At 70.7% G+C, this 48291-nt stretch carries 48 protein-coding genes, 1 pseudogene and 1 riboswitch; of the genes and pseudogenes, 30 read left to right on the forward strand and 19 right to left on the reverse strand.

Annotated elements, in window-relative coordinates; translation table 11 throughout:
* Window positions 1-580: 580 nt before the first annotated feature.
* From AB6N24_RS08790 to AB6N24_RS08805, 4 genes are all read right to left on the reverse strand, one after another.
* Window positions 581-1213: an FHA domain-containing protein gene (locus AB6N24_RS08790; RefSeq protein WP_412869022.1), complete on the reverse strand. Its 633-nt coding sequence runs from the start codon at window positions 1211-1213 to the stop codon at window positions 581-583.
* On the reverse strand, window positions 1210-2262 hold the full coding sequence (locus AB6N24_RS08795; protein ID WP_412869023.1) for a M23 family metallopeptidase: 1053 nt from the start codon (window positions 2260-2262) through the stop codon (window positions 1210-1212). The genes AB6N24_RS08790 and AB6N24_RS08795 overlap by 4 nt, the downstream gene beginning before the upstream one ends.
* Window positions 2263-2264: 2 nt before the next feature.
* A complete protein-coding gene (locus AB6N24_RS08800) occupies window positions 2265-2669 on the reverse strand; it encodes a hypothetical protein (RefSeq protein WP_412869024.1) in 405 nt (134 codons plus the stop codon).
* A 176-nt stretch (window positions 2670-2845) separates the two neighbouring features.
* Entirely contained in the window at window positions 2846-3118 is a 273-nt protein-coding gene (locus AB6N24_RS08805; RefSeq protein WP_412869025.1) for a helix-turn-helix domain-containing protein, read from the reverse strand.
* 136 nt (window positions 3119-3254) lie between these two features.
* On the opposite strand from AB6N24_RS08805, the gene AB6N24_RS08810 reads away from it, so the two are divergent.
* From AB6N24_RS08810 to AB6N24_RS08845, 8 genes are all read left to right on the forward strand, one after another.
* Window positions 3255-3887, forward strand: coding sequence for a DUF6668 family protein (locus tag AB6N24_RS08810; protein WP_412869026.1), 633 nt, complete (start codon window positions 3255-3257; stop codon window positions 3885-3887).
* Window positions 3888-3901: 14 nt separating this feature from the next.
* Entirely contained in the window at window positions 3902-4192 is a 291-nt protein-coding gene (locus AB6N24_RS08815; RefSeq protein ID WP_412869027.1) for a hypothetical protein, read from the forward strand.
* A gap of 13 nt (window positions 4193-4205) precedes the next feature.
* Window positions 4206-4958, forward strand: coding sequence for a DUF8175 domain-containg protein (locus AB6N24_RS08820; protein ID WP_412869028.1), 753 nt, complete (start codon window positions 4206-4208; stop codon window positions 4956-4958).
* A 51-nt stretch (window positions 4959-5009) separates the two neighbouring features.
* The gene (locus AB6N24_RS08825; protein ID WP_412869029.1) at window positions 5010-6608 is read left to right on the forward strand and encodes a TrbL/VirB6 family protein; all 1599 of its coding nucleotides are present in this window, start codon (window positions 5010-5012) and stop codon (window positions 6606-6608) included.
* A complete protein-coding gene (locus tag AB6N24_RS08830) occupies window positions 6595-8103 on the forward strand; it encodes an SCO6880 family protein (RefSeq protein ID WP_412869030.1) in 1509 nt (502 codons plus the stop codon). Before AB6N24_RS08825 ends, AB6N24_RS08830 begins: the two co-directional genes overlap by 14 nt.
* 65 nt (window positions 8104-8168) lie before the next feature.
* Window positions 8169-9659 (forward strand): ATP/GTP-binding protein, encoded by a 1491-nt coding sequence (locus AB6N24_RS08835; RefSeq protein ID WP_412869068.1) that lies wholly within the window; start codon window positions 8169-8171, stop codon window positions 9657-9659.
* Window positions 9656-11437 carry a type IV secretory system conjugative DNA transfer family protein gene (locus AB6N24_RS08840; RefSeq protein WP_412869031.1) on the forward strand — a complete coding sequence of 594 codons (1782 nt, stop codon included), beginning with the start codon at window positions 9656-9658 and terminating at the stop codon, window positions 11435-11437. Before AB6N24_RS08835 ends, AB6N24_RS08840 begins: the two co-directional genes overlap by 4 nt.
* Window positions 11434-11832: a DUF4913 domain-containing protein gene (locus AB6N24_RS08845; protein WP_412869032.1), complete on the forward strand. Its 399-nt coding sequence runs from the start codon at window positions 11434-11436 to the stop codon at window positions 11830-11832. Before AB6N24_RS08840 ends, AB6N24_RS08845 begins: the two co-directional genes overlap by 4 nt.
* A gap of 143 nt (window positions 11833-11975) precedes the next feature.
* Here AB6N24_RS08845 and AB6N24_RS08850 read toward each other — a convergent pair whose 3' ends face one another.
* Entirely contained in the window at window positions 11976-12704 is a 729-nt protein-coding gene (locus AB6N24_RS08850) for a GIY-YIG nuclease family protein (protein WP_412869033.1), read from the reverse strand.
* 163 nt (window positions 12705-12867) lie between these two features.
* On the opposite strand from AB6N24_RS08850, the gene AB6N24_RS08855 reads away from it, so the two are divergent.
* From AB6N24_RS08855 to AB6N24_RS08905, 11 genes and pseudogenes are all read left to right on the forward strand, one after another.
* Window positions 12868-13245, forward strand: a complete 378-nt coding sequence (locus AB6N24_RS08855; RefSeq protein ID WP_412869034.1) for a nucleotide pyrophosphohydrolase — start codon at window positions 12868-12870, stop codon at window positions 13243-13245.
* A 9-nt stretch (window positions 13246-13254) separates the two neighbouring features.
* The gene (locus AB6N24_RS08860; RefSeq protein ID WP_412869035.1) at window positions 13255-14415 is read left to right on the forward strand and encodes a hypothetical protein; all 1161 of its coding nucleotides are present in this window, start codon (window positions 13255-13257) and stop codon (window positions 14413-14415) included.
* A gap of 769 nt (window positions 14416-15184) precedes the next feature.
* Window positions 15185-15676, forward strand: coding sequence for a helix-turn-helix domain-containing protein (locus tag AB6N24_RS08865; RefSeq protein ID WP_412869036.1), 492 nt, complete (start codon window positions 15185-15187; stop codon window positions 15674-15676).
* A complete protein-coding gene (locus AB6N24_RS08870; protein WP_412869037.1) occupies window positions 15669-16661 on the forward strand; it encodes a zeta toxin family protein in 993 nt (330 codons plus the stop codon). The genes AB6N24_RS08865 and AB6N24_RS08870 overlap by 8 nt, the downstream gene beginning before the upstream one ends.
* Before the next feature lie 65 nt (window positions 16662-16726).
* A complete protein-coding gene (locus AB6N24_RS08875) occupies window positions 16727-17800 on the forward strand; it encodes a PDDEXK nuclease domain-containing protein (protein ID WP_412869038.1) in 1074 nt (357 codons plus the stop codon).
* A 1688-nt stretch (window positions 17801-19488) separates the two neighbouring features.
* Window positions 19489-20304, forward strand: a complete 816-nt coding sequence (locus AB6N24_RS08880) for a DUF4062 domain-containing protein (RefSeq protein ID WP_412869039.1) — start codon at window positions 19489-19491, stop codon at window positions 20302-20304.
* Between the two features lie 193 nt (window positions 20305-20497).
* Window positions 20498-21496, forward strand: a complete 999-nt coding sequence (locus AB6N24_RS08885) for a hypothetical protein (RefSeq protein ID WP_412869040.1) — start codon at window positions 20498-20500, stop codon at window positions 21494-21496.
* A 225-nt stretch (window positions 21497-21721) separates the two neighbouring features.
* Window positions 21722-23425, forward strand: a complete 1704-nt coding sequence (locus AB6N24_RS08890) for an SIR2 family protein (protein WP_412869041.1) — start codon at window positions 21722-21724, stop codon at window positions 23423-23425.
* A gap of 158 nt (window positions 23426-23583) precedes the next feature.
* Window positions 23584-24639 (forward strand): hypothetical protein, encoded by a 1056-nt coding sequence (locus AB6N24_RS08895; RefSeq protein ID WP_412869042.1) that lies wholly within the window; start codon window positions 23584-23586, stop codon window positions 24637-24639.
* A gap of 85 nt (window positions 24640-24724) precedes the next feature.
* Window positions 24725-25804: a hypothetical protein gene (locus AB6N24_RS08900; protein ID WP_412869043.1), complete on the forward strand. Its 1080-nt coding sequence runs from the start codon at window positions 24725-24727 to the stop codon at window positions 25802-25804.
* Between the two features lie 117 nt (window positions 25805-25921).
* A pseudogene (locus AB6N24_RS08905) lies at window positions 25922-26823 on the forward strand (IS5 family transposase).
* Here the strand turns inward: AB6N24_RS08905 and AB6N24_RS08910 are convergent.
* The 3 genes from AB6N24_RS08910 to AB6N24_RS08920 form a co-directional block, all read right to left on the reverse strand.
* Complete coding sequence (locus AB6N24_RS08910; RefSeq protein ID WP_412869044.1) at window positions 26820-27353, reverse strand: hypothetical protein; 534 nt, start codon at window positions 27351-27353, stop codon at window positions 26820-26822. The pseudogene AB6N24_RS08905 and the gene AB6N24_RS08910 sit on opposite strands and share 4 nt — an antisense overlap.
* A 450-nt stretch (window positions 27354-27803) precedes the next feature.
* On the reverse strand, window positions 27804-28145 hold the full coding sequence (locus tag AB6N24_RS08915; protein ID WP_412869045.1) for a hypothetical protein: 342 nt from the start codon (window positions 28143-28145) through the stop codon (window positions 27804-27806).
* Window positions 28146-28325: 180 nt separating this feature from the next.
* Window positions 28326-28904 (reverse strand): TetR/AcrR family transcriptional regulator, encoded by a 579-nt coding sequence (locus AB6N24_RS08920; protein WP_412869046.1) that lies wholly within the window; start codon window positions 28902-28904, stop codon window positions 28326-28328.
* A 171-nt stretch (window positions 28905-29075) separates the two neighbouring features.
* Between AB6N24_RS08920 and AB6N24_RS08925 the strand changes: the two genes are divergently transcribed.
* Together AB6N24_RS08925 and AB6N24_RS08930 are read left to right on the forward strand one after the other, a co-directional pair.
* Window positions 29076-29204, forward strand: a complete 129-nt coding sequence (locus tag AB6N24_RS08925; protein WP_412869047.1) for a hypothetical protein — start codon at window positions 29076-29078, stop codon at window positions 29202-29204.
* A 2-nt stretch (window positions 29205-29206) separates the two neighbouring features.
* Window positions 29207-29716 (forward strand): DUF2269 domain-containing protein, encoded by a 510-nt coding sequence (locus AB6N24_RS08930; RefSeq protein WP_412869048.1) that lies wholly within the window; start codon window positions 29207-29209, stop codon window positions 29714-29716.
* Window positions 29717-29727: 11 nt separating this feature from the next.
* Here AB6N24_RS08930 and AB6N24_RS08935 read toward each other — a convergent pair whose 3' ends face one another.
* Complete coding sequence (locus AB6N24_RS08935; RefSeq protein ID WP_412869049.1) at window positions 29728-29988, reverse strand: hypothetical protein; 261 nt, start codon at window positions 29986-29988, stop codon at window positions 29728-29730.
* 16 nt (window positions 29989-30004) lie between these two features.
* Entirely contained in the window at window positions 30005-30661 is a 657-nt protein-coding gene (locus AB6N24_RS08940) for a C40 family peptidase (protein ID WP_412869050.1), read from the reverse strand.
* Window positions 30662-30813: 152 nt separating this feature from the next.
* Window positions 30814-30995: riboswitch (cyclic di-AMP (ydaO/yuaA leader) on the reverse strand.
* A 214-nt stretch (window positions 30996-31209) separates the two neighbouring features.
* Here AB6N24_RS08940 and AB6N24_RS08945 point away from each other — a divergent pair.
* The 5 genes from AB6N24_RS08945 (at window position 31210) to AB6N24_RS08965 (ending at window position 38003) form a co-directional block, all read left to right on the forward strand.
* Window positions 31210-33447: a heavy metal translocating P-type ATPase gene (locus AB6N24_RS08945; RefSeq protein WP_412869051.1), complete on the forward strand. Its 2238-nt coding sequence runs from the start codon at window positions 31210-31212 to the stop codon at window positions 33445-33447.
* A gap of 174 nt (window positions 33448-33621) precedes the next feature.
* Window positions 33622-34536 carry a F510_1955 family glycosylhydrolase gene (locus tag AB6N24_RS08950; protein ID WP_412869052.1) on the forward strand — a complete coding sequence of 305 codons (915 nt, stop codon included), beginning with the start codon at window positions 33622-33624 and terminating at the stop codon, window positions 34534-34536.
* A 126-nt stretch (window positions 34537-34662) separates the two neighbouring features.
* Window positions 34663-35817 carry a YVTN family beta-propeller repeat protein gene (locus tag AB6N24_RS08955; RefSeq protein WP_412869053.1) on the forward strand — a complete coding sequence of 385 codons (1155 nt, stop codon included), beginning with the start codon at window positions 34663-34665 and terminating at the stop codon, window positions 35815-35817.
* 210 nt (window positions 35818-36027) lie between these two features.
* The gene (locus AB6N24_RS08960; RefSeq protein ID WP_412869054.1) at window positions 36028-36552 is read left to right on the forward strand and encodes a hypothetical protein; all 525 of its coding nucleotides are present in this window, start codon (window positions 36028-36030) and stop codon (window positions 36550-36552) included.
* Between the two features lie 20 nt (window positions 36553-36572).
* Window positions 36573-38003 (forward strand): 4Fe-4S binding protein, encoded by a 1431-nt coding sequence (locus AB6N24_RS08965; protein ID WP_412869055.1) that lies wholly within the window; start codon window positions 36573-36575, stop codon window positions 38001-38003.
* Window positions 38004-38200: 197 nt separating this feature from the next.
* On the opposite strand, the gene AB6N24_RS08970 is transcribed toward AB6N24_RS08965, so the two are convergent.
* The 3 genes from AB6N24_RS08970 to AB6N24_RS08980 form a co-directional block, all read right to left on the reverse strand.
* A complete protein-coding gene (locus AB6N24_RS08970; RefSeq protein WP_412869069.1) occupies window positions 38201-39247 on the reverse strand; it encodes a sensor histidine kinase in 1047 nt (348 codons plus the stop codon).
* 71 nt (window positions 39248-39318) lie between these two features.
* Window positions 39319-40044: a response regulator gene (locus AB6N24_RS08975; RefSeq protein ID WP_412869056.1), complete on the reverse strand. Its 726-nt coding sequence runs from the start codon at window positions 40042-40044 to the stop codon at window positions 39319-39321.
* Window positions 40045-40173: 129 nt separating this feature from the next.
* Window positions 40174-40308 (reverse strand): hypothetical protein, encoded by a 135-nt coding sequence (locus AB6N24_RS08980; RefSeq protein ID WP_412869057.1) that lies wholly within the window; start codon window positions 40306-40308, stop codon window positions 40174-40176.
* A gap of 45 nt (window positions 40309-40353) precedes the next feature.
* On the opposite strand from AB6N24_RS08980, the gene AB6N24_RS08985 reads away from it, so the two are divergent.
* Entirely contained in the window at window positions 40354-40971 is a 618-nt protein-coding gene (locus AB6N24_RS08985) for a DUF305 domain-containing protein (RefSeq protein ID WP_412869058.1), read from the forward strand.
* 106 nt (window positions 40972-41077) lie between these two features.
* On the forward strand, window positions 41078-41476 hold the full coding sequence (locus AB6N24_RS08990; protein ID WP_412869059.1) for a hypothetical protein: 399 nt from the start codon (window positions 41078-41080) through the stop codon (window positions 41474-41476).
* Window positions 41477-41489: 13 nt separating this feature from the next.
* On the opposite strand, the gene AB6N24_RS08995 is transcribed toward AB6N24_RS08990, so the two are convergent.
* The 3 genes from AB6N24_RS08995 to AB6N24_RS09005 are packed head-to-tail and all read right to left on the reverse strand — an operon-like array spanning window position 41490 to window position 44373.
* Complete coding sequence (locus AB6N24_RS08995; protein WP_412869060.1) at window positions 41490-42302, reverse strand: hypothetical protein; 813 nt, start codon at window positions 42300-42302, stop codon at window positions 41490-41492.
* Between the two features lie 59 nt (window positions 42303-42361).
* Complete coding sequence (locus tag AB6N24_RS09000; RefSeq protein WP_412869061.1) at window positions 42362-43948, reverse strand: relaxase/mobilization nuclease domain-containing protein; 1587 nt, start codon at window positions 43946-43948, stop codon at window positions 42362-42364.
* 26 nt (window positions 43949-43974) lie between these two features.
* Window positions 43975-44373, reverse strand: coding sequence for a MobC family plasmid mobilization relaxosome protein (locus tag AB6N24_RS09005; protein WP_412869062.1), 399 nt, complete (start codon window positions 44371-44373; stop codon window positions 43975-43977).
* 264 nt (window positions 44374-44637) lie between these two features.
* Here AB6N24_RS09005 and AB6N24_RS09010 point away from each other — a divergent pair, with 264 nt between their 5' ends.
* A complete protein-coding gene (locus AB6N24_RS09010) occupies window positions 44638-44958 on the forward strand; it encodes a hypothetical protein (protein ID WP_412869063.1) in 321 nt (106 codons plus the stop codon).
* Window positions 44959-45220: 262 nt separating this feature from the next.
* Here the strand turns inward: AB6N24_RS09010 and AB6N24_RS09015 are convergent, their stop codons facing one another.
* From AB6N24_RS09015 to AB6N24_RS09025, 3 genes are all read right to left on the reverse strand, one after another.
* Window positions 45221-46480 carry a helix-turn-helix domain-containing protein gene (locus tag AB6N24_RS09015; RefSeq protein WP_412869064.1) on the reverse strand — a complete coding sequence of 420 codons (1260 nt, stop codon included), beginning with the start codon at window positions 46478-46480 and terminating at the stop codon, window positions 45221-45223.
* Window positions 46477-46602, reverse strand: a complete 126-nt coding sequence (locus tag AB6N24_RS09020) for a hypothetical protein (protein ID WP_412869065.1) — start codon at window positions 46600-46602, stop codon at window positions 46477-46479. The genes AB6N24_RS09015 and AB6N24_RS09020 overlap by 4 nt, the downstream gene beginning before the upstream one ends.
* A 100-nt stretch (window positions 46603-46702) precedes the next feature.
* Complete coding sequence (locus AB6N24_RS09025) at window positions 46703-47011, reverse strand: hypothetical protein (RefSeq protein ID WP_412869066.1); 309 nt, start codon at window positions 47009-47011, stop codon at window positions 46703-46705.
* 240 nt (window positions 47012-47251) lie between these two features.
* Between AB6N24_RS09025 and AB6N24_RS09030 the strand changes: the two genes are divergently transcribed.
* Window positions 47252-48291 (forward strand): VldE C-terminal domain-containing protein (locus tag AB6N24_RS09030; protein WP_489672055.1); only part of this gene is annotated, 1040 nt, incomplete at its 3' end.

The raw sequence follows: 48291 nt of genomic DNA on the forward strand, positions 1-48291 counted from the left end.
CGCGATCCCGGCCGCGCAGGCCGACCACATCGCGTGCGGGGTCGCCAACGACGGGCGTTCACCCGGCGTGTCGCTCGGACGCGGGTGTGCAGAGTCTGCGTCGCGGGTTATCGTGGTCTCCAAGCGCTAGACACACCGAAGGGTGCGTCGACTGGAGCTCTTCACCTGGGCCGCCAAGCATCAGGGTGAGGAACTCTTGGGATTGGGCCCGCCCCCTCCGGGGGGCGGGCCTTCGCTTTGTCTGCGTTAGGCCGTTCTGGCCAGGCGCGCACCGCCCTTCTTCGCCACAAGCGGCAGCTCGCCCTGGCCGCTGCCTGGGTGCGCAGCGGGCGCCAGCTCGGGCATGCCGTGCACGTCCGCAAGGACGGAGGCCACGTAGTCGCTGACGCTCATGCCGCGCTCGTGCGCGGCGGTACGGACCGCGTCGCCCACGGGGCGCGGCGGTCTGCTCAGGATCGGGACTCGGTCACCACGGTGTGGTTGAGGCATGGCGCACACACAACCGCACCGCGAAACAGATTCCAAGTACGCGCGCGGCGTGTCGCCGATCTGATCAGTGAGGCCAGTCCGCATGAACTGCTCACGCCTCCGACAGTGATTCGAGCTCAACGACGAGCTCGAGGTCGCCGAGCAAGAGGGTCGCCTCGTGGGGGAGGACGAGCGATGCACCTGCGTGCAACGGTCGGCGGGTGCCGTGGAGGCGGATGGCGGTGCCGTTGGTGGAGTCGCGGTCGGTGACCCTGACAGCGCCGCGGTCGTCGATGTCGATTCGGGCGTGGGTCTTGCTGACCTGGCGTCCGGTGTCATGGATGGCGAAGAGCGTCTGGACGCTCTCGGCCTCGGCGGGCTGCGGGTTGCGCCCGATCAGCGCTGAGCGCGTGGGCTCGCTAGTGCGCCCGTCCCGGGTGCGCAGCCGGAACATGCGATCAGGTGCCGACTCGGCGGGGGAGGGGTGCGTGTCGGCGGCGGTGACATTGCCGTCGGGGTGGACGACCAGCGGCCACGTCCCGTCGGGGTCGTGCGCGGTGACGCGCACGGGCCGGCCCAGGGCGATCGCGGCGCGCAGCGTGACCATGCCGAGCGCGGCTTGCCGGGCGGCGGGGATGTCGGCGCGGGCGGGGATGGGGTGGGAGATCCCTTGGATGGTGACTTCGCCGCTGGCGTCGGGATGGATGGTGACGGTGACGCGGGGGAAGTCGGGGACGCTGGTCATCGGATCTGTACTTCGACGGCGGCGAGGTAGGCCGCGGGGTCGGTGTGCTCGCCGTTGAGGTAGACCTCGAAGTGCAGGTGGCAGGCGGTGGAGGTGCCGTCGGACCCGACGCGGGCGATGTTCTGCCCGCCGGTGACGCGGTCCCCGACGTCGACGAGGATCCCGTTGGCGTACATGTGGGCGTAGCGGGTGCGTAGCCCGCCGCCGTGGTCGATCTCGATGACGTGCCCGTACCCGGACGCGGTGCCGGCGCGGGTGACGACGCCGTCGTTGACGGCCCAGATCGGCCCGTCGCACCCGCCGCCGTCCAGGTCGATGCCGGCGTGCATCCGCCACTCGTGGTGGATGGGGTGGAACCGCATCCCGTAGTCGCTGGTCTGCGGCCCCGCGGACGGCTGAGCCCACCCGTTGGGGTTGACCTCCGCGGGCACCCCAGGGGTCCCGGCACAGACGTTCCCGCCGTTGCCGGGCGTCAGGCCGGTGGGAGAGCCGGTGACGGCTTCGACGATCTGCACCGCCCCGTCCCAGTACTTCTCGTAGTGGTACGGGTTCGAGTTCCGTTGGGTGCGGTGGGCCACGATCGTCGGAGCGAGGGAGTCGCGGTTCTCGATGCGCATCATCGCCTGGAAGAAGTTCGTCGAGGAGATGTAGGGGTCCATGCGGTCCTCGTAGCTGCCCCAGGCGCCGTTGGCGCGCTGCTGGAACAGCCCGCGGCTGTCCGGGCCGGCGGTGTCGCCGTAGTCGATCACCCGCAGGCTGGACTCACCCATCGCGGTCATCACTCCGATGGTCTGGTCCCGCACACCCAGCCCGAGGTCGGCCCCGGCGCGAAGGACGTAGGCGGCGTTGACCAGCTGCTCGCCGCTGTACCCGGCCACCGACCCCTGCGGGACCGTGGCGGGATCGACCACCACGGTCGGCCCGCCGGTGGGGTTGCAGGTGCCGGCCTGGGCGGCGGTGCCGAGCAGCAGGAAGGCCAGCGCCCCGCCGATCATCGTCAAAGGGATTAGGCCCACGGCGATCACGGGCCCGAGCTTCGGGTTCGCCACGCTCAGCCCAGGCCCTCGGGCGGGGTGATCCGCTCCACCAACCACCCCTCACCCACGCCGGCCCGGGACAGGACCACGGTGTAGGGGCCGACGTCGGTGGGGACCTGCACCCCGGCGACGGACGCGCTGGTCTCGTCGACCAGGACCCCGGGGCCGGTCACGGCACGGGCGGGGACGTTCGCGGGGTCGACGTACTGGTAGTCCATCTGCGCCTGCACGCTCATGGCGGGGGACAGCTCGGCCCACCACTGCTCGAAGGGCAGGTCCGGGCGCGCGAACGCCGCCACAGCCCCCGTCGCGGCCGCCACGGCTGCGGCGCGGGACGCCTCGTCCCAGACCGGGTCCGGCTCTCCCGGTGGGACGGGGGACCCGTCGTGGTACTCCACCGTCCCCGGCGGCACCTCCATCGGCGTCGGGGTCGGCGCCCCGCTCGAGCCCGCGCTGCTCGTCGGCGCCGCCGACGCCCTACCCGGCGTACTGGTCTGGCCGGCGGGTGTGCTGGTGGCACACCCGGCCAGGAGCACCCCGACGCCTACTGCTGCGACCCATGTCCTGCTCACCTGCGCCCCCCTGCCCTCTCACCTCAGTCGCCGGCCGGCCCCTCCTGGTCCTCGCCGTCCTCGGGCGGTTCGTCGACGGGGCGGTTGCGGTTGGCGATCAGGTGGTCCTTCACCTCATCGCGCACGATCACCCAGGCCTGCCGGCCCGCCTCGCCGCCCCCGACCTTGTACCCGGGCACATACCCCCGCTGCAGCCACCGGTAGGCGGTCTGCGTCGTCACGCCCAGCACCTGCCCGAGCTGCTCAACGGTCAAATGCGTCGGAAGTGGGGCGAACAGATCATCTAGCCTGCTCATGGCACCCCACCACCACCCGCTGCAATGAGACACTACAAGAAACTAGGCGACTATGGGACAGTAGGGGTGGCATCAGGGGCGTCCAAAGGTGTCGGGGGCGTGCGGTACATCTTGGGCCAGCAACAGGGGGCAGGTCATGAGCGAGTCAAACCCGTGGCTGTCCGTGCGCACCGTCGCCACGGACGCCGGCCCCGCCGCGCCCATCACCGACCCGCGTGACGTCGTCGCCGCCACCGGTCCCACGGCTCCGCAGGCGGGCATCGCGGTGCCGGACCTGGTCGACCAGCTCCCGTTCCGCGACCACGGCACGACCGCGGACCTGTGGTGGGTCGGGGTGCACGGCGGGGCGGGGGAGTCCACGCTCGGGCGCCTGGTTCCCGGGTGGAACGCCGCCGGGCACGCCTGGCCGCGCACGAACCCGTCCTACTCCATGACCCGCGTCGTGCTCGTCGCCCGCTCCCACGCCGCCGGCCTGCAGGCCGCGCAGAAGGCCGCCACCCAGTGGGCCGCCGGAGCCGTTCCGCTCACCGAGCTCCTCGGCCTGGTCATCGTCGCCGACGCCCCCGGACGCCTCCCCCGCCCCCTGCGCGACCTGGCCGCACTCGTCTTTGGCGGGGTGCCCCGGACTTGGCACCTGCCCTGGATCGAGTCCTGGCGCCTCGGGGAAGACCCGCACCTGGAGTCCTGCCCGCGCGAGGTCCGCCACCTCGCCCGCGACCTCACAGCACTGCTCCCACCCCACGGCTCCGCCACCGGCGCGAACCGCTAACGAGAGGACCCTCCATGGGCATCCTGTCCACCGTCACCCTCGCCACCGCGCAGGTGATCACCGCCATCCCTGACCCCGACGCCGTCCAGCCCCCCGGCACCCAGGGCCTGACCGACATCCTCGCCTGGGCCAAGTGGATCGCCCTGGCCGTCTGCATCGCCGGGCTCATCGCCGCCGGCGCGATGATGTCCATCAACTCCCGCCGCGGCGAGGGCGGGGAGCACACCGGCCGGATCGGCATGGCCCTCGGCGGTGTGGTCGTGATCAGCGCCGCCGCGTCCATGGTCGGCTTCCTGGCCACCTGAGCGGAACCGACCGATGTCGACCAACGACACCGAGCCCAGCCCCTGGACCCGGCCCTCCTTCATCACCGCCGCCATCGTCGTGGCGATCGTCGTCATGCTTGGTGCCGCCCTGGCCATCCGCGCCCTCACCAACGACGACGCGAACGCCGCACCCCCCGAGCCCACTGCGTCGGCGTCGGCTTCCGCGGAACCCAGCCCGACGTCCGATGACGAAGCAGCAGGTACCGACGCGAGCATCTGCGGGCTCGAGGGCGTGGAGACCACCGGCACGGTCACGATGGCACCGGCCGGGGAGTGGGCCTTCCAGGGCACGACCGCGTACCCGACCTCGCCGGAGTTCGGCCCTGGTCAAGCCGACACCACAGGGGCCCGGTTCTGCTTCCAGCACTCGCCCGAGGGTGCACTGTTCATGGCCGCGAACGCAGTCGTGCAGGCCTCTGATCCGGCTACCGCGTCGGCATGGGCGCAGGAGGTTCTGGCCCAGGGCCAGTTCTACGACCAGCTGCTGAGTGAGTTGGGCACCCCGTCACCCGAATCGAACTCGCGAGTGAACATCGTCGGATTCCGCCTGCTTGCCTACGACGGCAAGACGGCCCGGGTCGACATCGCGCTCCGGGGCACGTTCGATGCCCAGACGGCCACGGTCTCAGGTGTCTACGAGCTCGTCTGGCAGTCCGGCGACTGGAAGATCAGTAGCGACGTCCAGGAGCCGCTCAACGTCGCGGTGATTCCTGACCTCGCCGGCTACGTCAGCTGGGGGGCGTGACCCACGGTGGCTGAGTGCGGGCTTCTCGACCTCGGGTGCAAAGCCGAGGAAGTGGCGAAGAGCGCGATCGGCGACGCGATCGAGAACATGGCCAAGGCGGTGATCGAGGCGGTCGGTCGGGCCGTGGCGTCGCTGGGCACGGTGTGGGTCAACATCGGCACCCCGAACCTGACGAGCACGGGCGGCTCGTCGTCGGTCGCAGCAGGCTCGAGCGCGGGGAACGCAGGCAACATCACGACGGTCCTCGGCTACGTCACGTGGATCTCGCTGGCGATCGCGCTCATCGCGCTGTTCATCCTGGGTGGGTTGATCGCGACACGGATGCGGTCGGGGGAGGGCATCGCAGCGGTCGGGCGCATCGGCCTGGTCCTGACGGCCGTGGTCCTGGTGTCAGCGGCGAGCTCCCTCGTGGGCGCGCTGCTGCCGGACCGCCCGCAGCGGGTAGCCGGGACCGTGGCCTTCTTGCAGTCGTCACTGTGGTGGTACATGGGCGCGGCGGCGGTGCTGTCGGTGATCATCGGCGGGCTGCGGATGGCGTGGGAGCAGCGCGCCGAACCCGGCCGCGACCTGCTGCGCAGCCTGGTCACCCTGGTAGTGGTCGCGGGCGCCGGGGTGGGGATCATCAACCTGCTCGTCGCAGCCGCGGACTCCTTCGCCGTGTGGATCCTGGACAACTCCCTGGCGTGTGACTTCACCGCGGGCGGTGCGTGCTTCGGGGAGAACATCGTCAACCTGCTGAAGATGCCGGCCGAGGTCGGCGCCGGGGCGGGCCTGGGGCCGCTGCTGCTGATCATCCTGGGGCTGCTCGCGATCATGGCGTCCGTCGTGCAGATCCTGCTGATGGTGGCCCGGGCCGGGATGCTCGTGATCCTCACGGGGATCTTGCCGCTGGCGGCGGCGGCCACGAACACCGAGATGGGTAGGACGTGGTTCCGCAAGGCGGTGGCCTGGCTGGTGGCGTTCATCCTCTACAAGCCCGCGGCCGCGATCGTCTACGCCGCGGCGTTCCAGCTCGCGGGGACGGACCTGTTCACCGATGACGGGTCCGGGCTTCTGTCGGTGCTGACCGGGCTGATGCTCATGGTGATCGCCCTGTTCGCAATGCCGGCGCTGATGCGGTTCGTCACCCCGATGGTCGGGGCAATGGCCTCCGGGTCCGGTGGCGCCGCGATGGGCGCCGCCGCCCTGGCCGCGCTGCCCACCGGCGCGGCCGCGCTCGGACGCCTGGGGTCTGGCGGCGGCAAGGACGCCTCGAGCCCGCCCAGCGCGACCGGAAATCCGAGCACCGCGGGTCCGACGTCCAACCCGCCGGGGTCGACCCCGGGCAGCCAGCCCCAGGCGACCCCGACCGGGCAGACGCCAGCCAGCAACGCCCCGCCGAAGACCGGGACGACCGGCACGAGCACGGGTGCAGCTGCACCGAGCACCGCCGGTGCCGGAGCTGGCGCGGCCGGAGCCGGGGCAGGTGCTGGTGCTGGTGTTGGTGCGGCGGGTGCTACTGCGGCGGGTGCGGCGGCGGGGCCGGTCGGAATCGCGGCGGGGGTGGCGTTGGACGCAGCGAAGGCAGGCGGGCAGGCGGCCGCGGGCGCCGCCCGCGCGCTGGGGGAGCACAGCACCGGTGAAGGGGAGGGGCCCAGTGGCAGCCGTTGACGAGGTCCGCGCACCGCGCACGTACGGGAACTGGCGCAGGCCCACCTCACCGGGCCTGCTCGGCCTGGGGTCGGTGGGCACCGCGATCCTGCTCGGTGGGCTGATCTTCGTGGTGATCACCGTGATGATCGCCGGGCTCCTGCGGGGCCTGGTCGTGGGCGCCGCTCTGGGCCTGGTGCTGCTGTTCTTGCTGAGCAAGGACCGCCACGGGCGAAGCCTGCTGGCGCGCGGGGCGACTCGGGTGGGGTGGGCGGTGAACCGCAACCGTGGCTCCCACCTGTACCGGTCGGGCCCGCTCGGGCGGGCCCTGTGGGGCACTTTTCAGCTCCCCGGCCTGGCGGCGCCGTCGCGGCTCAGTGAGCACACCGACTCCTACGGGAGGGCGTTCGCGCTGCTGCACGTGCCTGCGACCGGGCACTACAGCCTGGTCATTGGCACCGAACCGGACGGGGCGGCGCTGGTGGACCGGGAGCAGATCGACGCCTGGGTCGCCGACTGGGGCCACTGGCTGGCGACCCTGGCCGACGAGCCGTCCCTGGAGGCGGCGTCGGTGACGATCGAGACCGCCCCGGACTCCGGGTCCCGGCTGCGCCGGGAGGTCGAGATGAACGTCGACCCGAACGCCCCCGCGTTCGCCCGGCAGATGCTCGCCGAGGTCGTCGAGCGCTACCCCGTCGGGTCCTCCACGGTGAAGGCCTACGTCGCCCTGACCTTCACCGCCGCCCCCCGCACCGGCGGCAAGAAGCGCACCCCGGGGGAGATGGGCCGCGAGCTCGCCTCCCGCGTCCCGGGCCTGACCGGGAGCTTGCAGGCCACCGGCGCCGGCGCCGCCCACCCCCTGTCCGCGCAGGAGCTGTGCGAGGTGATCCGGGTCGCCTACGACCCCGCAGCCGCAGCCCTGATCGACGAGGCCCACGCCGCCGGACAGACCCCCGAGCTCACCTGGCCCGAGGTCGGACCGAGCGCGCACGAGACGACGTGGGAGGCCTACCGGCACGACTCGGCGGTCTCGATGACGTGGTCGATGACCTCCGCCCCGCACGGCACCGTTCAGTCCGGGGTCCTGGCCCGCCTGCTCGCCCCGCACCGCGACATCGCCCGCAAGCGCGTCACCCTGCTCTACCGCCCCATCGACCCCGCCCGCGCCGCCGCGATCGTCGAGGCGGACCTGCGCGCGGCGGAGTTCCGGCAGACCTCCACGACCAAGCCCTCCGCCCGCGACATCATCGCCGTCCGCGCCGCCGCCGCCACGGCAAGTGAGGAAGCCTCCGGGGCCGGGCTGGTGAACTTCGGGCTGCTCGTGACGGCCAGCGTCCTGGACCCCGCCAACGCCGCGGACGCCCGGGCGGCGATCGCGAACCTCGCCGCCACCGCCAGGCTGCGGTTGCGGCCGGTGTACGGGGCGCAGGACTCCGCGTTCACCGCGGCCCTGCCCCTCGGCCTGGTCTTGCCCAAGCACCTGAAGGTCCCCGCCGAGCTGCGGGACAAGCTGTGAGCCCCCGCAAGAAGAAGACCCCCACCGCTGTGGAGGAGCGGGCGCCGCGGGTGCTGCGTCCGTCGATGCGTGGGTGGCTAGGGCGAGGGCGCGGGGAGGCGTTCATGGTCCAGGCCGCCGATGAGTGGCGGGGGACCACGGTCCAGGTGTGCGGGCTGTGGCCCTACGCGATCGGCACCGGCACCCCGATGATCGGCGCCCCCATCGGCCGGCACACCCACACCGGGGCGACCGTGTGCTGCGACCCGATCTCCTGGTTCCAGCGCGCCCAGCTCATCTCCAACCCCTCCGCCTTCGTCCTGTCCAACCCCGGGCTGGGAAAGTCGACCCTGGTGCGGCGGATGGCCACCGGCCTGGCCGGGTACGGCGTCATGCCCCTGGTGCTGGGAGACCTCAAGCCGGACTACGTGGACCTGATCGAGGCCCTCGGCGGGCAGGTCATCACCCTCGGACGCGGACGCGGATACCTCAACGTCCTGGACCCCGGCGAAGCCACCGGCGCCGCTGAGCGCCTCACCGGCACCGCCCGCGCGCAGGTCCTGGCCGATGCGCACGGGCGCCGGCATACGATGGTCGCCGCCCTGATCACGATCATGCGCGGCAACCCACCCGGCGACCGCGAAGAGACCATCCTCGACCGCGCGCTGAAGGTCCTGGACGACCGGCACACCGGGGTCCCGGTTCTGGCCGACCTGCTGCAGGTCATCCGCGACGCACCCCCCGAGCTGCGCGCCGTCGCCCTCGACCGCGGCTCCGACGCCCGCTACGGCGACATCACGGAGAACCTCGAGGCCTCCCTCATCGGCCTCGTCGGTGGAGGCAGGTTGGGGGAGACGTTCTCCCAGCACACCACCAACCCGATGCGCCGGGACCGGCCCGTGGTCTACGACGTCTCCGCGATCGACGACAACGAAGCCGACCTGCAGGCCGCCACCCTGCTGGCGTGCTGGTCGGCCGGGTTCGGGACCGTCACCGTCGCCAACGCCCTCGCCGACGCCGGCCTCGAGCCGCGCCGGCACTACTTCGTCATCCTCGACGAGCTCTGGCGGGCCCTGCGCGCCGGCAAGGGCATGGTCGACCGGGTTGATGCCCTCACCCGCCTGAACCGCCAACGCGGCGTGGGCATGGCGATGGTCTCCCACACCATGTCCGACCTCCTCGCCCTCCCCAGCGAGGAGGACCGGATGAAGGCGCGCGGGTTCGTCGAACGCTCCGGCATGGTCATCACCGGCGGCCTGCCCCCGGCGGAGATGCCGAAGCTGAACTCCGCAGTGCCGTTCTCCCGCGCCGAGCAGGATCTGCTCACCTCCTGGGCGGATCCGCCCGCATGGGACCCCGCCACCGGCCGGGAGACCGAACCCCCCGGGCGCGGGCGGTTTCTCATCAAGGTCGGCGGGCGCCCCGGGATCCCGGTCAAGGTCGAGCTCACCCCGGCCGAGGCCTCGATCAACGACACCAACAAGCGCTGGCACACCCAGTCCCGCGTCGGCGCCGAACCCGCCGGGCTCGACACCGACACCCGGCCCACCCCGCGCGTCGAGGCGGCCGCCCGATGAGCTCGACGTCGAAGACCCGCGGCAGCGGCCTCGAGCCCGAGACTGCGCTGCTGCTCGGCGCGCTCGGGACCCTGGCCGGGGTGGCGGGGCTGCTGTGGGTGGCCGTGCACGTCGGTGCCCGCATCGACGGGACCACCGTGACCGGGGACCCGTTTGAGGTCGCGTTCGCCCTCGTCGGCGGCGACCAGCCCTGGCCGAAGTCCGCGACCTGGGTGCTCGCCGGGCTGCTGCTCCTTGCCGCGGTGGCCGGCGTCGTGGCGTACCAGATGTGGCGGTCGACGCGGCGGGCACGGTCGCGGGTGGACGGCGCCGCGGTGCACATGGGCCGCGGCCGCGACATCGACGCCCTGTCCCTCGCCGCGGTCACCGCAACCAACACCCGCCTCGGCGGCCCCACCGCGTCCCCGGGCCTTCCGATCGCGCGGACGGTGGCGGGCGGGCGGACGTTGTTCGCGTCGTGGGAGGACGTCGCGGTCGACATCTGGGGCCCCCGCACCGGCAAGACGACCTCACGGGCCATCCCCACCATCCTCGCCGCACCCGGCGCGGTGCTGGTCACCTCGAACAAGCGCGACGTCGTCGACGCCACCCGCGACCCCCGCGCCGCTGCTGCGGGGGAGGAGCCGTGGGTGTTCGACCCCCAGGGCATCGTCGACGAGCCCGCCACCTGGTGGTGGAACCCCCTGACGTACGTGGTGGACGAGGTGAAGGCGGCGATGCTGGCCGACCTGTTCGCCACCGCCTCCCGCGACCCCGGCGCGCGCACCGACGCCTACTTCGACAACGCCGCCACTGACCTCCTCGCCGGCCTGCTCCTCGCGGCCGCGAAGGACGCCCGGCCGATCACCGACGTGTACCTGTGGCTGACCGACTCGACCAACGACGAGCCCGTCGAGATCCTGCGCGCCCACGACTACCCGCTTACCGCCGCCGCGGTCGCCGGGGTGATTCATGCCCCGGAGAAGCAGCGCGGCGGGGTTTACGGCACCGCCCAGCAGATCGCCTCGTTCCTCACTAACCGGCAGGTCACCACCTGGGTCACCCCCACCGGCGGACCCCACCGCCGCGAGTTCGTCCCGGCGGAGTTCGTCCGCTCGTCCGGGACGCTGTACTCCCTGTCCAAGGAAGGCCGCGGCTCCGCCGGCCCCCTCGTCACCGCCCTGACCGTGGCGGTGGCCGAGGCCGCCGAGGAGTACGCGAAGACCCAGCCCGGTGGGCGCCTGGCGGTGCCGATGGTCGCGGTGCTCGATGAGGCCGCGAACGTGTGCCGCTGGCGCGAGCTCCCCAACCTCTACTCCCACTACGGGTCCCGGGGGATCTGCGTGCTGACGATCCTGCAGTCCTGGTCCCAAGGCGTCGAGGTCTGGGGCCGGGACGGGATGCGCAAGCTCTGGTCCGCGGCCACCGTCAAGGTCTACGGCGGCGGGGTCACCGAGGTCGAGTTCCTCTCCGAGCTGTCCCAGCTCATCGGGGAGTACGAACGCCCCACCACCTCCACCAGCACCTCCAAGCAGGGCCGCTCCACCTCGCGGCAGACCACCCGCGACCGGGTCCTGGACGTCGCCGACCTCGGCGCCCTCCCCAAGGGCCGCGCCATCGTCCTGGCCTCCGGCTCCCGACCCACCCTCGTGCGCACCACCCCCTGGATGACCGGCCCGCACGCCGCGGCGGTCAACGCCTCGATCCTGGCCCACGACCCCGTCGGCACCCGCACCATCGCCGACGCCGCCTCCGAGGTGGACCGCGTCAGCCACCTCGAGGACACGGTGGCCCGGTGAGCGCGCTGGGGGAGTGGGACGACGACACCGACCACCACACCGACGCCGGTGTCGACACGGGCGAGGGGCCGGGGCTGTTCTACCCGGACGTCGCCACGTTCGTCGCGGACTTCCTGCTGCCCATGTACACCCGTTCCTCGCGCACCTGGTGCCCGCAGTGGTGGCGCCACGCCGAAGGGATCTACCGCCTCGAAGCCCTGTGGCGCGCCTGGGAACACCTGCGCCTGGACCCCGCTACCGGGGCGTCGGTCTGGCTGCGCGACCACGCCGACCCCCACATGGCAGTCCTGCTCCACTCTGACGGCCCGTTCAAGGGCTGCACCCCTGACGCCGGGCACCGTGCCCGCACCAAACCCCTGCCCGCCGACCCGCCTCCACGCGGCCTCTTCACCTGACACGGGTGGTGGACTTGTCGACTCGCCAACGGAGCGAAGGCATTCCGCTATAGCGAGCTCGGCGCATCCCACGCGGCAACCTGCCAACACCACGATCGACCGGATCGACCCACCTGACGAGGCGGCTCGTGGCGGAAAGTGGGTCAGACCTCCAGGCGGTAGAGGCGCACGAAGCCGTCGATGAGCCGTCGCGCGTCACGGAAGTCAATGTCGAAGAACTCGCGGTCTCGCCGGACCCGGTAGGCATCCAGCAACTCATGCACTCGCGCCTCAGCGGTGGGGGCGTCACGCACCACCCAGACAGCGCGCAGCCCAAAGGGGATCACGACCCCCGTAGCGCGGTTGATCTCATCGACTCGCTTGATCACATCCCGGGTTGTGTAGCCGACCTTGAGCAGCCTCGGCTGCTCCCGTGTGGAGAGCACGTACACGTATCCATGGCCCGGGTGAGGAGATTCGTGCCGATCTCGAGTGGCGAAGCCGCGCAATGCTTGGACGCCGCCGCACTCGGCCAGGAGCGTCGCCGCCTCGAGCACCGCAGCGTCATCGCCGCCCAGTACGGCACCGCGCGCCGACTTCAGCGTTGAGGCTGACAACTGGGCGCGGCGAGCGCTCGGGCGCCCGAGCTGCAGCCACGTAGTCGCCCAGTCCCATTGGTCCTGGCGATATGCACGGCTGAACAGGCCTTTAGCGTGTGACAGAGCCTCGGCGACGTCTTCGCGACGACCGCGTGCAGCAGCCGGGGCGTCCAGCACCTCGAGCACAAGGGAGACCGAGTCCACTCTCGCCGCCTGCTCGAGCGGCTTCACCGGTGCCAGGCCGAAGCCCCACTTTTCATGCACACGCATAGGGGCCTGCTCCGTGCTACTCATGCGCCAGATGATGAAGCACCGCGCGCCGGGCGCGCCCAGCGACGCGCCGCGGGCGTCGCGCGCCGGCGACGCTGCCGTCGGTCAGCCCGCAGCGTCGCCGACGACACCTCCGAGGGGGCCGTGGACGGGGGACGTGTCAGGTCGAGCAGGATAGGAAGGGGACATGGCCGACGACCTGACAGATCTGACCGCCGCACTACGGGCCTTCGCCGCCTCACGGCAGTGGGAGCAGTTCCACACGCCGAAGAACCTCGCGATGGCGCTTACCGGCGAGGTAGGTGAGTTGGTCGCGGAGCTGCAATGGCTCACGGACGATCAGGTCGTAGGCGTCAGCCTCGATCCGCACCTGCACGACAGGCTCACGGACGAGGTCGCCGACGTCCTCATCTACCTGACCAGGTTTGCCGATGTGTGCGGCATCGACGCGGTGTCAGCCGCGCATGCCAAGATCGCCCGCAACGAAGACCGCTACCCCGTTGACAAGGCACGCGGGAACGCCCGCAAGTACACAGAACTTGAGGACGGCAGCGCCTCAAGGTGAGGGAGCCGCATGGTTCAGGTGGTCATCCAACCCAGTTTCGGCAACGCCGATGCCCGCCGGCACTGGGCCGACACGCTGGAGCGCGAGGTCGACTTCACCAGCGCCGCGCTCAGCAACGCGTTGACCACGTCGCAGCGGCGGGATCTGGTGAAGATGCACCCCGCAGGGACAGCGCGTTTCTGGGGCACCGTCGCTAGCCATGACCGGCGGATGGACACCCTTGCCACGGGTGACGTCATCCTGTTCACCGGCAAGAAGCACGTGCAGGGGATCGGGGAAGTAGGCGTCTCCTTCCGCAACGCCGCTGCCGCCGACGCGCTCTGGAGCGCCGATCCCGACCGTGGCAGCTACCACAACGTCTACTCGCTGCGAGCGTTCGAGATCACGCAGATCCCGTACGAGGAGATCTGGGCCCTGCCTGGCTTCAACGCCGGCGACAACTTCATGGGCACGCGGTTCCTCGACGATGAACGCTCCCAGACGGTGCTCGAGGGCTTGGGGGTCGACACCACCACCTCGCACGAGGCAGATGCGCGCCACGAGCGGATCCTCGAGCACGTGCTCAGCCATTCGGCGGCGACGGTGATCCCGGGAGAAGCGATCAACGTCACCCACACCTCCTACGCCACGGGGGCGCGCACGACGCTGGTCCACCGGGGCGAGGCCTTGCTGGTCCGTGCCTATGCCGCGCACGTTGAACTCGAGCACCAGCGAATCGCGACTCCGGTCGGGCTCACCGACGCGTACCTGCCGAACGCCACCGGTGGGATGGACCTGCTCGAGGCCAAGTCCAGCACCAGCCGCCGCCATGTCCGCGAGGCCGTCGGACAGCTGCTCGACTACGCGCCGTTCTGCCCAGACCTCACCTCCCTTTCCATCCTCCTGCCCGAGCGCCCCGATCAGCGGACGATGGCGTACGCCCACCGGTACGGCATCGACGTCGCGTACCGACTCCCCGACGGCGGATTCCACCGTGACCCTGCACCCTCGCCAGCCCGTGCCGTGATCCTCGGGCTTGTCTCGCCCCAGCCCGCTCGTGTGGATGAGATCGACGCTCGGTTGATCGCGCGAGCCGGCTTCCCGCGAACGCCGGAGATCAGCCGTAGGGTCGCAGTCGCTGCTTCCACACGCGTTGTGGGGGGCCCTAGTCCCTCGATGCTCGGGCGCTAATCGGCGCCAAGCTCGTTGAGCCGGCTACCAGCAGCAAGGCCTAGCAGGCGACGTACTCGTCGAACGTGCCGGGTAGGTACCTGACGGTGGGGCTGTAGCAGCCGCTCGGCCATCCTGACAGCTCGTACAGAGCGATGTCGCTCGGGCTAGTCACAGGGCTGCTCAGTCCTTGGAGTCCTTGGGGACCCTCGGGCCCTTGCAGGCCTTCTGGGCCCCGCTCCCCGGCCGGTCCGGGTGGACCCTGGACGCCGGCCGCGCCTCGCTGGCCGGCGACTCCCGCTGGCCCAGGTGGCCCAGCAGGGCCTTCCTTCGCAAACGCGAGCGTGAGACCAGCGCCCGCGGTGCCTCCGCCCAGCGCCGCCACAAGGGCCACCGCCGCGAGGGTCACCCATCCTGATGGTGCGCGTGAGCTCTCCGCGGCGGACGGAGCGGACACGATCGGCGGCATGCGGAAGGCCTTTCAGAATGCACTGGTGGAGTCGAGGGCATCTTCAAGCGCATGCACGCTGCGCGATAGGCCCAAACGGGACAAGTCGCCCATTCAGGATCCTCCTTTAGGGCTATCGCGTGCCAGTCGCGCTCCTGGCGCGCCCACCACGCCACCGCAGTGGCCCCCCTCGTCTCCGGCCGGATGGACCGCGCTCATCGAGGAGTGCACCCCAGACGCCCACCGCACCCGGCAAGACCCCCCCGCCGGACTCGCCCAAACAACGCGTTAGGCATCGGCGCGCCGATGGACGAGCGGCGCAGCAGCCATATAACCTTGTTTATGGAGGTGGTCGAGGTGGCTGTAGGGCTATCCGAGGGCGAGCCGAGTGTGGCGCTAGCGCGCAGGCTGCGGAGTCGGCGCGCGGTGGACCGGCTGGACTACCTGCGCACGGTCCGGGCGCTGGCCGCGACGATGAACCAGGCGGCGCTTGCCGCCGAGCTCGGGGTCACCCAGCCGGCGATCAGCGCGGCGATGAAGAAGGCCCGCGAGGTCGAGGACCTGCCTGAGGGGTTCTCCGGGGCGGGTCCGTACGAGATCGCCGAGCGGTACGCCGCTGGCCAGATCGACCGCGCACGACTGATCGAGGAGCTCAGTCGCTTCCCCTACGCCCCGACACCGCGCACCGACGGGGTCGACTGGCTCGTCGATGACGTGCCGAAGACGGTCGGGGAGGTGCTGGACGCGCTCCGTGCTGGGCTGATCGACGCCGAGCTGTATGAGCAGGTGCAGGACGGTATCGACACATACCGGCACACTGCGGTGCGTGACTGAGCAGGTAGACGACCCCACAGCCGCACACCGCGAGACCGTCCGCGCGTTGTGCGAGGCCGGCGGACCGCTCGACCCCACCGGCCCCAGCGCCACGACGGCCAACCCCGACTGGTTCCGTGGGGGCGATGTCCGTCGTCCCACCACCCAGCGCGACGCCCTGCACCGCCGACTCCTGGCCGAAGCGCGGGCCGAGCACCCGGCCGCGCGCCAGGAACGGCGTGCGATCGTCCTGGCCGGCCCACCCGGGGCCGGGAAGTCCACCGTGCTGCGCGACGTGATCGGCGTCGACAAGAGCGCGTGGCTGACGATCGACGCCGACGAGTTCAAGCACAAGCTCCTGCGCGAGGCACTCGCCGACGGGTCCTACGAGCGGTTCCTCAAGCCGGCCCAGATCAAGGACCGCGAGGCCGCGGGGGAGCGGTTTTTCCCGCTCGAGCTCGCCGCCCTCGTGCACGAAGAGTCGTCCCTCCTGGCGAACCAGCTGCAGGCTCAGGCGCTGCAGGAGGGCACCAACGTCGTCATCGACTCCGTGCTGTCCAACCCCGACAAGGCTGTCGCGCTGGGTGAGCGGCTCGTCCGCGCCGGCTACACGGTCGAGGTGATCGACGTCGAGGTGCCCTTCGACCTCTCCCAGCAGCGGATCGCCGGGCGCTGGCGCGAGTCCTACGAGAGCGCGGTGCTCACCGGCGACGGCCTCGGTGGGCGATGGGTCCCGAGCCTCTACGCGCGCTCGGTGTTCGACGAGACGACCGGTCGGTCCAAGTCGCAGGAGTCAGCGGCCCGGCTCGCGCAGGCGTGCCCGGCGGTCCAGCGTTTCCGCCGCTTCTGGGCCCCCGATCCGACGGCACCGCGCGTCGTCGAGGTCGACCAGTCGCGCCGCACCAACGGCGCGCCCCTGCTCGAGACCGCCCTCGTGCACAACGCCACCCGCGGACAGGGCGCCCGCGCACCTCAATCGCGTGCGGGGACGACACCGGACCGCTGATTCGCCAGCAGGGACGTGGACCGAGGCTTTGATGTCCCGTTGACGACGTCAGGCAGGATGCCGGGGTGAGCACAGCACCCGGACCAGGACACAGCGCTGTCGAGCCAGCCGGCTACGCCGAGCTCCTCGCCACCCTTAAGGACCGGGTCCGTACCGCGCAGGTGCGGGCGGCACGCGCCGCGAACACCGAGGTGCTGCGCCTGTACTGGTCCGTGGGCCGCGACATCCTCGACCGGCAACAGACGGCCGGGTGGGGGAGCAAGGTGATCGACCGGCTTGCTGCTGACCTGCGTCGGGAGTTCCCCGACCAGCGCGGGTGGTCCCCGTCAAACCTAAAGAACATGCGCCGCACCGCCGAGGCCTGGCCGACGCTCGAGGAGTTCGGCCAACAGGCTGTTGGCCGATTGCCCTGGGGACACGTCGTCGTGCTGCTCGAGCGACTGAACACCCGCGCGGAGCGCGACTGGTACGCCGCCCGGGCCGCCGAAGAAGGCTGGACCCGCGCCGTCCTCGAACACCACGTCGCGACCAACCTGCGGACCGCCCTCGGTGCCGCGCCCACGAACTTCACCGCGGCACTGGACTCACCGGACTCCGAGCTTGCCCAGCAGCTCGTCAAGGATCCCTACGTCTTCGAGCACCTCGGCCACATCCGACGCGCGGCCGAGCGCGACGTCGAGCAAGCCCTGATGGACCGATTGCAGGACACCATGCTCGAGCTTGGTCGCGGCATGGCGTTCGTCGGGCGCCAGGTGCGTCTCACCGTCCCCGACGACACCTCCAGTCATGTCGACGAGTTCTACGTCGACCTGCTCTTCTTCCACGTCGAGCAGCTGCGATACGTCGTGGTCGAACTCAAGATCGGCCAGTTCGAACCCGCACACCTGGGCCAGCTTGGTACCTACGTCGCCATCGTCGACGACCAGTACCGCCGCCGGGCGATCCACGCACCGACGATCGGAATCCTGCTGTGCACCGGCAAGGCCGGCCCCACCGTCCGCTACGCCCTCGCCGCCACCTCCGCACCAGTCGCCGTCGCCGACTACTACGGACTTCCCGCAGACGCCCAGGCGGCGCTCCCCTCCGTAGAGGAGCTTCAAGCCGTCGTTGACGGAGAGCTCGACAGTCGAGGCGCGTAGCCGGCAAGTCTGCTTTGCGCGATGCGGCGACGCTGACGCACTCCCGCGATGACGCCGCCCGACGGTCCTGTGGCATCAGGTTGCGCCGCAGGCTGGTGGTACCCGCAGCGCGCAGAACCTTCCCCAGTCTGGACAAGGCCCTTGGCGCCGGGGTCAGCGTGAATGGGAAGGGCGGCCGCCGGGTCCCTCACGCGTTTCGGGCTGAGTTCTTACAGGTGGTGGTGGGGGCGGGGGAGGCGGCGTGGCACTGCGGTTCTGAGCCATTCGTTCCTTCTTTGCCGTTGATCTGGACTGTCGTTGCGGCGGGTGCACCGCGACTGCGTCCGCCGAATCAAAGTCAGGCTTCGCGGCCCTCGCCCCGCGGTGGGCGCTCGCGAGTGAACGTCTCGCGCTGAACGCTCACAGGAGGCGGCGGCGGCGGCGGAGGCGGGCCAGCAGACGTCTCTACGGGATTCTCAGCCATCACTTGCCGTCCCCGCGATAGACGGCGATGCCGTCGTCATCACTGGCCATCAGATCTTGAACCGCCACTGGAGGTGGCGGCGGGGGTGGCGGCGGGGGGGTCGGTGACGAGGCCATGAGTATCTCCGATCTGAGAGCGAACTGGGGGCTGGGATGGCGCTGGGTTCGGTGCGATGTCAGTGGTCGCGTTAAGTGTGGTGATGAGGACGACAGCGAGCGAGGTAAGGCCCGCCGCGAGCAACCAGACCGCGCTGGTCGTCCATCGGCCCCGGACGGTGGATAGATGCTGGGAAGCCAGCAGCGCCTGCCGTGGCGGCCCAGGCCGGCGTGTCCTGGCGCGTAGCCAGGCCGCAATCCGCTCCCGGTGCGTGGGCTCGGGCTGCGTGGGATTCGCGGCCAGCAGCATGTGTGCGAAGTGCTCTATATCCCCGTTCCAACCGCCATTATCAAGAAAATCGGACCATGCGTTGATGGTCTCTTGGGTGACCACCGTTGGGGTTCTTCGAGGAATCAGCGCCATCCCTGCGCAGACGGAACTGGCGACGATCAGGGCAGCGCTGGTGACAGTCGCCCACCAGGGGAGGCTGTACCGGCCGATGCCGTCCAGCACGTCTCCGCTGACGAGCAAACCAAGGAGCACTCCGTCGAACCCAATGAGCGCAACTGCGCTCTGCTGAAACGCTGCGCCCCGGCGCTGCTGCTGCTCGAGGAGCCAACGCGCCTGATCGAGGAACGCTGTGGCGCGCGGCAGGCTCTGGGCGTATGGATCATCCGACGAGGACGTAGGGGCAGGGTCAGCCGGTGGCGCGTTCCTGCGTCTGCGACTCACGACTCCAGTGTGCCGCGCCCCACCGACATGCGGTCGACGCCCTCCGCCCTGCCGCCCTGACTCATCGCTGCCCTCGATCCGGGTGGGTACAGCAACGTATCCTCAATCTTCCAAGCTATGGCTCGGTAGTCGGGGATGTGTGCGGCAGGCTCGTGCACCGCGTCTGGGGGCAGGTCCCCAAGGTGTAACCCGGGTGCCGTAGGCAGATGCCTGGACCTGGCGCGGCGAACCCTCCAGTAGAGGAGGGGGCTCCCAGAGGGACAAGTCTGGGTTTGAGTCGCCGCTCTCCCGTGAGAGTCCGCCCGTCATGGGTGAACTCTCACGGGAGGGCAAGCGCCGACCGACTCGGATGCCCGTCGATGGGCGAGGGAGGGACCCCTCCGGTTAATGTTCGCGCATGACCTTCCGCGCCACAGTCGCTCGCGTGTTGATTGCCTCGCCCGGGGACGCCCAGAGCGAGCGCGATCAAGTCGAGCAGACCATTCACCAATGGAACGCCGAACGCTCGCTAGCAAGTGGCATCATATTCATGCCTGTGCGATGGGAAACCGGCACCGTCCCGGTCCTGGAAGGTGATGGCCAATCGATCGTCAACAGACAGATTGTTGACGACGCGGACATAGTGATGGCCTTCTTCAAGTCTCGTATCGGAACCCTGACGCCGCGGGGCATCTCGGGCACGGCAGAAGAAATATTGCGCTCCGCGGACGCGTCGAAGCCGGTGCACGTCTGGTTCTCGAAAGCGCCGCATCCCACAGACGTCGACACGAGGCAGCTTGACGCTCTGCGCTCCTTCGAAAAGAGTCTTCAGGACCGAGGACTGCTGGGGCGGTACGAGAGCCCGGAAGCCCTCGCGCACCATGTGAGGGGCGCGCTTGAGCACGACATCGCGAGGATTGCAGCCCTCGGGCGTGGCGACACTCACCAACCGACGATCTCCACGCGCCGCTCCGGCCCGAGCACGGCCGATCACCATGCAGAGGCGCTTCGGGCCGAAATCGAGATCCTGACGGGCAACGCTGCAGCGCAGGGGTGGACCACCGGAAAATCCTCAACCACGACTTTGCGGTTTGAGAGCCCGAAAGGACGAAAGTTTAGTCGCTCGGTCGCAGGAGACCCCGGCTCGGCGCGTCAAGAGCTGCGGCGCTTTGAGCGCGAACTGAGGTCCTTTGGTCTGCGCGTTAACCGCACCGTTCGAGTGCCGGAGCGGTGACAGGCGACCGTGGCGGTCCGGACGCTCGGGCGGATCGCGCCACACGGTCGATCAGACCCCAGGCCGTGCGGCAACGCCTCATCACCGGCGGGCGTGACATTGAGCGCTTGTCGCGGGCGGCGGGGCACTCAGCGGGACGTCGACACGGCGCGCAGTGGGCGCAAGGGCACTCCGTCGGGCCTATCCTGATTCGGTGACGCACCGAGATCGCGGCGAGGATCCTCGTTCGTTGCCAGCGTTCGAGTTTGAACACCTGGTCGCAAGAGTCGCCCCGCACCTACTGGACACTTCGAGCATTGTCCGAGAGCCGCGACTGGCTGATGGCGCACAGCCTGATCTCGTTGCCCGACTGCCGGATGGCGGCCGGGTCATTATCGAAGCGAAGGCGGTGACTCCTGGCACGCCACGACGAGTGCGAGAAGCCGCGAATCAACTTTCGTATTATGCAGAGCAGCTGCGACAGGCGGAGCAACTTGATCGAGCACCGCTCTTGATTCTAGCCGTTCCAGGCACGCTTGCCCCCCATCTACAGCAATCCCTTCGCCAACGCGGAATCGATCTGTGGGACGGAGCACTTCTTGCGCGCGCTCTGCGCCGCTTAGGACTTCGCGCAGAGGCCGAACGGCTTGCACAGCCAAGAGAAGACCAACTACTATCGGTACGCGAGCCCGCAGAGGAACTGTCTGCCAGATTGAGGCGGGTAGAATGTGGGCGAGCAAACTGGGCGACCTACCAGCGCCTATGCGGAGATATCCTGTCGTTCTTGTTCTGCCCACCGCTGGAGCAGCCTATAAGCGAGAGCGCAAACGAGTCCAAGATCAACAGGCGCGACTTCGTGATACCGAATTATGTGAGCGATGGTTTTTGGGGCTTCATGCGCGACAAGTACGCCGCCGAGTATATCGTCGTGGATGCGAAGAACTATTGCAAGGGAATCGAAAAGGATCAGGTCCTTCAGATAGCTAATTATCTGAATCGTCATGGCGCAGGACTCTTCGGCGTGATTATCTCGCGCGGACCGAGCCGCTCCAGCGCCGAGCTAACCCGGCGGGAACAGTGGATATTGCATAGTAAGTTAATCTTGACGCTGACGGATGACGACTTGCAGCAAATGCTCTCCAATAAGCAGGCCGGCGCCGACGCCACGGATGTAGTGCGTCAGAAGATTGAGGACTTCCGCCTCGGCTTTTGAGTGCGCCGTTGAGCACCGCACCTTTGACCCGGCGAGGACTACACGGCAGCTAGCCCCAGAGCCGTTCGGGACGATCGGATGTCATAACGTCGATTATCGGCGCGGCGCACGCCCATGATGGTTGGCGGCCTCGCATGTACCTCCGAGTCCCCGGTTCACATCTTGCGTCGTCGAAACGAGGCTCGCGAGGTCGACACCGACACCCGCATGTGGAGATGATCGTCTATGACCGAGCCGCGACCTCGCCCACGACTTCGTCTCGACGTGCCGGACGACCTCGTATCCGCAGTGCATGACCGCAGAGTGATTCCGTTTGTTGGCGCAGGGTTCTCAGCGGGCCTGGGCATGCCCGATTGGGAGTCTCTACTCCGAGGCTTGGCGGAGGAAGTCGACTCCGGGCTCGACTTTGATCAGATCAAGACGATGGCAAACGGCGACTACCTCCAGATAGCCGAGTTCTTATACATCAAGTCCGATAAGCGGATCGGCCCTTTGCGCCATGTCATCGAGGGAATGCTCGGACGCACCCCGCCCCCCACATCATCCTCATGTCACACGGAGCTGGTGAATCTGGGTGCGCCTCAAATTTACACCACCAACTACGACGACCTGATCGAGCAAAGTTACCGCGCGTTGGGCGTACCCACATCAGTCGTAGCCCTCCCCAAAGATGTCGCCAATTCCGGGAGCGACCGAGTTCAGATCGTTAAGTACCACGGTGACCTTCGCCACGAGAACACGCTGGTGCTAACTGAATCCGCATATTACCGCCGCCTAGATCTCGAGTCACCGATGGACCTTAAGTTTCGGTCGGACATACTCGGACGAAGCGTGCTATTCATGGGATACAGTTTTCGAGATGTAAACATCCGGTTGATCTGGTTCAAACTAATGCAGATGATGCAGGACATCCCGCCTGACGATCGTCGCGCGTCATACATCGTAAAGACTTCCCCTAACCCCGTCCAGGATGCGCTGTTTCGCGATGTCGGACTTACTCCCATCACGCTAGATCCTCGTGGGGAGTTCAACACGGAGGACCGAACCAAGCTGCTTGCCGATTTTCTTCTCGAGTTGGCGACGCGCGCAGGAGGGGATTCGATCCCAGGCACAGGCGACCCGATGTTCGCGTCCACGGCGCTACTAGCACGCATCCCGAAACGCGTCCAGCGAGCACCTGCGCTAGGCGACTATTTGCCCGAGAACATAGTTTTAAGCGGCGGCGGCGGCTTCGGGGAGATCATGACCGCGTCGAGACGCTTCCTGGAACGACGGTTGCCGGCATCAGTTAGAGACGACGCGGGTGAGCGATTCCAGAGCGTCCTGAATGCAGCAACTCTCAGTTCCACCATGGTCCCCAGCCTAATTGACAAGATCGTACTTTTCGGCCCGTCCGATGCTTTGACAACCTGGACCTGCAACGTCATGCGGGGAGGAAATAGTCGAAATCACGCCATACGCGATGCGCTCTACTCGAGCGCATTCACACCTTGGTCGATACTCTGGGGCGGAAAGTTGTCTGCGGATGCCGCGGCCGAGTTGATCAAGGCGCTACAGAAGGAGATCAAGTGGACAGCTAGAGGTAACGCCGATGAAGATCTGGTGTTCCTGGCCGACTTGGTCACACGAATCCGCGAAGGCCATGTATGCGACACTGACGATGACCTCACCGCAGCCGCCGTTACCGCTTTGCAATCCGCGTCCGAGATCTACCCCGCACTAGGATCGCTAGCGGTGGAGGGCGATGCCCGGCCGTCGGTGTCTGAAGCACTCGAGCAAGTTGGCAACAGGGTCGCTCATCTGGCCTCGTCGAACGGACCCGTCGATTCTGAACGTTTTTTTACGATCGATGATCTTGACTTAGAGTTTGATTTTGGCATCTTCGGCGAAGAGCCCACAGGCGGCGAAGGAAGTCGCGCTGACGAATAGTCGACCGATCACCGCGCTTCAAACCACGGGCTCTTCCGGGGGCGCGCCGTTCGATCGAACGCAAACGGTCACGCAAAGCATGTCATAAGGTCCATTATCGGCGCCGCACGTCGAGCGCGACCCTCATGTTCGGGTGCGCAGCGACCGAGTGAGTCCAAGTGGACTTCTACCGCCTGTCGCCCGAGCGGGCGGCGGAGTTCTGCGCCCATGTGGGGGCGCGGGAGCCGTATCTGCTGCGGCAACTGGCGTCATGGCTGGATCAGACCGGCGGCCCGTTGGACGCGATGGATGCGTCTGTCGACTCGCTAGTCCCGCTGTGGGAGTGGTACTGCGACCTGATCAGCGCTGACTTCCTCGGCCTGACTGAAGGTCTGATGCCGTCGACGCTCCCGAAGCTGTTCGGTCCAGGCCTCCCCGAGGACCTGGAGCGCGCGCGCAGTGCATGGGTGGTCGCCGACCGGCTGGTCCACTATGCGCGCCTGGTCTTGGCTCGGCTCGTGCAGGGCGCTCGCTGGGCCGTCTGCCACATGCCACCCGACCACCGGCATCAGAGCCCGAGCGTCGTCCTGCCCGGATGGAAGGCGCCGAAACGACTCAAGGGCGACTGGCCGGTCGCTTTCTTCGACGTCGTGGGCGCGTTCGCTCTCGCCGCGACCACCGACGAAGCACGGAAGGACGCGCTGCGCACGATCATCGTCCGCGACTGTCCTCCCGAGCTGGTCGCCGTTCACCAAAGCCCTGAGCCCTCGGTCCTGCGCCCGTACTTGACCGCGGACCTGCCCCCGATGCCCGGGCACGCCCGGGTCACCCCGGCGCTGGCGTGGCTCGACGACCCCGCGCCCGGCCCGGAACCGGCGTTCTCCGCCGAAGAGGAGGACTGGGAGGACCTTGTCCTGGCCAAGGGGCCCGCGCTCGGGCTCGAGGACGAGCCGTGGCTGCTCACCTCGCTGCCGGCCGACCGCGTCGCCGCTGCACTGAAGGCGGGCGGCTTCATGCGCGTCACCGCGGCGGGCCTGCTGCGGGAGGAGGAACTGGAGCACCCGGGCGGAATCGCCCAGATGGCGACCCTGGTCAGCGACGGCGCCCTGCGCGCGGTGTACATCGAGCCCATCGATCCCACACCGCAGAGTTGGGAACGGCTCGTTGCGCCGCTGCGGATGCTCGCCGCCGAGCTTGGCGCGAACCTCGTACCGCACTCCGACTACCCCGACTGACGTGAGAACAGACCTGCTAGGCGCTGGCGGTGTACGTCTAGGCGCCTCACGTGTCCGGCTACGTACTCCATTTACCGAGGTGAGCATGGTTTTCTTCGATAGCTTGTCGCCGGCGCAGGCAGCGCAGTTCTGCGAGCACGTGGTTGCACGCGAGCCATACCTGCTACGGGAGCTGGCGTCCTGGCTGGAGCAGACCGGTGGGCCACTGGAGGCGATGGACGCGTCGGTCGACTCCCTGGTCCCACTGTGGGAGTGGTACCTGAACCTTGCGGGAGAGGGCTTCCTCGGGCTGACCGACGGTCTCGTGCCGTCGAGCGTGCCGAGCCTGGCCGCGCCCGATCCCGGCGACCATGCCGCCGAGCAGGCACGCCGCGGCTGGGTGGTCGCCGACCGTCTGGTGCACTACGCGCGGCTGGTCCTGACCCGGTTGGTCCCGGGCGCCTACTGGGGCGTCTGCCACGACCCGGGAGTCTCCAACTACCACCAGGTCCCGAGCGTCTTCCTGCCGGGCTGGCCCGACCCCGCACGCCCGGGCGGGGACTGGCCGTCCGTCTACTTCCACGTCGTGGGTACATTCGCAGTCGTCGACGTGAAGTACAACGAGATCCAGCGCGACAGGCTGCGCAAGATCGTGCTCCAGTTCTGCCCCGAACGGCTCCCGGTGCCGGCACGACAAGACCCTCACCCCTCGGTGCTGCGCCCGTACCTGACGATGGACCTGCCGCCGATCCCGGACATCGCGCGAGTCACCCCCGCGCTGGCCTGGCTCAACGAGCCATCCTCTGCACCCGAGCCCCCGGCCGACACGGCCTTCTCCGAGGAGGACGACTGGGAGGACCTGGTCCTAGCCAAGGGCCCCGTCCTCGGTCTGGAGGACGAGCCGGGGCTGCTGACCCCGCTGCCCGCCGACCGCGTCGCGGCCGCCCTGACCGCAGGCGGCTTCACCGACCTCGACGCCCCGGCCCTTATGGGAGGAGCGGAGTTCGAGCACCCCGACGACGTCGCCCAGGTGGCGACCCTGGTCCACGACGGCGCCCTGCGCGCGGTGTACATCGAGCCCATCAACCCCAGCAGGGAGTCGTGGGAGCGGCTCATCGCCCCGCTGCAGATGCTCGCCGGCAAGCTCGGCGCCAACCTCGTCCCGCAGAACGAGTACCCCGACTGACGCAGCAGAGCTCATCCGCGACGCGTGGGCCAAACGAGGCACCGACGTTCGAGGCTCCAGCGGGCGCTTAGGGCGCGTCTCCCAACCTCTGCTAAAGCGGGCGGGGATGCTGGCAGGGTGTCTCGTCGTGTGGTGTTGACCGATGCTCAGTGGGAGCGGATCGCTCCGTTGCTGCCCTCGGACGTGGGCAAGCCTGGCCGGCGGTTCCGGGATCACCGGCAGGTGGTCGAGGGCATCGTCTACCGGTATCGCACCGGCGTCGCGTGGCGCGATCTGCCGCCGGATTTCGGTCCGTGGCAGACGGTCTGGAAGCGACATGCCCGGTTCTCCAGGGACGGGACCTGGGACAACGTCCTGACCCGGCTGCTCGCCCAGGCCGACGCGGCCGGCGACATCGACTGGGCGGTAAGCATCGACTCCACGATCAACCGAACCCATCAGCACGCCGCGACCCTGCCCCGCACCACAGGGGGACGCCGCGAATCACAGGAATCAGATATCCGAGCCCGCTGACCACGCGATCGGCCGGTCCCGCGGGGGGGCTGTCCACGAAGATCCACCACGCCGTCGACGGACGCGGCCGGCCGCTGGTCGTCATGGTCGGGCCAGGGCAGGGCGGGGACGCACCGATGTGCCTGCCGGTGATCGACGCGATCCGAGTCCCGCGCCTCGGTCCGGGCCGTCCGCGAACACGCCCCGACTCGGTGCTGGCGGACAAGGCGTACTCCTCGCGGGCGATCCGCGCCGAGCTACGCCGTCGCGGGATCGTCGCGGTCATCCCCGAACCGCGTGATCAGCAAGGACACCGCAAGCGACGCGGCTCCCGCGGCGGGCGACCGGTCGCCTACGACCCTGTGGCCTACCGCGCCCGCAACGTCGTCGAACGGTCGTTCAATGCCCTCAAGCACTGGCGCGGGCTGGCCACCCGCTACGACAAGCTCGCCCTGACCTACCGCGGCGGCGCCGTCCTGGCCGCAGTCCTCGCCTGGCTGCGCGCGCCATGGAGAAGCACGCCTTAGCGCGGTCGCCCCCGTGCGCGGGTCACCGCTGCCCGCAGTCGCTCCCCCAGCGAGGCCGAGGTCTCACTCGCGTGCTGGAGCCGATCCGCCTCGGTCGCCGGCTCGGTGGCGATCTTCACGCCGCGGTAATGGATCCACACCTCGCCTTCCGGCCACAGCAGCAGACGGCGCGCGGTGGCGCCGCTGGCGAGAAGCTCGAGCTCTGAACCCCGCACTTCCACACCTGGGTCTGTGAGTCGCAACGCGTCCCAGTCAGCCTCGGGCAGCACCTCGGCGCCGGAGTACGTGAGGGTGACGAACTCGTAACCGGCGTCCCGATCACCGACGAGGAGCTTCCACTCGAAGCTGTCGCCCACGCGGGTGTATCCGTGGACCTGCGCATCGTGGAGGTTCAGACCGAGCAGCGCCACTGTCGAGGGATCCGCGACGTCCCGGATCTGTCTGACATGAAGTTGATAGTCCCTGTCGACAGCCGCGGCTTGTTCATCAGCCATCCGTCCGTCGTGCCAGTCATGGCTGAACCACCGCATGCCCGCAAGTCTCCCAGGAGAGGCTCAGAGCAGCGCAGACCCCTCACTGCCCAAGGCGACGACCCCAACCTCCCACGCTCCGCTCCGCGCCGTTGAGAGACACGTCCTAGCAGTCAAACCGCCACGTAGTCATAAGAATCATTATCGGCGGTTCGGCAGCCTGACCGACTGGGCACCGCGACGTCACCCGCGTGCGCGGGCCCGGAGTGCTGCAGTCACCCGTCGCAGCAGCGCACCTGCCTTGGTGAACTGAAGTTGCCGAAGAGCGGCGCCTGGCCCGGCGCGGCGTGCGGCGTACATTGCGCATCCGGCACAGATGAACACTCCCGCCGTGCTGCCCAGTTCGACGACGTCCCGGCGCTCAAAGCGCCGCCCGCAGCATCCGCAGCGCTCGTGGGTGGCGTCGGTAGTGGTTTCGGCTGTGGTCATCGCGCTCTTCCTCTCGCGCCGTCAGGGCACCGGTGGCCCGCCTGCCCCGTCCACGCCGGTCGCGGCCCGGACGGCTTCACGCAGTAGAGCGATGTCGGGAACTCCTGCGGTTCCCGTCGAAGTCCGATAGATCCGGCATGCCAGTGCCGGGGTCGCTCTGGGTGGAGCGAATGGGTCGCGCCCGTTCAGGAGGATGGTGGGCGAGCCGGTGAACGCGAGCTCGGCTGCCTCCTCGCGCGTGGTGACCAGCCGGGTCTGGACCGCGACGTCCGGTAATCCGACGTCGTCGAGTGCTTGTCGCGCCAGGGCGACCGCCGCATCCCCGTTCGGGCAGTCCTCCACGATCAGCACGCGTACGTCCATGTGTTCATGATGCGCCCACGCTGTGCGGCTCGTCCCTCGAGCGCGCCGCGCGCGTTCACCCGCGGGTCTACGGGCAGGGCACTGAGGTAGCGCCTCGCCGACCTGCAGCCGACGCGCTGTGGGGTGGAGCGAAGGCGCGCGCCCGACGGGCAGAGCGGAACGTCGGTCTCGTCGGGTTCCCTAGCTTCCGGCAGCACGCGGCCGAAGGGCGTCCATCACTAAGTCGGTGATCACCCTTCGAGCGTCGGGTGCCGTGGCCTGGCGCGCCGCGCCGAGCGCATGAACGCAGTAGATGGCGAGCACGTCGACGTCGACGTCGACGCGAACTCGGCCTCGGCGGCTCTCTTCTCCGAGCAGGTCACGAAGGAGCGCGTGCAGTTCGTGCTGAGCCTCGGCGACGTACCCCTCGAAGTGCAGTCCGGCCGTGGCCGGCTCCTCGCTGTGCGCCGACGACAGACTGGCGTACGCCTCAAGCACGGCGCGCAGGGCGTGATCGGAATCCGTGGAGTGGGCGCGGACGTGGCGCAGATGCTCCAGGTGGCTGCGCACCTGGCGCTCGTGCCACGCGAGCAGGAGCTCGCGGGTGTCCGCGAAGTACCGGTAGAGCGTGCCTCTGCCAATCCCGGCCCGCTCGGCGACCGCCGACATGGTCAGGCCGGTCGGACCAGCGTCCGTGTAGATGGCGCCGACGGCGTCGAGCACGGACTCGCGCACGGCGTGGCGGTGGGCGTCGACCGAGTCGCGCCAGAGCAGCGGCATGCCCCCACCGTACCCACCCGAGTGACAGGGCGTCTGCCATGTGACACTGTGTTCCATAAAGCCGACCGAGGAGCTCTCGTGGACACCACACCGGATCGACCGTCCTCCCCATCAGCCGACCACGTCCGGACGGAGCGCCCGCGGGCACCGCGTTGGGTGAAGGTCCTGGCCATGCTCGGCGCCATGGTGGCGGCGTTGGTGGTGATCGCCCTGCTGGTCGGCGGCGAGCACGGCCCGCAGCGCCATGGGGCGGCTGGCGCCGAGGCGGGTCCGACCGTCGATTCGGGGGCGCGGGGGTGAGGATGTCGCCAGGGCTGCGCAAGGGAGCGCTGTGCCTGCACATCACGTCCTCGGTCGGGTGGACCGGGGCGGTGCTGACGTTCCTGGGGCTGTCCGTGGTGGCGATCACCGCACGGGAGGACGCGACGGTGCGCGCGATGTACGTCGCGATGGATGCGCTGGCGTGGACGGTGCTCGTGCCGCTGGCGCTCGCCTCACTGGCGACAGGGCTGGTGCAGTCGCTGGGCACGGTGTGGGGGCTCGTGCGGCACTACTGGGTGGTGACCAAGTTGGTGCTCACCGTGGTGGCCACATTCGTGCTGGTGCTCTACACCCAGACCCTCGCCACGCTGGCCGAGGTCGCGACGGACACCTCGAGCGGCGAGCTCGACGCGCTGCGCTCGGTCTCACCGGTGGTGCACGTGGTCCTCGCGCTGGTAGTGCTGCTGGGCGCGACGGTCTTGTCGGTGTTCAAGCCCAAGGGCCTGACGGCCCGCGGGTGGCGGCTGCAGCAGCGCACGCGGGCCGCCTGACCCCGGCGGGGCTAGGTCTCGCGGGCCGCGGGGTCGACGGCTTCGGCGCTGTGCTGCAGCTTCGTCCCGGGTTCGACGCCGGCTTCCTCGAGCCGCCAGATGAGCTCACCGATGGTGCGTTGCACCTCGCGCCACTGGGCTTCGGGGTGCGTGGCGCCGCCGTCGACGGCGCGGTGGGCGTCGAAGGACGTCAGGTACGCCTTCAGCCCGGCGCCCAGCAGCATGAGCTCACGCCCGGTGAGGGTGACCTGGTGCGGTGCGTCGTTGTCCACCGGGCCACCTACCGGGTCAGCCGACGCGGATGAAGGTGGGGTTGGTCTGCCAGATCTCGCGGATCTGGATCGTCTTGCCCGGGCGGGGGGCGTCGACCTGCATGTTGTCGCCGGCGTAGATCGAGATGTGCCCCGGGGACCAGATGAGGTCGCCCGGCTGGGCCTCGGCGCGGGAGACGACCGTGCCGGCGCCGCGCTGGGCGGAGGACGTGCGCGGGAGGGTGATGCCGACCTGGGCGTACACGTAGGACGTGAACCCCGAGCAGTCGAAGCCCTCGGGGGTGCTGCCGCCGGACAGGTAGGGCACCCCGACGTAGCGGGCCGCGATCTCGACGATCGCGTTGCCGTTCGCCGACGCGGGCGCCGCAGCGCCGATCGGCTCCGCCTCGGCGGCAGGGGCCTCCTGCGCGGCGGGCTCGGCTGCCGCGGCGCGGGCCGCGCTGCGCGAGGCAGGCGCCGGCGCGGGCTCGGGCGCTTCCTCGACGACGGGCGGCGGGGCGACCGCGGTCAGCGTCGGTGCGTCGAAGCCCCAGACGGCGTCGGGGGCGGCGGCCACGACCGGGGAGGTGTGCACCAGCGCGTGCGCGGAGGCAGTCAGCGCAGCGGTGTTGACGCCGGCGACGCTGGCGGCGTGGGTACCGGACCCGTGCGCGGATGCGGGCACAGCCACCATCGAGAGGAGCAGACCGGACCCGGCGGCGGCGACGGCCGAGCGGCGACCAGCGGTGGCCAGGCCCGCGCTGGTCGCGGTGGCGAGGTCGTCGAGAGAGGTCGTGGGGCGACCCGGTGAACGGCGACGGCCGCGGGTGGCGCTCGAAGGCATGGTGAACCTCTCCAGACGCCTACGAGGTGAGCTGTCGGGTTCGGGCTGGAGAACGCCCGGCCGGTCACGTTCGACCGGCTTCACCCCAAGGACACCGCACGGATGCCCACAAGTGGGTCCCCCGCTCCTGCCAGCAGGACTGGAACTGACCGCGGGTGGTGGCAGGACTCGGCGATCCACCTCAGGCCGCCCCAGGAGGGTGGGGCGGGTCGATCCTAGGTGCCCCCTCGCGCGAATGTCACGGCGAGATCACGCTGGGAGGGCCACACGCCGCACCACGTGCTGGTCACCGCGACATGACCGCCCGAGCGGGAATGCCCACGCACCGGGACACGTTGTGCGCTGGTATACCCCCCAGGGGTATCCGTAGCGGGTAGGTCGTCGAGGAGGGCCGGATCATGAGCACGTCGCATCCCGAGCACCACACCACCCCGCCAGGTGCCGAGCACACCGGCCACCACGGCACGCCGGCGAGGGTGACCCCGGGCCCGGAGCCGACGGCTCACGGTGAGCACCACCCGGTGCACGCCCAGCACCACCCTGACCACGGCGCGCACGGCCACACCGACACCGCCCACGCCGAGCACGATCACCAGGGGGCGGCGCCGGCGGGTGGCCACGAGCATGGGCACGGTGGCCATGGTGGGCACGGGGACCACGTCGGGCAGTTCCGGCGGCTGTTCTGGCTGACGCTCGTACTGGCGGTCCCGACGGTGCTGGCCAGTGAGATGTTCGCGGCGCTCCTGGGGTACTCCCTGCCGGACGCACCCGCGATCGCGTGGATCTCACCGGTGCTCGGCACGATCATCTATTTCGTCGGCGGGCGACCTTTCCTGGTCGGGGCGGTCAGCGAGCTGCGGGCACGCAAGCCCGCGATGATGCTGCTCATCGGCATGGCCATCACGGTGGCGTTCGTCGCGTCCTGGGGCTCGAGCCTGGGGGTGCTGTCCCACGAGCTCGACTTCTGGTGGGAGCTCGCGCTGCTGGTGGTCATCATGCTGCTCGGGCACTGGGTCGAGATGCGGTCCCTGGCCCAGACGTCCTCCGCGCTGGACTCCCTGGCCGCGCTGCTGCCCGACGAGGCCGAGCGCGTCGACGGAGACACCATCACGGTCGTCGCCCCCGCGGACCTGCGCCTGGGGGACGTGGTGATTGTGCGCCCCGGTGGACGGGTGCCTGCCGACGGGGTCGTGGTCGACGGGTCCGCCGACGTCGACGAGTCGATGATCACCGGGGAGTCCCGCCCGGTCCGGCGCGGCGCAGGTGACCACGTCGTGGCCGGGACCGTCGCCACGGACTCCGCGATCCGGGTCCGCATCGACGCCGTCGGGGACGACACCGCCCTGGCCGGCATCCGCCGCCTGGTCGAGCAGGCCCAGTCCTCCTCCACCCGCGCCCAGCGCCTGGCCGACACCGCCGCCGGGTGGCTGTTCTGGTTCGCGCTCGGCTCCGCCGCCCTCACGCTCGCCGCGTGGCTGACGTGGGGCACCCCGGAGACGGCGTGGATCCGGGTCATCACCGTCCTGGTGATCGCCTGCCCCCACGCCCTGGGCCTGGCGATCCCGCTGGTGGTCTCCATCGCCACCGAACGCGCCGCCCGCGGCGGGGTGCTCGTGAAGGACCGCATGGCCCTGGAGCAGATGCGCACCGTCGACACCGTCCTGTTCGACAAGACCGGCACCCTGACCAAGGGTGAGCCCGCCCTGACCCACATCGCCGTCACGGGCACCCGCACCCAGGACGAGGTCCTCGCCCTGGCCGCGGGCGCCGAGGCCGACAGCGAGCACCCGCTCGCCCGCGCCATCACCGCCGCCGCCACCGCCCGCTCCCTGCCGGCGCTTCGGGCCAGTGAGTTCCGGGCCAGCACCGCGGTCGGGGTCCGCGCCGCCGTCGACGGGCACGACGTCGCCGTCGGTGGGCCCCGAATGCTCGCCGAGCACCACGCGGACCCGCTGCCCGAGACCCAGGCGTGGGCCGAGCAGGGCGCGATCGTCCTGCACGTGCTGATCGACGGGCAGGTCGCCGGGGCACTCGCCCTGGCCGACGAGATCCGCCCCGAGTCCCGTCAGGCGGTCGACGCCCTGCACGCCCTGGGTGTGCACGTGGTGATGATCACCGGGGACGCCGAGCCGGTCGCCCGCGCGGTCGCCGCCGAGATCGGGGTCGACCAGGTGTTCGCCGGGGTCCGCCCGGAGAACAAGAGCGAGAAGGTCGCCGAGCTTCAGGCCCAGGGCCGGCGCGTGGCGATGGTCGGGGACGGCGTGAACGACGCCCCGGCGCTGGCCCAGGCCGACGTCGGCATCGCGATCGGCGCCGGCACCGACGTGGCGATCGCCTCCGCCGGGGTGATCCTGGCCAGCGACGACCCCCGCTCGGTGCTGTCCGTGATCGAGCTGTCCCGCGCGTCCTACCGCAAGATGCAGCAGAACCTGTCCTGGGCCGCCGGGTACAACCTCATCGCGGTGCCCCTCGCGGCCGGTGTGCTCGCACCCGTCGGGTTCGTGATGCCGATGGCGATCGGGGCGATTCTGATGTCCGTCTCGACGGTCGTGGTGGCGCTCAACGCCCAACTCCTGCGCCGCCTGGACCTGCGGCCCGAGGCCAGCGCGCAGGCAGTGCTCTCCCGCCGCGGCTGACCCCGCCGCCCCGGGCGGCGGGACGGCTTCATCGAACCTTGATGCAACGACAGCCTCGCCCGGGCATCCCCCGGGCGAGGCTGGTCGGGTGGGCGTGCCCACCGCACGCTCGTTGCCTGATGCCTCGCCCGGGACACCTGTCCCGGGCGGGGCACCTCGACGTTGGGAGACCTCATGAACCGCGCTCGACGGCGCCTCACCGCGACCGTGATCGCCTTCGGTGTGACCCTGGCGGTCGCCGCTTGCTCGGACGGCACCGGCCCGGCCACCGCGCCGACCGACCAGGCGACCACCGCCTCCGACGGGCACGCCCACGCCCATCCGGACGAGACCGACAGCGCCGGCCTGCCGGGGGCGCACACGCACGGGGTGGGGATCAACCCGGCCGACGACCTGGTCTACCTGGCCACGCACGAAGGGCTGTTCCGTTACGACGAGACGGGCCCGACGCGGGTGGGGCCGGTGATCGACCTGATGGGCTTCACCGTCGCCGGGCCGGACCACTTCTACGCCTCGGGTCATCCGGGGGCCGGGACGGACCTGCCGAACCCGGTGGGGCTGATCGAGTCCACCGACGCCGGCGAGACCTGGACCGCCCTGTCGCGGGAGGGCGAGTCGGACTTCCACGCCATGACCGCCTCGGACGCGGGGGTCGTGGCGTTCGACGGCGCAGCCCTGCAGGCCACGAGCGACGGGGTGAGCTGGGGTGACCTGGCCGTCCCGGTGCCGCCGTTCGCGATGGACGTCTCACCCGACGGGAGCACGATCGTGGTCACCAGCCAGGAGGGCCCGGTCCGTTTAACCGACGCCGGCGCGAGCTGGGACCGGCTCGAGGAGGCTCCGCTGCTCCAGGTCGTCGACTGGGCGGACCCCTCGACCGTCGTCGGGTTGACCCCAGACGGGGACGTCACGCTCTCCGAGGACGCCGGCGCGACCTGGGCGCCGGCCGCGACCCTCCCGGGACCGCCGCAGGCCGTGGCGGCGCACCGCGCCCCCGACGGGACGTTGCGCGTGGTGGCCGTCACGCAGGACACCGTCCTGGAGTCGGTTGACCTCGCGGCCGGGTTCGAGCCTTTGCCCGGCGCCTGACCGGGTTTGACCCAGGGTGCGGCAGGAAATCAACAGGATCTTCATCCGACGACCAGCCGGCGCGCGGGGTTCGCGCCGAAGAGTCAGGGGCGAGACCTTCCCGCCCTGAACGCCTGGAGCCTGCCCATGTGGACCCCGACCCGCCGCCCGATCCTGCTCACCGTCGCCGCTGCGAGCACCCTGCTGCTGCTCGCGGCGTGCAGCACCGGCGCCACTCGCCCCACTGCGGGCGACACCGCCCCGACGCCGTCAGCCGAGACGCCGGCGCCGACCGGGGTGACCGGCACGGTGTGGGTCGCCAATGAGGGCGAGGGGACGCTGACCGCGATCGACGCCGACTCCGGTCAGGTGTTGACCACGGTGACCGGGATCCCCAGCCCGCACAACGTGCAGGCCAGCCCGGACGGATCCACCGTCTGGGCGGTCAGCGGGCACAACAACGCCCTCGTCGCCCTCGATGCCGAGAGCTACGAGCTGCGCGGGACCGCGGCTACCGGGACCAGCCCCGCACACGTGGTGCTGACGCCCGACGGGTCGTCGGTCTATGTGACCAACTCCGGCGAGGACTCCCTCGACCGGTACGACGCCGCCACCCTCACCCCGACCGGCACCCTGGACCTCAGCCCCGGCCCGCACGGCCAGCGCCCCAGCGGCGACGGCACCGTCCTGGTGGTCGCCGGCACGGCCGCCGGGACCATCGACGTGGTCGACCCCGCCACCCTCACCCGCACCGCGACCATCCCGGTCGGGGACTCCCCGGTGCAGGTCGCCGTGTCGAACGACGCCCGCACCGCGTACGTGAGCCTGGCCGGGACCAGCACGGTCGCGAAGGTCGACCTGACCACCCAGGCGGTCGTCGCGACGGTCGACGTGCCGTCCCCACCGGTCCAACTGTTCCTCACCCCGGACGGGACCAGCCTGCTCTCGGCCGACCAGGGCACCCCCGACGCGCCCGGCGACACCGTGACGGTCATCGACGTCGCGACCATGGACGTGCGGGCGACCATCGCGACCGGGTCGGGCCCGCACGGGGTGGTCATCGACCCCAGCGGGGAGGTGGCGTGGGTGACCAACCTCTACGACGACACCGTCTCGGTGCTGGACCTCGCCACGAACACCGTCGCGGCCACCATCCCGGTCGGTGACCTGCCCAACGGGATCTCCTTCACCCCGCGCACCGGCGCGCGCCCGGCCGCTGCCCCGGCCTTGACCGTCCCGGACTACGCCACCGGAGCAGGCATCGAGGACTCCGGCACCCACAGCGACGACCACCACGGCTGACCCCAGCCGCAGGCGCACAGACCACCGCTCCGCCCGCCCCACCGGCGACGGGTGCGGTCGTGGCGCGCCGTCGTCGTGGGCACCGGTACGCGGTCGGGCGCCTCGTCGATGAAGTTTCGATGGAGGTCACCCCGAGGGACCTAGAGGTCCCATGTGCCCGGGCCGGGCCGCGACGACAGTGCACTCAGACACCTTCGTCAGGAGCTCCGCATGCATCCCGTACTAGTCCGGCTGCCGGTCGCCGTGGCTCTCGCCCTGCCGCTGGTCGGCGCATTCACCCTCGCGCTCCCGGCGCCTGCTGCCGCGGACGCCGTGCACCAGGACACCGCCGAGCACGACGCCGAGTCGCACGACCACGCCGCGCGGCCGAGCACCAGCCCGGCAGCAGACGAGCCCACGCTCGACCCGGCGCCCCGGGGCCAGGTTCTTCCCGGGGTGGAGCCCGACGCCCACGCTGACGCCGGTGCGGGGTTGGCGCACGAGGGGGGCCACGACTCCGGCAGTGGCTCTTACGAGGCGCCGGCAGACACCGGTGGCGCGGACGGGCACGACGAGACAGCCGGGGAGCACGCCGAGCAGGGCGCGGCGCCCGTTACCCGGCCGCGGACCGCGGTGCTGTCCACGTTCGCCGGGGTCAACGCATCGGTGCTGATCGCTGCCGCGGTGCTGCGCCGCCGTGACCGCACCCGGCCCCGCCACCGTCCCCGCCCGGCCGGCGCCCCGACCACCGCCTGACCGCCCCGAAGGACACGACGATGACCACACTGACCCCGCCCCCGGCCCCGCCCGAGGCAGCCGCCGACCCGGACGTGACGCCCGGTCCGGACCTGACCCCACCCCCGGTCGGGCGGAACCTGATGACGATCCCGTGGGTCGCCCGGTCCTTGCGGTCCGGCTGGTACCCGAAGATCTTCCAGATCCCGGTCGCCGCCGTCTTCGGGCTGGTCGCCTACCAACTGCTCGCCGGCCCCGACCGCGCCCACGACAACGCGGGCACCGCGCTGATGTGGGTGCTGTGGTGGCCGGTCATCCCGATCGTGTTCGTGCTGCTCGGCCGGTTCTGGTGCGCGGTGTGCCCGTTCGGGGCCTTGTCCGACGCGGTGCAAAAGCTCGTCGGGGTCAACCGGCCCGTGCCCAACTTCCTGAAGAACTACGGCATCTGGATCATCGACGCCTCGTTCCTGGCCATCACGTGGGCCGACCACGTCTGGGGCGTCGTGGAGTCCCCGTGGGGCTCCGGAGTGCTCCTGCTGTTGCTGACCACCGCGGTGATCGCCTCCGGTGCCCTGTTCCAGCGGCGCACGTTCTGCCGGTACCTGTGCTTCCTCGGCGGGCTGTCCGGCAACTACGCCCGCACCGGCATGGTCGAGCTGCGCGCCGACAGCGCGATCTGCAAGACCTGCAAGTCCCGCGCCGTCTGCTACAACGGCAACGACAAGGTCGCCGGGTGCCCGCTGTTCACGTTCCCCCGCACCATGGAGGACTCGGCGAACTGCAACCTGTGCGCCAACTGCATCAAGTCCTGCCCCAACGACGCGATCCAGGTCCGGGTGCGCAAGCCGACCAGCGAGCTGTGGTTCATCACCAAGCCGAAGATCGAGCAGTCGATGCTCGCCATGGCAATCATGGGCATCGTCTTGATCCAGAACATCACCATGCTCGAGGTCTGGAACGGCTTCCTCGCCCGCATCGAGGCCCTCACGGGGATCACCAGCTACGCCGTGATCTTCACCGTCGCGTTCGCCGTCGCGGTGTCCGTCCCCGTCGGCCTCCTCGCCCTGGCCTCACGCATCGCGGCCCGGCGGAACCTCGAGGACACGAAGCTCAACTTCGCGCGGTTCGGGTACGCCCTCATCCCGCTCGACGTCGCCGGACACCTCGCGCACAACCTCTTCCACCTGCTCGCCGAGGGCGGCTCGGTCTACTACACGGTCGCCAACCTGTTCGGCGCCGGCGTCAGCGGTGACCCGGCACTCGTGAGCACCGGCACCATCCAGGTGCTGCAGTTCGCCCTCCTCGCCCTGGGCATCGCCGGGTCCGTCTACACCGCGAAGCGCATCGCCTACCGCCGGTACCGCACCGCCGCCCGCCGCCGCGCCACGCTCACCCCGTACGTCGCGATCATCGCCCTGCTCGGGGCGATCAACGTGTGGATGTTCCTGCTGCCCATGGCCCACCGCATGTGACCGCCGTCGTGTCACCAGGGAGCAGACAAGGGGACGACTGGGGAGGGTGGTGCGCGATGGGTGCATGGGTCGTCGGCGTGGTGGCGTTAGTGGTGCTGGTGGTGGCCGTGGCCGTGTGGGCGGTGACCCGGCTGTTCCCCTCGACCCCCGCGCCCGGCCACTCGAGCGCTCCCGCATCGCGTGAGGTGCGGGAGTGATCAGGTCGCGGGCAGGGTGAGGGTGAAGGTGCTCCCAGCGCCCGGACCGGCGCTGGCGGCGGTGATGGTGCCGCCGTGGGCGTGCACGAGCGCCTGGCAGATCGCCAGCCCGATCCCAGACCCGCCCCGGGCGCGGTCGCGGGCGGTGTCGGCGCGGTAGAACCGCTCGAACACGTGCGGCAGGTGCTCCCCGGCGATTCCCTCACCGGTGTCCGTGACGCTGATCCGCACCCCCGCGGAGGGCGACGCGGCGGCGGTGAGGGTGACCGTTCCGCCGGCGGGGGTGTGCCGCAGCGCGTTGGCCACGAGGTTGTCCAGCACCTGCGCCAGGCGCAGCCGGTCGACCACCACCGCCGGCAGCCCGGCAGCGACGTCCTGGGTCAGCTCGACTCCCCGTGCAGTGGCGCGCTCCCGCGCCGCGCTGAGCGCAGCGGTGACCAGCTCACCGGGGTCGGTGGGGCGAAGGTCCAGCGCCAGGTCCCCGCTCTCGGCCCGGGTCACGGCCGCCAGGTCCTCCGACAGGCGGGTCAGGCGCGTGGCCTGGTCCCGCAGCAGGGTGACCGTGGCCGGGTCGAGGGCTTGCAGGCCGTCCTCGAGCGCCTCGAGGTAGGCGGTGATCGTCGCGACGGGGGTGCGGACCTCGTGGGCGACGTCCGCGAGCAGGCGCCCACGCAGACGCTCCCCGTCCTGCAGCCGGGTGGCCATCCGGTTGAACGACGCGGCGAGGTCGTCGAACTCCCGGCCCATGCCAGGGGGCGCGACCCGGGAGTCGTAGCGGCCCGCGCCCAGGGCCGATGCCGCGGAGGACAGCGCCGCCAGGGACCGCCCGATACGGCGGGTCAGCACCACCGAGACCGCCAAGGACGCGGCACCGGCGCCGGCCAGGGCGAACGCCAGAGCCAGGGTGCTGGCGGAGCGGAACGCCTGCTCCGCGTGCAGGACCGCCTCGTCGTGGTCGCTCAGCCCGGCCTGGAGCATGTGCTCGTGGAAGACCGCAGGGCCGACCAGCCACGCGACGGCCCAGGCGGTGATCGCCCCGACCACCATGACCAGCACGATGCCTGCCAGCAGACGCCCCGCCAGCCCCCACCGCGACGGCCCACCCCACGCGGCGGTGGTCACTGGCCCGGCCCGATCCGGTACCCGACACCGCGCACGGTCCGGATGAACCGCTGCGCCTCGGCGCTGTCCCCGAGCTTCTGGCGGACGTGCAGCACGTGCACGTCGACCAGGTGCTCGTCCCCGACCCAGCCCGGGCCCCACACCGCCTCGATCAGCGCAGGGCGGCTGAACACCATCCCCGGCCGGGCGGCCAACGCGGCCAGCACGTCGAACTCCGTGCGGGTCAGCGCCACGGGCTCCCCGTCGACGTGGACCTCGCGGGCCGCCGCGTCCAGCGTCAGCGACCCGACGGTCGTGACCGTGGCGGCCGGTGACGGGTCCGTCGCGGCCGGGGCCCGGCGGGGCCGGCGCAGCAGGACACCGACCCGGGCCATGAGCTCGCGTGGGCTGAACGGCTTGGTCATGTAGTCGTCCGCACCGACCGACAGCCCGATCAGGGTGTCGACCTCCTCGGCCCGCGCGGTGAGCATGAGCACGTAGCAGTCGGAGAACGTGCGCAGCTGGCGGCACACCTCGACCCCGTCCACGCCCGGCAGCCCGAGGTCCAGGATCACGACGTCCGGGTCGACCTCCCGCAGCACCTCCAAGGCGCGCGCACCGTCGAAGCACACGTGCACCTCGAACCCGTCCCGCTCCAGGTACCCGGCCACCAGCCGCGCCAGGGGCTCCTCGTCATCGACCACGACCGCGCGCCGGCCTACCGGGATGCTCACGCGCCCCATTGTGTGCCGCGCTCCCTCACGGCTCGGCGTGCGGTCGGCGGCTTCATCAAACCTTGATCGAACGACGATCCCGGGTTCAGGCCCACCCGGCAGGCTCGAGAGTGCCGCCTGCCACGCCCAGGCACCCCGTCACCACCCCGAGGAGAACGCCATGAGCTGCTGCCAGGACACCACGACCCCCACCGTCGAGGCACCAGCCGCGCAGGCGTCGACGTGCTGCTCCACCGAAGCGGCACCCACCACCAGCCAGGACAGCTGCTGCACCACCAGCACGCCGGCCTGACCGGCCCCACCACCCTGGGAGATCCCATGCACCACACCCGACGACGCCTCACCGCTGCCGCGGCCGCTCTGACCCTGGCCGCGACCCTGGCCGCGTGCTCCGGTCAGACTGACCCCGGCGGTACCGAGCCGGCCGAGCAGGAGACGACCGCAAGCGAGACTGCTGACGCGGCGGCGCACAACGAGGCCGACACCGAGTTCGCGCAGATGATGATCGCCCACCATCAGGGCGCCATCGAGATGGCCCAGATGGCTGTCGAGAAGGCCACCAACCCCGAGGTCAAGGCCCTGGCCGAGCAGATCGAAGCGGCTCAGGACCCCGAGATCGAGCAGATGACCGGGTGGCTCGAGGCGTGGGGCGAGGAGACCACCGCGATGGACCACGGCGGCATGGACCACGGCGGCATGCAGATGGACGGCATGGACCAGGAGCAGGCCATGTCCGAGCTCGCCAGCCTGGAAGGGGCCGCGTTCGACCAGCGGTTCCTCGAGCTCATGACCGCCCACCACGAGGGGGCCGTGGCCATGTCCGAGCAGCAGCTCGAGGAGGGCGAGAACGCTGACGCCCTGCAGCTCGCTCGCAAGATCATCGACGACCAGACCGTCGAGATCACCGAGATGCAGAACCTGCTGGCTGCCAGCTGACGCCGGGTCGAGGCCGGTCGCTCCGTCACTCGGGCGACCGGCCTCGCACTGCGCCTGGTGAAGCGTGAGGGCGGAGCTCGCAGTGCATCCAGGTAGCGTTCCCGGGGTGTCCGACAGCTCCACGCACCCGTCAGCGCGCCGAACGCGGCCCGGCCTGACGGCGTGCAGCCTGTGCGCCGGGGAGACCCTGGGCACCAGTGACCCGCTCGAGGGTGGCCAGCTTGCCCGGCTGCGCGCGCTGCACGAGCGCGGCGTCGCGGACCTGACCTTGTCGGAGTGCCTGGACGAGTGCGAACGCGGAGACGTGGTCGTCGCCCGCCCCAGCCCCGCTGGGCGTCGCCTGGCCGGGCGGCCGGTCTGGTTCGAACGCCTCGCCGGCGACGCACTCACCGAGGAGCTTGCGGGCTGGCTCGAGGGCGGCGGTCCGGGCTGCGCAACCCCACCAGCCGCCCTCACGCCCCACCAGATCGCCCGCTCCACGCCTGCCGACATCTCCGACCATTAGGCCGACGAGCGAATCAGCGTCCTAGCTCGACCTGCCGTGCCTGACCGATCTGCTGCTGGACCGACCGCCCCGCCTTCGCGCGCGGTGGGCTAGCGACCGCTGCGGCGGGTGCGGCCGCGAACCCCCTGTCCGCGACCAGACGCGCCTCGACGATCTCGGTGTCGAGACCTGCACTCTGCAGGCGGTCGGCGAGTTCCCGGCGCCGTTCGGCGCTGTCGTGAAGCGCAACGCCGACACCGTCGTTGGTCGGGTCATGGTCGGTAAGGATCGCCACGGCCGTGAGCTCATCGGCGCGTGCCGCCCGCCGGACCCGATCGGCATCGACCGCGGCCTCCTCGAAGGTCACCGCGCGGCTCACCGAAGGGTGGGCAACCGGGGCCTCACTGATGACGCGGTAGGGGTCCCGGAGATCCGCTTGCCGGGTGTCGGCGCCGACGGGGTCAGCCGGTGCGGCGGCCGCGAGGTCGACGCCGTAGCGGGTCTGCGCCTGCGTGCGGATGGTCTGCACGGCCGCGGCGGCGTCCTGGTCGAGCGGCGCCCATGCGGTCGCGACCGTCCAGGCGCGGGCGACGTCCTGCTGGGTCGCCTTGTCCCACCACTCGTCTCGGGCGACGACGGCGAGCTCGGCGCGGGCGGCGGCTCGCTCGGCCGCCATTCGCTGCTCGAGGTCGCGGGCGCGTTCCTCGGCGCGGGCCTGTGCCTGGCGCCGCTCGTCGGCGACCATCCGCAGCAGCGGCTCGGCGACCTGGCTGGCCACCATCACCGCGGCCCGCGCGCTCTCGTCGAGGAGCTCCTCGACCCCGTCACTATCGGCCATCGCGCTCACCCATCCCTTCCCCCTGCATCGACTCACCGCGGCGTGCGCCGGCGGTGATCTGACCTGACCTACCGTTCGTGCCCCGAACCGCCCTGATCGAGAGTCGGCGCGGTGTGCGCGGCCTCCCGGGCCGGCTCGAGGGTGTTCGGGACGGGGGACCCGATCGCCGGGGCGGGCGCCTGCCCGGTGGACGCGATCCGCCGGGCCCGAGCGACGTCGCTCTCCGGCACCAGGCGCCCGTGCGCGTCGATGGCCGGCAGCCCGGCCGCAACCGTCGCGAGCTGCCCGCGGACCGCGCGCTCGATCTGCGCGGCGGCCTGCGCCTGCCCGATCGCCCGGTGCGCCTCGTACAGGGCGCGGGTCAGGTTCACCATCTGCCGGAACATCACCGCCTGCGCGGTCTTGGACTGCCCGCCGTGCGCCGCCGCCAGCAGCATCCAGGACGCGCCCTTCACCGCCGCCGACGGGGACGCCTTCGGCACTCGGCTGGGCCGGGTGGTCCCGAACCGGGCGAGGGCGTCGGAGGTCGCGGCGAGCGGCCCGGGCACGGGCTCGACGCGGGTCGACCAGGCGGCGAAGGCCCCCGAGGTTTCCCGGGCGACCTGCGCCCAGGTCGCGGTGTCGTCGACCGGCACCGAGCGGAGCCGGTCGCGCAGCTCGCCGATCTCGGTGGCGTACTGCTGCCACAGCTCGGGGTCCGGGTCGGCGTGCTCGCGGCCCGGGGCGACGGGGCGCTGGCCGCGGCGGGCGGCCTTCCACTCCGCGACCGCCTCGGTCGCGGCCTGCGGGGTGTCCGGCCACTGCTCGCGCAACCGGGGCAGGGTCAGGTCCCGGGCGAGGTGACCGCCGCCGAACCACACCACCGTCTCCCCCGCCGGCGGGCGCACCGCCACCGAGTACCCAGCCACCACGTCCTCACGCCCGGCAGCGAACCGCGGCCGGATCAACAGCCCCTCCCGGCGGGCGCGGCGGACGAACTCGGCCTCGTCGACGCTGGCCGTCGCGGCGGCCCGCACGCGGCGAGCGAGGGTGACGCGCTCGGGCTCGGGGGCGCCGGTGCGCTCCTGGCGGGCCTGCTCGCCCGGCTTGACCCCGCGGGCGCCGCGGGCGGCCTCGCGGGACTCGAGCACGACCAGGCCGTGCTCCTTCTCCAGCTCCCCCGCGATCCGCTGAGCGTGCCGGCGGTCGTTCCACACGCTCGCCTTGGTCCCGTCCTCCCGGACCAGGTTCACCGCGATGTGCACGTGGTCGTTGCCCGCCTTGGACAGCCCGTGCCGGACCGCGACCCACCGGCACGCGGCCTTCCCACCCGACTCCGTGAACCCCATCCGGTCCACGAACGCCGTGGCGATCTGGCCCCACTGCTCGTCGGTCAGCTGACCCTCGTCGGCGCGCAGCGACAGCGAGCAGTGCCACACGTGCCCGTCCCGGTGGCCCACCACGTTCCCGTCGGCGTCCTTGTCCGCGACCAGCACCTGCGTGCCGAACACGCGCGCGGGGTCGTCCAGGTGACGGCCGATCGCCAGCGCACTCACCCGGTCCAGGACGGCGTCATCGTGCCAGGCCATGATCGCCGGGTCCCCTGCGACCAGGTGCGGGTCGGTGTGCTCGTTGGCCCGCCCGTCGCCGGCGAGGTAGACCATCAGCCCACCCATCCGGCCACCCCGGGTGATGTTCGGCATCACGAGACGCGCAGCCCCTCGATCACGCCGTCAACCCGCTCGGCGGTCCGCCGCACCGCGGCCAGCGTCGCCACCAGCTCGTCCTGCACCTCACCCGTGGCGTTCGTCGCCCGCGCGATCTGGTTGACGTTGTTCGACACCGCCGCCAGCAACCGGTACACCCGGAACAGCTCCGCCGCGGCGTTGCGGCGCTCGCTCACGCTCCCCGCCGACCGGTCGGCCAGAGCCGACTCCACCAGCAGACGCGGGACGGTCGTCCCCGCCTCGCCCGCCAGGGCGATCAGCCGGTCGTTCTCCTCGTCCGAGACCGTGACCTTGTACGCCTTCGGCCGGCCCCCAGCCACGTTCGCCTGCCGCCGGCGCCCGAACCTGCGGGCGGGCAACGCCTCCTCAGCCATGCCACTCCCCCGCTCTTCAGGCCCAGCGCAGCGACCCCGCGACCGCGGGGACCACACGACCAGTGTGCCCGCGCCGACCCCTCCAGGTCGAGCGGCCAAGCCACTTAGGGGACCTAAGTGCATAGCTTGCTCCGCGCGCTGAGCCGGAAGGCAGTGTCGCGCGGGTATCAGGCGCGGCAGCGCGCACTCTGCTTCTCGGGTCGCTCCGCGACCCCGGGTTTCGCGGCCTCGCGAACCCGAACGCTCAGAACATGAGGAGGAGCTATGTCAGCGCGCGCCTGGGTGCGCACCGCAGCCGTGGGCGGGGTGGTCGCGCTCACGACCGCCATCGGGGCATCGCCGGCAACGGCGTCGGACGGTGCCGGCGACGACTGCGAGAAGCAGGGCACCTGCCCCGGCGAGGTTGGGGTCTGGTGGTGGGCGCTATGGATCTACCCGTTTGAGCTGGGGAAGGACCTGAGCGTCGAGGGTCACACCACGAGCACCTACGCCAACGGCACCTTCCGCCTGGAAGCGACCAACGGCAGCACCCTGACCTGCTTCGAGACCGCCACGTTGGTCCGGTGCTCGGTGGACTTCCCGTAGGGACCTCCACCACGCAACGCACCCCTCGACCACCTGGGCACGGCCCGAGCTCCATCGCTCCGCGGCTCGGCCCGCGCACAGGTGGACGACGGGACCCAGCCGACCGCCCGCACACAACCGGCGCCCTCACCACGCCGCTGTCGGCTCACCTCGCGCAAGCGCCGGCCGTGCACGGCCTCTGCCGCGTAGCCGGTCATGTCCCACAGACGCGAACGCCCACGGACCGATGGCCCGCGGGGCGTTCGCCTGTCACGCTCGAGCGTTACCGCTGTCCCACACCCGCCGCGAGAGCGGCGGGACGCTCCGAGACGGGTGCCTGCGCCGTGGTCTGCAGGATGCGGGACACCGTCGACTTCGACACCCCCACCTGCTCGGCGATCGCCCGCTGGGACAACCCGCGCGCGGCGAGGGCCACGATCGCAGCCTCCCGGGTCGCGAGCTCCGCGACCCGGACCACCGTGCGGGGGCGTCCCGTCGTCCCGTCCGTCCCACCCCCGTCCCGCACCAGCGCGGGACGCGCGGGAGACGCCGATGTCCCGACGAGCTCGCGCTCGTCCGCGGTGTCCCGCTCGGAGATGTCCCGTCCGCTCGGCGACGACGCGCTCTCGCTGGGCAGCGTCTCGGCGGGTGTCCCACCTGGCCGGGACGGGCGCGCGTCGTCGACGTGTGTCCCGCCGCCAGGAGGGTCCTCCTCGTCATCGCGCACGTCATCGACGATGCGCGGGACCTGCCCGGTGTCCGGGACGGCGAGCGTGTCCCGTCCCGCCGCGGCGTCCCGTCCCGCGGGACGCACCTCCCGTCCCGGAGCGCCGGCGCGCAGGTGTCCCACCGCGGTGCCGGCCGGGAGCAGGTCGACCGCACCGACCGCGGCGAGCACCGCCGGCAGATCGGCGCCCGGCGGGACGACGCGCAGCGCCGCGATGTGCGCGCGGTCCAGACGCCGACGTACCCACCGCCCCCGTCCCGCCCGTATCCGACCGGCCTCCTCCAGGCGGCGCACCACCAACGCCGCGCGCGCGACCGCGAGCAGACGCCGATCCCGGCGCACCTCCACCAGCGTGCGCTCGGCGTGCTCGCGGCGGGCCGCGGTCAGCACCCGCTCCCACAACCACGCCGCCACCAGCGGTGCGGCCACCCGCACCCCGGCAGCGAGCAGCGAGCTCGGGTCGGACTCCCACGACCGCACCCCACCGGTCTCCGGGCCGACGAACTCGTGCGCCCCGGCCAACAGACCCGACACCGCCGAGACCGCCCACACCGCCGCCGCATCCGCCCCACCCGGACGACCCGCCAACGCCGAGGCGCGCGCGAGCAGCGCCGAGCTGATCAGCGCCAGCTCGAGGAAGCCGGCAAGCGCCACAGCGGCAATGAGCGAGAACCCGAGCACGTCCATCGCCAGGGCGGCCATGCCCTGCGCCGCCAGGACCGTCGGGACCACCGCGGCGAGCGACGCGACGACCGTCGCCTGCTGCCGGGCCCGACGCGCGGCCTCGCCCGCCGGTGCCCCCTGCACCGTGCTCACCGGCCCGCCGACCCGGACGGGGCCAGCAGCCCGAGCGCGAGCGCCACCGCGGCCCGGTCGTCGACGTCGACGACCTCGGGCGGCGGGACCGGACGGGACCTCAGGTACGCGAGAATCTTCACGGGGAACCTCCAGTTGAGTTGGGGTGCTTCCTCAGCCCCGGCGGTGTTCGCAGCACCGCCGGGGCACGCTTCTTCCAGCAATCACCTGACCGTGGTCAGGTCAGTGGCCGACCTTGCGGCGGTGGACACCGACGCTGTTCGGCGTTCCCGCGTAGGTGCAGCCCTCCTCGGCACACCTCACCCACGCGCCTCCGGCGACAGCGGCGTCCGTGACGGAGCGGGACCGGCCGTAGCCGTGCTCGGCGAGTAGTCGCGCCACCGACCCGTCGTACTCCGCAGCGAGCAAGGCGCCCTCGGCGACCTTGTCGTGACCTCGAGAGAAGAACGCGCCCAGCGCAGCCTCTCCCCCGCAACCACACCAGCAGATCCCCGTGGGGAGCAGCCGCTCCCGCGTCTGACCGTCGCTCATGTGTTCCAAGATAGCAGTTCTTGCTCGCATATCAAGATGTGCTCACGACTCGTCGGGCTCCACCGGGGCGTGTAGCGGCGGTGTGAGCGGATCTCGATGCTCCCGGCGGGGCGCTGTCGGAGGCCCCCGCTAGCGTCCGACGCGCTTCACATCCGCAACAGAAGGAGCACACCTTTCTTGATCAGCACCCTTGCTCGACGCGCGGCCAGCAGAGCCCGCACGGCAGTCCTCGCCACAGCGATGGCTGTCCTCGTCGGCACTTCGTTGGCTGCGACTGCAGCACCGGCCGCCGCCAGCCCACTGACCGTCGGCCAGCTCGATGGCTACTCCCCCAAGACCACCTATGGCTGCGACAGGGTGGTGAAGCCGGGGACTGAGGGTGTGATCTCGATCCTGAGAAGCGCATACCCGGGGTACAGCGCCAGCCCGGACACCGGTCGGGCGTGCTCGACCGCCTCCGACCACGCTCGGGGCACCGCGATCGACTGGAGCGTGCGGGCCGGCAACAGCGACGGCCAGCAGCTCCTGAACTGGCTCTTCGAAGGCGACGGACAGGGCAACAGCCACATCCGGCTCCGCCGACTCGGCATCTCCTACATCATCTGGAACGACCGGATCTGGACAGCCACCGATGCCACGCGGTCCGCATCCTCCGACGTCTCGACATGGAAGAACTACGACGAAGCGGCGTGCTTCGCGAACAGCGGCAGTGGCGCTGACTGCCTGCACGTGCGGCACATGCACATCTCCCTGGGCGATCGCGGAGCTGACAAGGCGTCGTCGTGGTGGCAGCCGGTCATGGACGGCCACCGAGATCTGCCCAACGGGCAGGCAACCGGCCCAGCGATCCGCTACGTCTACTCGGTGAACAACGGCTCGGTCTGGGAAGCAGCGAGCAACACCTGGCTCAACCAGTCCGCTGGCATCGTCGGCTCGAACGTCGCCGCCATCTCGGTGAACGGCGCCCAGTTCGTCTACACCATCCGCGACGGGGTCGTCTACGAGGCCGCCAGCAACAACGGCTGGATCAACCAGTCGACCGGCATCCTCGCCAGCGACGTCGCAGCGATCGCAGTCGACGGCGTCAAGTACGTCTACACGATCCGCAACGGGGTCGTGTACGAGGCCGCCAGCAACAACGGCTGGATCAGCCAGTCGATGGGCATCCTCGCCTCTGAGCTGGCCGCGACTTCCGCGGGAGGGGTCAAGTACGTCTACACGATCCGCAACGGGGTCGTGTACGAGGCCGCCAGCAACAACGGCTGGATCAGCCAGTCGAT

Origin of the sequence: Cellulomonas jepli, assembly GCF_047229345.1 — a bacterium.
Classification (GTDB): Bacteria; Actinomycetota; Actinomycetes; order Actinomycetales; family Cellulomonadaceae; genus Cellulomonas_A.

What these genes read in the sequence shown, in the direction of transcription:
- AB6N24_RS08790 (WP_412869022.1), bottom strand. Translation starts at nt 1,213, where the DNA reads ATGACCAGCGTCCCCGACTTCCCCCGCGTCACCGTCACCATCCATCCC.
- AB6N24_RS08800 (WP_412869024.1), bottom strand. Translation starts at nt 2,669, where the DNA reads ATGGAGGTGCCGCCGGGGACGGTGGAGTACCACGACGGGTCCCCCGTC.
- AB6N24_RS08805 (WP_412869025.1), bottom strand. Translation starts at nt 3,118, where the DNA reads ATGAGCAGGCTAGATGATCTGTTCGCCCCACTTCCGACGCATTTGACC.
- AB6N24_RS08810 (WP_412869026.1), top strand. Translation starts at nt 3,255, where the DNA reads ATGAGCGAGTCAAACCCGTGGCTGTCCGTGCGCACCGTCGCCACGGAC.
- AB6N24_RS08815 (WP_412869027.1), top strand. Translation starts at nt 3,902, where the DNA reads ATGGGCATCCTGTCCACCGTCACCCTCGCCACCGCGCAGGTGATCACC.
- AB6N24_RS08820 (WP_412869028.1), top strand. Translation starts at nt 4,206, where the DNA reads ATGTCGACCAACGACACCGAGCCCAGCCCCTGGACCCGGCCCTCCTTC.
- AB6N24_RS08835 (WP_412869068.1), top strand. Translation starts at nt 8,169, where the DNA reads ATGCGTGGGTGGCTAGGGCGAGGGCGCGGGGAGGCGTTCATGGTCCAG.
- AB6N24_RS08840 (WP_412869031.1), top strand. Translation starts at nt 9,656, where the DNA reads ATGAGCTCGACGTCGAAGACCCGCGGCAGCGGCCTCGAGCCCGAGACT.
- AB6N24_RS08850 (WP_412869033.1), bottom strand. Translation starts at nt 12,704, where the DNA reads ATGAGTAGCACGGAGCAGGCCCCTATGCGTGTGCATGAAAAGTGGGGC.
- AB6N24_RS08855 (WP_412869034.1), top strand. Translation starts at nt 12,868, where the DNA reads ATGGCCGACGACCTGACAGATCTGACCGCCGCACTACGGGCCTTCGCC.
- AB6N24_RS08860 (WP_412869035.1), top strand. Translation starts at nt 13,255, where the DNA reads ATGGTTCAGGTGGTCATCCAACCCAGTTTCGGCAACGCCGATGCCCGC.
- AB6N24_RS08865 (WP_412869036.1), top strand. Translation starts at nt 15,185, where the DNA reads ATGGAGGTGGTCGAGGTGGCTGTAGGGCTATCCGAGGGCGAGCCGAGT.
- AB6N24_RS08880 (WP_412869039.1), top strand. Translation starts at nt 19,489, where the DNA reads ATGACCTTCCGCGCCACAGTCGCTCGCGTGTTGATTGCCTCGCCCGGG.
- AB6N24_RS08890 (WP_412869041.1), top strand. Translation starts at nt 21,722, where the DNA reads ATGACCGAGCCGCGACCTCGCCCACGACTTCGTCTCGACGTGCCGGAC.
- AB6N24_RS08900 (WP_412869043.1), top strand. Translation starts at nt 24,725, where the DNA reads ATGGTTTTCTTCGATAGCTTGTCGCCGGCGCAGGCAGCGCAGTTCTGC.
- AB6N24_RS08910 (WP_412869044.1), bottom strand. Translation starts at nt 27,353, where the DNA reads ATGCGGTGGTTCAGCCATGACTGGCACGACGGACGGATGGCTGATGAA.
- AB6N24_RS08915 (WP_412869045.1), bottom strand. Translation starts at nt 28,145, where the DNA reads ATGGACGTACGCGTGCTGATCGTGGAGGACTGCCCGAACGGGGATGCG.
- AB6N24_RS08920 (WP_412869046.1), bottom strand. Translation starts at nt 28,904, where the DNA reads ATGCCGCTGCTCTGGCGCGACTCGGTCGACGCCCACCGCCACGCCGTG.
- AB6N24_RS08925 (WP_412869047.1), top strand. Translation starts at nt 29,076, where the DNA reads ATGCTCGGCGCCATGGTGGCGGCGTTGGTGGTGATCGCCCTGCTGGTC.
- AB6N24_RS08930 (WP_412869048.1), top strand. Translation starts at nt 29,207, where the DNA reads ATGTCGCCAGGGCTGCGCAAGGGAGCGCTGTGCCTGCACATCACGTCC.
- AB6N24_RS08940 (WP_412869050.1), bottom strand. Translation starts at nt 30,661, where the DNA reads ATGGTGGCTGTGCCCGCATCCGCGCACGGGTCCGGTACCCACGCCGCC.
- AB6N24_RS08945 (WP_412869051.1), top strand. Translation starts at nt 31,210, where the DNA reads ATGAGCACGTCGCATCCCGAGCACCACACCACCCCGCCAGGTGCCGAG.
- AB6N24_RS08950 (WP_412869052.1), top strand. Translation starts at nt 33,622, where the DNA reads ATGAACCGCGCTCGACGGCGCCTCACCGCGACCGTGATCGCCTTCGGT.
- AB6N24_RS08955 (WP_412869053.1), top strand. Translation starts at nt 34,663, where the DNA reads ATGTGGACCCCGACCCGCCGCCCGATCCTGCTCACCGTCGCCGCTGCG.
- AB6N24_RS08960 (WP_412869054.1), top strand. Translation starts at nt 36,028, where the DNA reads ATGCATCCCGTACTAGTCCGGCTGCCGGTCGCCGTGGCTCTCGCCCTG.
- AB6N24_RS08965 (WP_412869055.1), top strand. Translation starts at nt 36,573, where the DNA reads ATGACCACACTGACCCCGCCCCCGGCCCCGCCCGAGGCAGCCGCCGAC.
- AB6N24_RS08970 (WP_412869069.1), bottom strand. Translation starts at nt 39,247, where the DNA reads ATGGTGGTCGGGGCGATCACCGCCTGGGCCGTCGCGTGGCTGGTCGGC.
- AB6N24_RS08975 (WP_412869056.1), bottom strand. Translation starts at nt 40,044, where the DNA reads ATGGGGCGCGTGAGCATCCCGGTAGGCCGGCGCGCGGTCGTGGTCGAT.
- AB6N24_RS08985 (WP_412869058.1), top strand. Translation starts at nt 40,354, where the DNA reads ATGCACCACACCCGACGACGCCTCACCGCTGCCGCGGCCGCTCTGACC.
- AB6N24_RS09000 (WP_412869061.1), bottom strand. Translation starts at nt 43,948, where the DNA reads ATGGGTGGGCTGATGGTCTACCTCGCCGGCGACGGGCGGGCCAACGAG.
- AB6N24_RS09005 (WP_412869062.1), bottom strand. Translation starts at nt 44,373, where the DNA reads ATGGCTGAGGAGGCGTTGCCCGCCCGCAGGTTCGGGCGCCGGCGGCAG.
- AB6N24_RS09010 (WP_412869063.1), top strand. Translation starts at nt 44,638, where the DNA reads ATGTCAGCGCGCGCCTGGGTGCGCACCGCAGCCGTGGGCGGGGTGGTC.
- AB6N24_RS09025 (WP_412869066.1), bottom strand. Translation starts at nt 47,011, where the DNA reads ATGAGCGACGGTCAGACGCGGGAGCGGCTGCTCCCCACGGGGATCTGC.